Source organism: Coralloluteibacterium thermophilum (assembly GCF_042654365.1).
In the GTDB taxonomy this organism is placed as follows: domain Bacteria; phylum Pseudomonadota; class Gammaproteobacteria; order Xanthomonadales; family Xanthomonadaceae; genus Coralloluteibacterium; species Coralloluteibacterium thermophilum.
The window spans coordinates 1-44,131 of record NZ_JBHSGG010000028.1; the positions used below are offsets into that span (position 1 = coordinate 1).

A 44,131-nucleotide genomic window follows, 5' to 3' on the forward strand; every position below is an offset into this window, starting at 1 on the left:
GCCGTGCTTTCTCTCGTTCCTCATTCCTCATCCCCCACTTCTCGCTGTAAACCCCTTCCCCCGCTTGCGGGGGAAGGCGGGGATGGGGGTGAGCGCGCGTAGCGCGCTGTTCGAGGAGCGCCGGAGGAGCGGGGGGGAGTGGCTGGAGGAGTGGGTGGAGAGGAACGAGGAGCGAGGGAGCGGTGCACTTCGCGCGCGTCACGCTGCTGGCTCGAAAAGCGCCCCCTCCCCAACCCTCCCCCGCTGCGCAGGGGAGGGAGCTGGTGGCGCTGCGCAGGAGGCGTGCGCTTCAAGGGCGGGGGACGTCAGCCCCTTCCCCCGCTTGCGGGGGAAGGCGGGGATGGGGGTGAGCGCGCGCAGCGCGCTGCTCTAGGAGCGGTTGGAGAGGAGGAGTGGTTGCGCTTCCTTCTCGCTCCTCACTTCTCATGCCTCACTTCTCGCTCCCCGGCACCGCCAGCACCGCATCCAGCGCCGGCTTGGGCTGGCGGTCGCGGTCGAACAGAAGGGGGTGGTTGGTGCGGTTGGGGACGGGATAGTCGTTCTTCCAGCTCATGCCGTCGTGCACGCCCCACACCGCGACGCGGTGGATGACGTCGCGCTTGCGGTGGAAGAGGCGGAACAGCTCGGCGTAGCGTTCGGCGAGCTGGCGCTGGACGCCGGCGGGCAGGCCGTTCTTGTAGGGGTCGAGGTAGCGCTCGAACTCGGGCAGCTGGAACTGCGGGTGGGCCATGCCGGTGCCGATGATCTGCCCCTCGCGGGTGAGCGGCAGCACGTCGATGTCGAGCTCGGTGATCATCACCTTCAGGCCGAGCGCGGCGTAGGCGTCGATGGCGGCCTCGATGTCCTCCAGCGAGGGGTAGTTGAGGCCCCAGTGCCCCTGGATGCCGATGCCGTCGATGCGGATGCCGTGCGCCTGCAGCATGCGCGCCATGCGCACGATGCCGTCGCGCTTCTCCGGCCGCCATGCGTTGAAGTCGTTGTAGTAGAGCTCGGCGTCGGGCGCGTAGCGGCTGGCGAATTCGAAGGCGCGGCGTACCACCTCGTCGCCGTCGCCGACGCTGCGGGTCCAGACGGTGTCGCGGTAGGCGCCGTCCTCGCCGACGATCTCGTTGACCACGTCCCAGGCCTGTACGCGGCCGGCGTAGCGCCCGGCGACGGTCTCGATGTACTGGCGCATGCGCTCGATCTGCGCCTCCGGCGTGTTGGGGTGGCCCTGCGCGTCCTCGAAGAACCACGCCGGCGTCTGGTTGTGCCAGACCAGGGTGTGGCCGACCAGGAACAGGCCGTGGCGTTCGCCGAAGTCGACGAAGGCGTCGGCGTCGGCGAAGTCCCACACGCCCGGCTCCGGGTGCAGGACTTCCGCCTTCATGACGTTCTCGGCGGTGATGGCGTTGAAGTGCCGGGTCACCAGTGCCTGCGAGGCCGCGTCCTCGCCCGAGACGATCTCCGCGTTGACCGCGGTGCCGAACAGGAAGGCGTCGGCGTAGGCGTCCTTGAGCGTGGCCGGCGCGCCGGCCGCGTGCAGCGGCGCGGCGACGGCGGCGAGGAAGGCGAGCAGGGCGGGCCAGCGGGCGGATCGTGTCATCGGTCGGATTCCGGTGGGGCGGGCTGTGCCTGTGCGGGCGGCTTCAGCCGCGACGGGTGTGGCGGACGGGTCGCGACTGAAGTCGCTCCTACAGGGGGCTTCGTCGATGGGTGGGGCTTAGCGACGCACGCTCTCCGGCGGGCCGAGGTAGGTGGGGCGGAGGCCGTCGCGGACGATCTCGATGCGCTGGAACACCACGCCCGGATCCATGTGCCACAGCGTCAGCGTCTGCGGGCCGGCCTCCACGCGGTGGCGGGAGGTGGCGACGTGCACGCTGTCGCTGACGGCGCGCTCCCACGCACGGAAGTCGCGGTGGCCGGGCGTCGGGTCGAGCGACATGGTCACGACCTGCGGCGGTGCGTCGCCGATCGAGACGCCGAAGCGCAGCCCGCCGCGGGCCTGGTAGTCCAGCGTCGGCGAGAGCACCACGCGCACCTCGACCTCCCCGGCCTCGTGCAGGTGGACGGGATACTCCAGCCGGGTGCCGTGCTCGCCCGGCGCGTGCGGCGGCAGGGTCGCGGGCCAGGCGGTGACGCCCGACAGGGTGCGGCCGAGGTTCGGGATCGTCTGCCATTCGACGCCCCCGCCGGCGACGGCGCGGGCGTGATGCGCGGCCTCGATGGCGACGTGGCCCTCGCTCTCGACGAAGCCGGCGATGCGCGCGCCGCGCGGCGGCACGCGCACCGGCACGCTCACGCGCACCTCGGTGCGGTCGCTGCCGAGCAGGTCGATCCGCGCGACGTGCTCGCCTTCGGGCACCGCGTCCCAGTCCACCTCGACGCGCACCGCCTGTTCGTCGGCGACCTCGGCCGCGTCGGGCAGCACGCGCAGCCACGGCGTGTCGCTGCGTGCGGTGTAGCGGAAGGGGGCGGTGCCGCGGTTGAACACGACCAGCCCGCGCGTGGTGGCGCCGATCGGGTCCATCGCCGGCAGGCTGGCGCTCAGCGTCGGCACCGGCCAGCCGCGGGCGTCGCCCTCGACGGCGACGCCCATGGTGCCGCGCTCGCGGACGTCCACCCGGGCGAGGGCGGGCATCACGTTGCGGTCGGGCTGCTGCCAGTGGGTGTAGCCGATCCGCGGCTGCGACATCATGTGGATCCACTTGCCGCCGGCGATGTCCTGCTCGTACACCCGGGCCAGCTCGGCGTCGCGCGCGAACAGGCGCTCGGCCTCCTCGGCCCAGGCGTTGGCGCTGGCGCGGCCCTGCTCGGTGTACAGCCGGTTGCGGGCGACCGCGACGTAGAGGCGGTTGATGTTGGCGCTGGCCAGCACCGGGTACTCGACGAGCTGGTACCAGGCGTCGCGCAGCGTCGCGGGCAGCGCGGCGCCGATGCGGAGCGTGCGCTCGACCAGCGCATCCCAGTCGGCGAGCATGCGCTCGGCCTCGCCGAAATTCAGCAGGCTCCAGGTCTCCGCGGTCAGCAGCTCAGGCTTGCGGCGCGCGTTGTACTGCGTGTAGCGGGTGAGGATGTCGCCGATGTCCCCGGCATGCTCCGGCCCGAACTGCTCCGCCGCCCAGGCCGCCGGATAGGCGGCCATGCGCTCCAGGGTCATGCCGTCCGGGTCCCACGCCTGGTCGAGGAAGAAGCTGATCGGCAGCTCCATCGGCTTGATGTCGCCGACGTTGACGATCCACAGCCGGTCCACGCCGTGCGCCCAGGTCAGGCGCATCTGCTCCCAGGCGCGCTCGATCTGGGTGGTGTTGATCCACTTGTAGTTGCGCGGGCCGCCGACGTAGTCGAAGTGGTAGTACATGCCGTAGCCGCCGCGCCGCGTCTCCCCGGGCTTCGGCAGCCGCCGCACGTTGCCCCAGTTGTCGTCGGCGAAGAGCAGGGTGACGTCGTCGGGCACGTCCATGCCGGCGTCGAAGTAGTCCTGCACCTCCTTGTAGAGCGCCCACACCTGCGGGGTCTCCTCGGCGGGGCGGCCGGTGACCTCGGCGATGATCCGCCGCTGGTCGGCGACGATGCCCTGGAGCAGGTCGATGGCGGTGTCCTCGCTCATCGGCTCGTCGCCGTCGCCGCGCATGCCCAGGGTCACCACGCTCTCGTGCGCGCCCATGCGCTCCACGCCCTCGCGCCAGAAGGCCTGCAGCCGCTCGCGGTTGCGGGTGTAGTCCCACGGGCCTTCGCCGTGGCGCGACCATTCGACGTGCGCGCGCATCATCGGCTCATGGTGGGTGGTGCCGATGACCACGCCCATCTCGTCGGCCAGCTCGGCGTTGCGCGGGTCGTCGTCGTGGAAGGCGCGGCCCCACATCGCCGGCCACAGGTAGTTGGCCTTGTGGCGCAGGATCAGCTCGAACACGCGTTCGTAGAAGCGGTGGTTGGGGCCGCCGTAGGTGGCGTTCATCCAGCCGCCGAGGGCGGGATCCTCGTCGTTGATGAAGATGCCGCGGTAGCGCACCGCCGGCGCATCGACGAAGCGCCCGGGTGCGGCGTGCAGCGTCCCGCGGCGCGGGGGCGGCACGTCGGCCCACCAGGTCCACGGCGACACGCCGATGCGGCGCGAGAGTTCGTAGAGGCCGAAGACGGTGCCGCGCCTGTCGCTGCCGACGACCAGCAGGGCGCGTTCGATGCCCGGCTCGGGCGCCTCGACCACCTGGAGCAGGTAGGCCTCCCAGCGTCCCGCGACGTCGCCGGTGTCGATGCCCTGCTCGCGCACGATGCGGTCGATGCGCGGGCTGTGGCCGAGGGTGCCGGCGATGATGGCCGTGCGCGGCAGGAAGCCGCCGGTCGCGTCGGACGCCGCGCCGGCGACGGCGGCGAGGTCCGCGCGCAGGTCGCCCGCGGCGCGCGCCACGCCGGGAAGGTCGTCGTCGTCGACGAGGACGGCCAGCGGGCGGCCGTCCTCGATGAGCGGCAGCGCGCCGGGAACAGGGCGCTCGCAGACCGCGGCCGGTGCGGCGCAGTCGTTGGCGTGGACGGGCGCGGCGGCGAGGAAAAGGGTTGCGAGAAGAGTGGCGATACGCATGCGGTCGGTGCTCCGGATGTCCGGGGATCGAGCCATGCAGGAGCGACGTCAGTCGCGACTGCCCGGGCTGGGCCCGCCAGCCGGTCGCGGCTGAAGCCGCTCCTGCACGGGGCGGGTCAGTCGGCCTCGCCGCGCACGTAGGCGCGCAGCCATTCGAGCGCCGGCCGCTCGCTGCCGTCGGCGCGCACGAGGTTGGCGCCCTGTTCCTCGCGCCACAGCCCCGGCCGGAACCCCCACATCGTGATGCCCTTGACGCCGGGGTGTTCCCAGAACACCGGGAACACGCGCTGGTAGTTGCGGAGCTGTTCCTCGTCCTCCACGCCGTCCACGTCCAGCTCGGTCACGTAGATGGGCAGGCCGGTGGTCGCGAGGCGGTCGAGGTTCTCGCGGTGCAGGGACATCGGTGTCTCCTCCGTGGTGGAGAAGGAATGCCCCTGCACGCCGATCGCGTCGATGAGGCCCTCGCGCTGCAGCAGTTCGATGATGCCGAGGTACTTCGTCGTGGCCTCCGCGTCGTTGGTGACGCTGTACTCGTTGATCATCAGCGTCGAGTCGGGGAAGTGCTGGCGCGCTAGCCGGAAGGACTCGAGGATCCAGTCCCAGCCGCTCTCGCCGTCGCCGCCCAGCGCCTCGATGTAGTTGCCGCCGCCCTCGTCGTCCTGGCTCGGCGGGTCGTTCAGCGGTTCGTTGACCACCTCCACGAAATCGAGGTCGGGGTAGCGCTCGGCGACGGCCGCGAACCACTCCTCGATCTCGGCGCGCTGCTCCTCGGGCGGCAGGGTCTTGATCCACTCCGGCTGCTGGTTGCCCCACACCATGACGTGCATCTGGAAGGGGAAGCCGTTGTCCTTGGCCATCCGGTAGGCGGCGTCGAGTTCCTCCCAGTCCATGACGTCGCGCTCGGCCTCGACCTCGCCCCACTTGCCGCCGTTCTCCGGCGTCACCTTGTTCCAGTAGCGGGCGAAGTCCTCCGCCTGCGACGGGCTGTGCGCGCTGCCGAGGAACTTGTCGAGGCCGTCGGCCAGCGGCCTGTCGGCGGCCGCGGGCGCGTCCGCGGCGGGCCTGGCGTCCTGCGTGGGGGCCTGCGCCTCGGTTCCGGGCTGCCCGCCGCAGGCGGCGAGGGCCAGCGGCAGGGCCGCGAGCGCGGCGAGGAGCGTCTTCGGTGCAAGGTTCTTCATCGTTTCCCTCCCTAGGATGTGTCTCGTCATGTCGCGGCCTTGTCCTCCAGGCGCGCGGGCTCCAGCCGTGGTGCGAGCAGGTGCACCACGAGCAGGGCGATCAGGTAGGCGGAGCCCGCCATCAGGAACACCGGCAGGTAGCTGCCGGTCGTATGCAGCAGGAAGCCGGTGAAGGTGGCGATCATCATGCCGCCGATCGCCCCGGCGAAGCCGCCGATGCCGACCACCGACGCCACCGCGTGGCGCGGGAACATGTCGGAGGTCAGCGTGAACACGTTCGCCGCCCAGCCCTGGTGGCCGGCGGTGGCCAGGCCGATCAGCGCGACCGCGACCCACAGGTTGTCGGCCTGCGCCGCGAACACGATGGGCACCACGCACAGCGCGCACACCAGCATCGCGCTCTTGCGCGCGCGGTTGACGCTCCAGCCCATGCGGATGAAGCGTCCGGCCAGCCAGCCGCCCATGATGCTGCCCACGTCCGCGAGCACGAAGATGGCGACCAGCGGCAGGCCGAGGCCGAGCAGGCTGAGGCCGTGCTCCGAATGCAGGAACTTCGGCAGCCAGAACAGGAAGAACCACCAGATCGGGTCGGTGATGAACTTCGCCGCGATGAAGGTCCACGCCTGGCGGTGGCGCAGGATGTGCGCCCACGGCACCCGCACGGTGGGCTCGGGCGGATCGCTGCGGATGTGCGCGAGCTCGGCCTGCGACAGCCGCGGGTGCTGCTCGGGCGCGCGGTACATGAGCAGCCAGGTGACCAGCCACGCCGCGCTCAGCGCGCCGGTGAACAGGAACGCGGCCTGCCAGCCCAGGCTCACCGCGATCAGCGGGACCAGCAGCGGCGCGACGATGGCGCCGATGTTGGAGCCGGAATTGAAGATGCCGGTGGCGAGCGCGCGCTCGCGTCGCGGGAACCACTCGGCGACGGTCTTGATCGCGGCCGGGAAGTTGCCGGCCTCGCCCAGGCCCAGCACGAAGCGCGCGAGCATGAAGCCGACCACGGTGGCCGCGAGCGAATGGCTCATCGCCGCGAGGCTCCACACGCTGATCGCCAGCGCGTAGCCGACGCGCGTGCCGAAGCGGTCGATGATGGCGCCGGTGCACAGCAGGCCGATCGCGTAGGCCGCCTGGAAGGCGGTGACGATGTAGCCGTACTCGATCTCGCTCCAGCCGATCTCGTCCTGCAGGAAGGGCGCGAGCACGCCCAGCACCTGGCGGTCGATGTAGTTGATGGTGGTGGCCGCCAGCAGCATCGCGCAGATGCGCCAGCGGTACATGCCGACGCGCTCCGGCGCCGCGCCCGCCACGGGGACCGCGCTCATCGCCGCGTCGTCCGGAGGATGCGCGCCGCACGGGCGCCGGAGGGCAGGGTGGCCTGGCCGCGCGGCGGCTGCCGCCTCGTTCGTGTCGCACGCATCGATCGCTCTCCCTGGGTGCATGCCGGCGATGCGGCATGTGATAGCGCTACCACCATCGCGACGCGGTGCGCCCGCGGGGTGGCATGGCCGATGGGGTGGGAGGCTACCTCGGTGTTCGCCGCAAAGCCTTGTGCGGTGCGGCATTGCGCGATACGTCGCGCCTTCGGAGGCATGTTGCGAAGCAGCGTGCAGCGCCGGAAATGATAGCGCTACCATCGAAACGTCCGGCGTTGCGGCCGATCGCGCCGGGGAGGCGGGGCCGCCGCGACCGCTGCGGACCGCGACCAAACGCACGGCCCGCGCTACGACGGGTCGAAAAAAACGAGTACCAGAAACGGGAGGGGAGTACGGTGCAGATCAAGATCGCAAGAACGGCCCTGGCGCGCGGCCTCAAGCTGGCGCTGCTGGGCATGGCCGGCGTGCCTGCCTTCGTGCAGGCGCAGGCCGCGGCGGAAGCCCAGGCGCAGACCCAGGTTCCGGCGCCCGCGCCGGCCGCCCAGGAACAGCAGCCCGTCGCCACGGCGACCGAGCTCGACCGCATCAACGTGGTGGGCTACCGCCGCAGCCTGCAGTTCTCGACCGAGACCAAGCGCGAGTCGACCGGCTTCACCGACTCGATCTTCGCCGAGGATCTGGGCAAGTTCCCGGACCTCAACATCGCCGAGTCGCTGACCCGCATCCCGGGCATCCAGCTCTCGCGCGACGTCAACGGCGAGGGCCTCAACGTCGGCATCCGCGGCCTGCCGAACAGCTTCACCAAGACGGTGATCAACGGCGCGCAGGTCGCCACCGCCTCGATCGGCCTGGACGCGACCAACCAGAACCGCGAGGTCGACCTCAATCTGTTCCCGACCGAGTTCTTCACCCAGCTGACGGTGCACAAGACGCCGCTGGCGCGCCTGCCGGAAGGCGGCGCCGCGGGCGTCGTGGACATGCGCAGCGCGCGTCCGTTCGACAACCCCGGCAGCCACGTCACCTACCAGCTGCAGGCCGACTACAACGACAACAGCGAGAAGATCAGCCCGCGCGGCACCGTCACCGGAAGCTGGACCAACGAGGAGGGCACCTTTGGTGCCCTGGTCGGCGTGTCCTCGGTACGCGGCAAGCTCGGCGTCGAGGGCTTCGAGACCATCGGCTGGACCAATCCCGGCCTGAACTACGTGCAGTGCGGCCTGGCCGCGCCGGAGGGCGTGGACCCGTTCACCAACCGCCCGGCGGAGTGCAACCGCGGCGGTGGCGGCGGCTGGCTGATCCCCGACCGCGTGCCGAACAACCCGGCGACCATCGCGGCGGGCCTGACGCCCGGGCAGGTGATCGACCGCGACCTGCTGCTGTCGCTCAACCCCGGCCTCACCATCGACCAGATCAGCGAGGCGCTGATGCCGCGCCTGGGCCGTCCCGTGCACATGTCGGGCGACCGCGACCGCGACGCCTTCCTGGCCTCGTTCGAGTGGCTGCCGAGCGAGGACATGCGCTTCTACGTCGACCTGCTGTACTCCGAGGCGCACCGCACCAACGAACGCCTGGACGTCAACCTCGTCGGTCGCGTGTTCGGGCCCACAGGCCTGCTGCCGATGGACATGCAGGTCGACGCCAACGGCGTGGTCACCGATGCGACCTTCACCAACGCGCAGTTCTTCCTGGAGGCGCGGCCCTACATCGAGGACGTGAAGTACTGGAGCATCAACCCGGGCGGTACGTTCTGGTTCGGCGGCGACGACCAGGTCAAGCTCGACGTGCAGGCCAACGCCAGCCGCAGCTGGATGTTCCGCGAGTCGCCCACCATCCTGGTCAACACGCCGTTCACCACCATCGACTACGTCAACGACGGCGGCCTGCCCACCTGGGACACCGACCTCGACCTCAACGACCCCGCCCTGGGCTGGACCTGGGCCGGCGGCCGCGTCAACGTGCAGAACGAGAAGCGCGTGGTCGAGACCTCGGGCGCGCGCGCCGACCTGCAGTTCGGGGACGAGGTGAACAACGTGCGCTTCGGCGTGGCCTACGACAGGTTCACCCGCCGCATCCAGGGCTTCGACAACAGCCCTGCGTGGCAGGAGCACGTACTGGCGACCATCCCCGACGATGCGCTGGCCTCCTACCTGCGGCCGGGCCCGCACGGCTTCATCACGGTCGACTTCGACCGCTTCATGCGCGACACCGACTACGCCCGCTACCGCGACGAGGCGCCCGAGTCGGCCGGCCCGAACACCGGCGGCTCCACCGGCGGCATCAGCGAGAAGACCCTCGGCGCCTACATCGAGCTCAACGGCACCACCGACATCCTCGACCGCCAGCTGCGCTTCAACGCCGGCATGCGCTACGTGACCACCGACCAGGAGCTGAGCGGCCCGGTGACCATCGGCGGCGTGCGCCAGTGGCAGAACCTCACCGGCGACTACGACGAGTGGCTGCCGTCCTTCAGCGCGGCCTGGGACGTCGCCGACAGCGTGGTCCTGCGCATGTCGGGCTCGCGCACCATGACGCGCCCGAACCCCAGCTCGATGCTGCCCAACACCACGTTCACCGACCAGTCGGGCCTGAACGCCAACCAGGGCAACCCGAACCTCACGCCCTACCTGTCGACCAACTTCGACATCGGCGGCGAGTGGTACACGGGCGAGGAGGGCTTCGTCGGCGTGACCCTGTTCAACAAGCGGGTCACCGGCTACACCTACCAGGGCATCAACACGATCCCGTTCTCGCAGCTCGGCATCCCGTTCGAGGACCTCACCGAGGGCCAGCAGGGCGCGATCATGTCCCGCGGCGGCCCGAACGTGGCGACCGTCAACGTGCAGCAGCAGGTCAACGCCGACGGCTCGCTCGACATCCGCGGCTACGAGCTGATCTGGGTGCAGCCGCTGACCTTCGTGCTCGACGGCCTGGGCTTCATGGCCAACTACACGGACATCAAGCTCGACCCGAAGGGCCAGGACGCCGACCGCCTGGCGGGCAACGTGTTCGGCATCGCGCCGAAGCTGTGGAACGCCACCGCCTACTGGGAGAACGACCGCGCCTCCATCCGCCTGTCCTACACCTGGACCGACGAACTGGTGGCCACCGGGCCGAACCAGCAGGGCATCCCGTACGCCCAGCTCTTCGGCGAGGAGCGCGGCCAGCTCGATCTGTCGGCCAGCTACACCTTCCCGGACCTGTGGTCGTCGCCGCAGATCACGCTCAACGTGATCAATCTCACCGGCGAGGAGCGCCGCTCCAACTTCCACTGGCCCAACGCGGTGAACGACCTGTACGACCCGGGTCGCACCGTGCTGCTCGGCGTGCGGGGCTCGTTCTGACCCCCGCGCCGGTCCGCTTCCCTCCCGGCCCGTCCCGGCGCTCCGGCGCCGGGTGGGCCGTTTTTTGCCGAGGGTGAGGGCGGGCCGGGCCCATTCCCCGGGCGCGATGCGCCCGGGCCGGTGCGGCGTGCGGCCCGCGCGCGCCGCGCGGCCGGCATGCATCCTTCCCGCCTTCCCGCAACGAGAGACCCGCCGTCCCCATGCATAGCGCACCGCAAACGCTCTCGGTCACGGAGAAGGTCGGCTACAGCCTGGGCGACCTGGCGGCCAACCTGATCTTCCAGACGCTGATCACCTTTCTGGCGTTCTTCTACACCGACGTCTACCGGATCCCCGCGGGCACCGCGGCGACCATCATCTTCGTGGTCGGCCTGCTCGGCGCCTTCGTGTTCACGCCGCTGGTGGGCCTGGTCGCCGACCGCACGCACACCCGCTGGGGCAAGTTCCGGCCGTGGATCCTGTGGACCGCGGTGCCGTTCGGCGTGCTCTCGCTGCTCGCCTTCAGCACGCCCGACCTCGGGCCGCAGGGCAAGGTGATCTACGCCCTGGTCACCTACACGCTGCTGGTCCTGGTGTACGCGGCGAACAACCTGCCGTACGCGGCGCTGAGCGGCGTGCTGACCGGCAACATGGACCAGCGCAACAGCCTTTCGGCCTACCGCTTCGTGGCGGTGATGGTCGCGCAGTTCATCATCCAGGTGCTGCTGCTGCCGCTGGTGCTGATCCTGGGCGACGGGGACCGGGTGCAGGGCTTCCAGAACACCATGGCGCTGTTCGCCATCGTCGGCACGGCGTTCTTCCTGATCACCTTCTTCACCACGAAGGAGCGCATCGTCCCGGCCCCCGAGCAGCGCTCCAGCATCCGCGAGGACGTCGGCGACCTCGTGCGCAACCGGCCCTGGCTGGTGATGCTGGCGCTGACCATCCTGGTCTTCGTCGCCCTGGCGCTGAAGGGCGGCATGTACATCTACTACTTCCAGTACTACCTGAGCGAGGCGCACCTCGCCGGTTTCCTCGACGGCATCGGCTTCAACGCCCTCGTCGCCGGCCTCAACGCCACGCTCTCGGGCATGGGCCTGGCCGGCTTCCAGTGGCCGGAGGACGCGCCGACCTCGGCCTTCAGCCTGTTCAACGCCGGCGGCATCGTCTTCATGATCGTCGGCATCGGTTTCTCGCGCCGGCTCGCCGAGCGCTTCGGCAAGCGCGACGTGTTCGGCGGGGCGCTGTTCCTGGCGACGGTGTTCCTGCTGGCGTTCTACGCCTACCCGCCGGACGCCATCGGCCTGGTGTTCGTCTCGCAGATCCTGCACGGCTTCTTCTACGGCATCACCATCCCGCTGCTGTGGGCGATGATCGCGGACGTCGCCGACTACTCGGAGTGGAAGAACAACCGACGGGCCACGGCGATCATCTTCTCCGCGATGCTGTGCGGCCTGAAGATCGGCCTCAGCGTGGGCGGCGCCCTGGTGGCCGGCATCCTCGCCTTCTACGGCTACGCGGCCGGCGCCGAGACCCAGGCCGAGCCCGCGGTGCACGGCATCCGCCTTGCGATCAGCGTGTACAGCGCGCTGCCCTTCCTGCTGTGCGTGGGCCTGCTGTTCCTCTACGAGATCGACAAGTCGATGGAGACCCGCATCGAGCGGGACCTGGATGCGCGCCGCCTCCGCACCGCGGGCGCGCGCTGAAGCACACGAAAATCAGGAGCAGGAACCGTCCATGGCCGACGCACCGGAAGTCACCGAGCTGGAGGCGCTGGCCGCCCGCGCGATCTCGCAGCCGCTGGTGAGCCACATCTACACCGCCGACCCCTCCGCCCACGTGTTCGAGGGGAAGGTCTACGTCTATCCCTCGCACGACATCGATGCCGGCATCCCGTTCAACGACAACGGCGATCACTTCGGCATGGAGGACTACCACGTCCTGCGCATGGACACGCCGGAGAGCGAGGCCGTCGACTGCGGCGTGGCGCTGCACGTCCGCGACGTGCCGTGGGCGGCGAAGCAGATGTGGGCCCCCGACGCGGCCTGCCGCGACGGGCGCTACTACCTCTACTTCCCGGCCAAGGACGCCGCCGGCCGCTTCCGCATCGGCGTCGCGGTGGGCGAGCGCCCGGAGGGGCCGTTCGTTCCCGACTCAGAGCCCATCGCGGGCAGCTACTCCATCGACCCGGCGGTCTACGGCGACGCCGACGGCGCCTTCTACATGTACTTCGGCGGGCTCTGGGGCGGGCAGCTCGAGAAGTACCGCGACAACGTCTACGACGCGCGCAACGGCGAGCCCGCGGACGACGCGCCGGCCCTCGGCCCGCGGGTGGCGCGGCTGCGCGAGGACATGCGCGGCTTCGCCGAGGCGCCGCGCGAGGTGCTCATCCTGGACGGGGAAGGCCGGCCGCTGCGCGCGGGCGACCATGCGCGACGCTACTTCGAGGGCCCGTGGCTCCACCGCTACCGCGGCACCTACTACCTCTCGTACTCGACCGGCGACACCCACCTGCTGTGCTACGCGACCGGCGACAACCCCTACGGGCCCTTCGTCCACCGCGGCACGATCCTGACCCCGGTGGTGGGCTGGACGACGCACCACTCCATCGTCGAGTTCGGCGGGCGCTGGTGGCTGTACTACCACGACTCCGTGCTGTCGGGCGGCGTGACCCATCTGCGCACCGCCAAGGTGACCGAGCTGCACCACGACGAGGAGGGGCGGATCCGCACCATCCATCCGTATGGAGCCTGATGCCGGCGCCATGCAGGCGACGGACCCGCTGGAGCCCGGTCCGCTCCTCGCCATCGGCGACGGGCCGCTCGCGCTGACGGTCGCGCCGCAGGCGGGTGGCCGCATCGCGCAGATCCACCACCAGGGCGCCCCGCAGCTCGTGGGCCCCGAGGAGGCGTCGGCGACCATCGCCTGGGGCTGCTATCCGATGGTGCCCTGGGCCGGACGCATCCGGCACGGACGCTTCGATTTCGACGGCCGCAGTCACCGGCTGCGCGCCAACCTCGAGGGGCATGCCATCCACGGCGTCGGCTTCGCGATGCCGTGGCGGGTCGAGGCCCATGCCGCGGCGCACGTCGAGCTGTCGCTCGCGCTGCCGGAGGATGCGCGCTGGCCCTTCGGCGGCGTCGCGCGCCAGCACATCGAGGTGGCCGGTGGCCGCCTGCGCCTGGCGCTGTCGGTGACCGCAGGGGTCCGGGCCATGCCCGCCGTGGTCGGTTGGCATCCGTGGTTCCGCAAGCCCGCGCGACTCGCGTTCGCGCCCGCGGCCATGTATCCGCGCGACGCCGAGGGCATCGCCATCCTGCCCACGGTGCCGCCGACGCCGGGCCCGTGGGACGACTGCTTCCTCAACACGCGGCCGGTGGAACTCCACGCGCCCGGTCACCGCGTGCGCCTGACCTCCGACTGCACGCATTGGGTCGTCTTCGACGAACGCGCGCACGCGACCTGCATCGAACCCCAGACCGGTCCGCCCGACGCCCCCAACCTCGCACCCCACCGCCTGGCCCCCGGCGAGACGCTGGCGGCGTGGTTCCTGATGGAGTGGCTGGGGCGGCAGGAGGAGCGGTAGGAGGAGTCGAGTGAAGAGGAGTGAGGAACGAGAGAAGCATGCCGTCCTCTCGTTCCTCACTCCTCTCCACTCACTCCTCAAACCCAGCCCCTCCCCCGCGGACAGCGGGGGAGGGTTGGGGAGGGGGCGCTTCTCGACGAGAAGCGAGAGATGAGGAAGGAGGAACGAGAAGCACGCCCGTTCTTCTCGTTTCTCACTCCTCTCCACTCACTGCTCAAACCCAGCTCCCTCCCCCGCGGACAGCGGGGGAGGGTTGGGGAGGGGGCGCTTCTCGGCGAGAAGCGAGAGATGAGGAGCGAGGAACGAGAGAAGCACGCCGTCCTCTCGTTTCTCACTCCTCTCCACTCACTCCTCGAGCCCCCCGCTCCTCGTCGCCAGCAGCCCGCGCACCGCATGCAGGTCGTCGGCGACGTGGCGGCAGAGGGCGCGGATGTCGTCGGTCGCGGGCAGCAGGTCCGGCACCATCACCGCGATCATGCCGGCGGCGTGCGCGGCGCGGATGCCATTGTGGCTGTCCTCCAGCGCCAGGCAGCGCGCGGGGGCGACGCCGAGCGCCCCGGCTGCGCGCAGGTAGGGTTCGGGGTGCGGCTTGCCCTGGACCACGTCGTCGCGTGTGACCACGGCGCGGAAGCGCTCCCGGATGCCGGCGGCCGCCAGGTGCCGCTCGGCGCTGGCGCGGCGGCTGTTGGTGCAGACCGCCATCGGCAGCCCGGCCTCGTCGAGGTGCGCCAGCAGCGCTTCGACGCCCGCCATCAGGGCGACCTCGCCATGGCGCGCGGCGATCTCCGCGTCCAGCGCGGCGCGGAACTCGTCGAGTGCCGCGGCGCCGCCGAGATGCTCGGCGATGCGCGCCCAGGTCTCGCTGGTGGCGACGCCGATCAGGCTGGCGTAGAAGGCGTCGTCCATCTCGCGGCCGACCCGCGCGGCGGCGGCCAGGGTGGCGGCCCGCAGCGGTCGTTCGCTGTCGATCAGCAGGCCGTCCATGTCGAAGACGACGGCGTCGATCTCCTCGCGCAGGCAGAGCGCGTCGTTGCGGGCGCCGGTCATGCGTAGCGCACCGCGACCACGGCATAGCGCGCCGGCCCCGCCGGGAGCTGCACCTCGAACTCGTCGTCCACGCGCTTGCCGAGGGCCGCGCGCGCCAGCGGCGAGTCGATGCTGATGAGCCCGAGCTTCGCATCGGTCTCGTCCGGCCCGACGATGCGGTAGCGCGCGGTGTCCCCGCGGTCCACGTCCTCCAGTTCGATCCAGGCGCCGAAGAACACGGCGTCGCGGTCGGTCGGGCCGTCCTCTGCGACCCGCAGCGCGGGCAGGCGCTTGCTGAGGTAGCGTACGCGCCGGTCGATCTCGGCGAGCTGCTTCTTGCGGTAGATGTACTCCGCGTTCTCCGAGCGGTCGCCCTCCGCCGCCGCGGCGGCGAGCGCACGCACCACCTCGGGCCGCTTCTCCTTCCAGAGGTGGTCGAGCTCGGCGCGGAGACGCTCGAAGCCGTCGCGGGTGATGATGGCGGTCGAGCCGGGGGCGGGGGGGCGCCAGCGGGACATGCGGGACTCGGTCGGGCGGGGCGGCGAGGATAGAGCGTGTCGTGCCCTCCGGGATGAACGAGAAGCGGCGCGGCGGGCGGCTCTGCATCGCCGATGCCCCACGCATCTCATCTCGAAGGGCATGGCACGACGCATGCGGCGGGTGCGGACCTACAATCGCCGCACACACGGATCGTGCCGGGGAGCGCGATGCTGATACTGCCGCTGGACCGCCCGCTGACGCGGGAGACCTTTCCCTGGACGACGGCGCTGCTGGTGCTGCTCAACGTCCTGGTGTTCTGCGTGCTGCAGGCGGGCGACGGACCTGCCGAGGCGCGCGCCGAGGCCTTCCGCAGCGCGTCCGGCCTCGCCGCGCAGGAGACGGAGGCCTATCGGCGCCACCTCGACGAGACCGGTGGCACCCTGCGCGGCCCGCGCGGCGGAGCGGACCTGCCCGAGCCGCTGCGCGACCGCCTGCAGGCGAGGCTGGCCGACATCGACCCGCGCTTCCAGGCGCGCCTGGCACGGGGCGAACTGCTCGCGCCGGACGAGACCGCGCTGTGGGCCGGCCGCCGCGCCGAGTACGAGGCGCTTGCCGGACGCAGCACGACCTGGCGCTTCGCCCAGCGCAGCTCGGATCCGTCGCCGCTGCGCATGCTGACCGCGGCCTTTCTGCACGGCGACCTGCCGCACCTGCTCGGCAACATGCTGTTCCTGGGCCTGGTGGGGATGCTCGTCGAGGGCGTGGTCGGCGCCTGGCGCACCCTGCTGCTCTATGTCCTCGGTGCCCTCGGTGCGGGCATGGCGTCGCTGGCCTGGCGCTGGGGCGAGGTGGGCGTCGGCCTCGGCGCCTCGGGTGCGGTCTCGGCCTTCATGGGCGCTTACTGCGTGCTGTGGGGGCTGCGGCGGGTGCGCTTCTTCTACTGGTTCGTCGTGGTGTTCGACTACGTGCGGGCGCCGGCCATCGTGCTGCTCCCGGTGTGGCTGGCCTGGGAGGTCTACAACCTGCTCGCCAACCCGGACGCGGGCGTCGGCTTCGACGCGCACGCCGGCGGCCTGTTGACCGGTGCCGCCCTGGCGCTCGTCGTCCGCTACACCGGCGGCACCCGCACCGGCTTCATGGACGCGCCGGCCCGCGCGCAGGAGGACGAGGCGGCGTGGAACGCCGCCCAGGCCGCCCTCGGACGCATGGCGCCGACCGAGGCCGAGGCGCTGCTGCTGCCCCTGGCCGCGCGCAGGCCGGAGCGGATCGACGTGCAGGTCGCGCTGTACCGCTGCGCGCGCTATGCCGGTACGGCGGCGCGCGCCCGCGAGCGCGCCGCCGCGGTCCTCGCCCTGACTGCGCCCGACCCCGCCGCGCGCGCCCAGCAGATGGAGGTGGTGGAGGATGCCGCGCGTGCGGGCCTGCTGCCGGAGCCGCCGGTCCTGCTCGCGTTCGCGGCCCGCCTGATCGAGGCCGCGCAGCCGGCGGCCGCCGCCCGCGTCCTCGGTACGTCCGCGGGAGAGGATCCGGCGTCGGCACGGCTCTGGCTGCGCCTGGCGCTGGCCCGGGAGGCCGCGGGCGACGCCGCCTACCGAGAGACGCTGGAGATCCTGCTGGCGCGCTTCCCGGCCACCCCGGAGGCGGGCAAGGCGCGTTTCCTGCTGGACGCCGCCGCGTCGCCGTAAGCCCGGCGGGCCGCGCCACCTCCGCGGCAGGTGGCCGGCGCCGCGCCGGGCGGCCCTATCCGCTCTTCGACGGGAGGCGCGCGAGCGCGGCGTCGAGCTCGGCGAGCACGGCGGGGTCGTCGGTGCGGGTGCGGGCGTAGGCGAGCACGTCCGCCGCCTCCTGGTCGCGCGCATGCCGGTCGACCAGCAGGCCGGCCTCGAGCAGGGCGGCGGCGGGAATGGCCCGGTCCTTCGGGGCGGCACGGCGCAGCGCCTGCAGCAGGTCGAGGGCGAGCCCCGCCTGCCCCAGTTGCAGCGCGCGGCGTGCGAGGTCGACCGTCTCGCTGCCTTCCAGCAGGGTGAAGTCCGGATCCAGGTCGAGGCTCTCGCGGGCGATGCCCAGCGCGCGGCGCTCGTCGCGCTCCAGCACCAGCAGGTGGATGAACCGGCGCGCGTGCGCGAGCAGGGCGTCGCGCTCGGCCTCGCCGGCCTGCTGCAGCAGGCGGCGGTAGAGGGCATGCGCCTCGACGGACACCGCACGCACCCGGACGGCATCCCGCAGCAGGGCGAGCGCCGCGTCGGGGCGGCCTTCGCGCAGGGCGTCCCCGGCCTGCTCCAGCAGTTCGGCGTCCTGGTCGCGCGGGCGGTCCGGCAGGCCGGCGGCTTCGGGCTCGAAGCCGAGCGTCTCGTGGTACTGGTAGAGCAGGTAGCCCATCAGGTGGAAGGTCGCGAACAGGCCCCAGAGGAACAGGGCGTAGGCCACCAGCTCCGCGAGCGGGCGGGGCAGGGCCAGCGCGAATAGGGCCGCGGCGTTGAGCGCGCTCAACTGGAAGACGAAGAGCAGGGCGACCAGGGCCAGATAGGGCCAGCCCACGCGCGCGATCAGGGCGAACCAGGTCGCGGGGTTGATCGCGTGCCGGAGGCTGCCGTCCATCGCCAGCGCCATGGTCGCGCCCGGCTGCACCAGCACGATGACGGCGAGCGCGAGCAGGGCGAGCGCGATGCCGCCGAGGAGCGCCGCGACGACGATGCCTACGATGAAGAGCAACTGCATGGCGAGGAAGCGCAGCAGGACGCCGTCGTTGAGGTCGAGCACGGTCTCGGGTGGGTCGAGGCGGCCGTGGGCGGTCACGCGCAGCGCCTCGAAGGCGTACTTGTAGGCGACGGCGAGCAGCAGGAGGCCGACCAGCCAGCCGATCAGCGGCAACCAGGCGGCGACCTGGGCCACGGTGAGCACCAGCAGCGTCGCGAGCGCGCCGCCGCGGAACGGATACGCGACGATCTGGCGCAGGCGCGTCCAGAACGGCGCGATGGTCTGGTGGCGGGCGGTCGCGCCCATCCCCGATGCGTGCATGGCGTTCCCCGACTGCCGGCAGTCCCTGCCGGTGCGCCCTCCCCGGCGCATGGCGGCGGCCGGACGGCCGCCGTGGCCGGAGTCTATGCAAGCGCGGCGGCGGCAGGCCAGTGGCGCGGGCGGAGGGGGGAGGGCGAAGGGCTAAGGGCAGGGGCAGAGGGCAGAGGGCAGAGGGCAGAGCGCGGGTTTGCCGCGGGTGTGGAAGGCTGCGCGGATGCCGCTCGGATATCGGCTCCCTCCCCACGAGGCGGGGAGGGGCGCCTTGGGCAGGAGTGAGAGGGGCAGGAGTGCGGCGCGGGAGGAAGTGCAGCCTCTCATTCTCGCTCCACTCCTCTCGCAGGCGGGGGAAGGCGTCGGTCGCGCAGACGCGGGAGACCGCCTCCAGTTACGGCCCCCACTCGTTCCTCACTCCTCTCCACTCGCTCCTCGAGACCGGTGTCAGCGGCCGCTGCGCATGCCGCCCAGGACGCCGCGGAGGATCTGGCGGCCGAGCTGGTTGCCGATGGTGCGCGCGGTCTGCTTCGCCATGGTCTCGACCACGCCCTGGCGACGGCCGGTGCCGAACAGCCAGCCCTTGAGCTGGTCGCCGAAACCGTCGGTGCGTGCGGTTGGCGTCGGGGCCGCCTTGCCGTCGCCACGCGCCGCCGCGGCTTCGGCGGGCGCCGCCTCGGCCTTGCGCTGCAGGATCTCGTAGGCCGACTCGCGGTTGACCGGTGTGTCGTACTTGGCGCCGACCGGGCTGCGCGCACGCACCGCCGCACGCTCCTCCGGCGTGATCGCGCCCATGCGGCAGCGCGGCGGCGCGATGCGCGCCTGTTCGATCGGGGTCGGCACGCCGCGCTCGGCCAGCACCGAGACCAGCGCCTCGCCGGTCCCGAGCCGGGTGATGGCCTCGGCCACGTCGAGCGCCGGGTTGGCGGGGAAGGTCTGCGCCGCGGTCCGCACCGCCTTCTGGTCGCGCGGGGTGAAGGCGCGCAGGGCGTGCTGCACGCGGTTGCCGAGCTGGCCGAGGATCTCGCCCGGCACGTCGTCCGGGAACTGCGAGACGAAGTAGATGCCCACGCCCTTGGAGCGGATCAGCCGCACCACCTGCTCCACGCGCTGGCGCAGCGCCGGCGGCGCGCCGTCGAACAGCAGGTGGGCCTCGTCGAAGAAGAACACCAGCCGCGGCACCTCGGGGTCGCCCACTTCCGGCAGCGTCTCGAACAGCTCGGAGAGCAGCCAGAGCAGCAGGCTGGAATAGAGCCGCGGCTTGAGCAGCAGCCGGTCCGCCGCGAGCACGTTGATCACGCCGCGCCCGGACAGGTCGGTGCGCATGAGGTCGGCGAGCTCCAGCGCGGGCTCGCCCAGCAGGGCGCGGCCACCGTCGGACTCGAACCGCAGCAGCGCACGCTGGATGGCCGCCACCGACTGCGCCCCGACCAGGCCGTAGGCCTGCGACAGCGCCTTGCGCTCCTCGGCGACGAAGCCGAGCAGGGCGCGCAGGTCGTCGAGGTCGAGCAGCAGCAGGCCGCGTTCGTCGGCCACCCGGAAGGCGATCTCCAGGACGCCGGTCTGCGTCTCGTTGAGTTCGAGCATGCGCGCCAGCAGGGTCGGCCCCAGCTCGCTGACGGTCGCGCGCAGCGGGTGACCCTGCTCGCCGTACATGTCCCAGAACACGACCGGGTTCGGCTCGGGCGCCCAGCCCTCCACGCCGATCTCCCGCCGCCGCCCGGCCAGCGCCTCGCTGTCGGTGCCGGCGACCGCGAGGCCGGCGATGTCGCCCTTGGCGTCGGCCACGAACACCGGCACGCCCATGCGCGAGAAGCCTTCGGCGAGGAGCATCAGGGTCACCGACTTGCCGGTGCCGGTGGCGCCCGCGATCAGGCCGTGGCGGTTGCCGTAGCGCCCGAGAAGATGCACGGGCTGGTCGCCCTTGCCGATGAGGATCCTGTTCATCTGCCGGTCCGTGTGGGAACGGGCGGATTCTGCACCAGGCGGAGGACGCCGCGGTTGCCGGCCGCGGGGCCCGTGGTTAGGCTGCCTGACGCTTTTTTTCGTGGGGGCGGCATGCGCAAGTGGATCGTGCTTTCGGCGGCGGCGGCCCTGGTGTCGGCCTGCGCGAGCGGGGGCGGGCAGAGGCAGGGCGGCCCGGCGGCCGACGCCCTCTACACGGAACTCGACGCCGCGGCGGAAGCCTACGTCGCCGCCCTGGCGGCCGGAACCGGCGGCGACGGCGAGGACGCGCGCTCCGCCGCGGCCCGCCGCATCCTCGACATCGCCACCCGCTGCCAGGCCACCGCCGGCTGCGATGCGGGGCGGGTGATCGGCACCTACGACGCCCTGCTGGCGCGCGCCACCGGCGCGGGCGCCGCCGGCGACGAGTTCGTGGTGGTCGACGACGAGCCCGAGGCCGCCGGCGAGTCGCCGATCGTCGCCGACCTGCCCTCCGCGGGGCGTTCCGTGGCGCTGCTCAAGGGCCGCGACCTGCGCGAGCTGATCGTGCTCAACGAGCCCATGAAGGCCGCCCTGACCGAGTGGCTGACCTGGATGCGGCCGCAGCTCATCACCACCTGGGTCAATTACCAGTACATGCGCCAGCTGATGTGGCCGGAATACGAGCGCGCCGGCCTGCCCGAGGCGCTGCTGTTCGGCATCCTGGCGAAGGAGTCGGGCGGCCGCGTGCATGCAGTCAGCCGCGCCGGCGCGGCGGGCCCGCTTCAGTTCATGCCGGCCACCGGCCGCCGCTTCGGCCTCGGGACCGACCCGGCCTTCGACACCCGCTTCGACCCGCAGCTCGCCACCCGCGCCAACGTGGCCTATCTCGAGGAGCGCTTCGCCGAGCTCAACAACAACCTCGAACTCGCCCTCGCGGCGTACAACGGCGGCGAGGGCAGGGTGGGGCGCCTCGCGCGCGAGAACCCGGGGCGCGACTTCTGGGACCCGCGCGTGTTCGCGCAGCTGCCCGCCGAGACCCGGGACTACGTGCCGTTCGTGATGGCGGCCGCCTGGCTGTTTCTCAACGCCCGCGACTACGGCCTGGAGTTCCCGCGCATCCCCGAGGCCGAGCCGGTCGTGCTCGCCCTGCAGAAGCCGACGACGATCAACGAACTGGCGATCTGCCTGGGCGACACCGGCAACCGCGACGGCTGGTTCCGCGTGCTGCGCAACCTCAACCCGCGCTACCAGACCACGACCCCGCTGGAGGCCGGCACCCACCTGCGCGTGCCGCCGCGCGTGGCCGCGCTCTACCGCCAGCACTGCCTGGAAGGCCAGCGCGCACGCATGGCCTCGGAGCTGGCCGCCGCACGCAAGCCGGCGGTCCCGGCCGCGGCCGCCCGCAGTGGCGGCGCGCGCAGCTACACCGTGCGGCCGGGCGACAACCTCAGCGCGATCGCGCGCCGCCACCAGTGCAGCGTCGACCGCCTCGCCCGCGCCAACGGCCTGCGCGCCCCGTACCCCATCCGTCCCGGCCAGACCCTGCGCCTGGATGGGTGCGGGCGCTGAGGAAGGCTGGAGGCAGCGGCGGAGAGACGTGAAAGCGCGCGTGCGGGGCCGCGGCACGTTCCTCCCGTTCGCGCTCTGACCGGCGCCTTGCCGTGTGCAAGGGGAGCCGCGACCGTGGGGGCGCCGGGGGTCCCGTGACGACGCAACGGGTGCTGCGCTGGTTTCGTTCCTGCGCCCCCTCCTGATTTACCGCCTCCCGCAGGAGTACGCTGGCGCTTTCCGCAGGCAGAGGAGGGCGGCATGCACGGCAGGATTCCGGTGGCGGTCATGGTCGTGGCGGCGGCGCTGGCGGCGCCCGCCGCGGCGCAGAGCCTGCGCTGCGGCAGCAGCGTGGTCAGCGCGGGGCAGGACGCCTACGAGGTGCGGCGCGCCTGCGGCGAGCCGCTCTCGATCACCGACCGCAGCGAAGTGGACGTGCGCGGCGCCCTCGGGCCGAACGAGACCCGGCGCGAGCGCCGTATCGAGGAATGGATCTACGACCGCGGAGCGGGCGGGATGATCGACCGCCTCACCTTCGAGAACAACCGGCTCGTCGGGGTCGCCGCGGTGGCCCGCAGCAGCACTGGCACCGCGGCCTGTTCGGATGCGACCTTCGCCCAGGGCACCGACGAGGCCGTGCTGCTGTCCCGCTGCGGCGCGCCGGCGCAGCGCACGCCGGTGTACGAGGAGCGCGTGGCGCGCGACGGCGCCAGGGGCGAGCGCTACGCGCCGGTCCGGCGCGAGGAGTGGATCTACGACCGTGGCGCCGGCACCCTGCCGCGCCGGGTGCTGCTGGTCGACGGGCGCATCCAGCGCGCGGACACGCTCGGTCGCTGACGGCCGCAAACGGAACGGGGCGCCCTGCGGCGCCCCGTGGCTGTTCTTCCGTCGAAACCCTGCGGTCTCAGAGCGCGTCCCAGCCCGGACGCGGCAGGAAGCGGTCGCCGTAGCGGCCCGCCAGTTGCTCCAGCCTGGCCTTGAGCGCCGGCGCGCCGACGCTGCGGATGTGCTGGATGGGACCGCCGCGGAAGGGCGCGAAGCCGGTGCCGAAGATGACGCCGGCATCCAGCAGGTCCGCATCGGCCACCACGCCGTCGTGCAGGCAGGCCACCGCCTCGTTGAGCAGCGGCAGGATGAGCCGGTCCTCGAGGTCCTCCGGCGCCTGGTAGTCCTTCGGTACCTCCGGCTTGCGCACCTTGCCCTCGGCCCAGGTGTAGAAGCCCTGGCCGTCCTTGCGGCCGCGCTGCCTGGCGGCGAGCTTCTGCTCGAAGCCCTGCGGGATCTCCAGGCCGAGGAAGGGGGCGAGCACCTCGCCCACGCTCGCGGCGACGTCGAGGCCGACCGTGTCGATGAGCTCGATGGGCCCCATCGGCATGCCGAACCTCACCGCGGCGCGGTCGATCACCGGGCCGGGGATGCCCTCGGCGTGCGCGCGCGCCGCTTCCATCATGTAGGGCACGAGGATGCGGTTGACGAGGAAGCCGGGCGTCCCGGCCACCGGCACCGGCAGCTTGCCGATGGCGCGGCAGAAGGCGGCCAGGCGCTTCTCGGTCTCGGCCGCCATCGCGTCGTGGCGGACGATCTCCACCAGCGGCATCAGCGACACGGGGTTGAAGTAGTGCAGGCCCGCGAAGCGTGCGGGGTCCTTCAGCGTGGTGCGCAGGTCCGCGAGCGGCAGCGAGGACGTGTTGGACACCAGCAGCGCGTCGGGCTTCAGGGTCTCCTCGACCTTGGCGTAGATCGCCTGCTTGGCGTCGAGCTTCTCGGTGATCGCCTCGATCACGAGGTCGGCCGTGGCCACGCCCGCGCCTTCGACGTCGGCCTTCAGTCGCGCGCGCGTCTCGGCGCGCTTGGCGTCCACCTTCACCTTCTTCGCGTAGAGCGCGTCGGCGCGCGCCAGGGCCGGCTGCACGTACTGCATCTCGCGGTCCTGGAGGGTGGTGTCGAAGCCCTTGAGCGCGGTCCAGGCGGCGATGTCGCCGCCCATCACGCCAGCACCCACCACGTGCACGCGCTGGATGCCGTGCTCCTTGCCGCCGAGGCCCTTCAGCCGCTCCTGCAGGAAGAACACGCGGATGAGGTTGCGCGCGGTCGGGGTGCCGGCGAGCTTGGTCACCGACTTCGCCTCGGCCTTGAGCCGCTGCTCGACCGTGCCGCCGGTGCGGCGCCAGGTCTCGATCAGCGCGTACGGCGCGGGGTAGTGCTCCTTGCGGGCCTTGCGCGCCACCTGCTTGACCAGCATCGGCGCCAGCGCCTGGCGCACCGGCCAGCTGTTGGTGACGTCGCCCAGCAGGCGCTGCTTGAACGGGCGCTGCACGCCCCGCTCCAGAAGCTGCACCGCCGCATCGACCAGCATCGGCTCGGCCACGACCTTGTCCACCAGACCGATGTTGCGCGCGGCCTTGGCCGACAGCGCGCGGCCCGTGAGCATCATGTCGAAGGCGGCCGGCGCGCCGACCAGCCGCGGCAGCCGCACGCTGCCGCCCCAGCCCGGATAGATGCCGAGCTTGACCTCGGGCAGGCCGATCCGGGTCGACTCGTCGTCGGAGGCGATCCGGTAGCGGCAGGCCAGTGCCATCTCGGTGCCGCCGCCCATGCAGTGGCCGTGGATGGCCGCGACGGTGGGGCAGGGCAGCTCCGCCAGCTTCTGGAACACCAGCTGGCCGCGGCGGATCGCATCGTGCACCGCGCCCTTGGCGTCGAAGTCCTGGAACTCCTTGACGTCGGCGCCGACCACGAAGCCGGCCGGCTTGCCCGAGCGGATCACCACGCCCTTGGGCTTCTCGATGGCGATGCGCTCCAGCAGTTGCTGGAGTTCGTCCAGCACCGCCTGTGCCAGTGCGTTGACGCCCATGTCGGCACGATCCAGCACCAGCACGACGATGCCGTCGGGGCGCGCTTCCGGTTTCCAGTGCGCAAAGCGCAGGCCGTCGAACATGGCGTAATCCATCCGTCGGGGTATGGGGGAAAGCCCGTATCATCCCGGCAGGGGTTTGGCCCGGTCAACGTCGCCGCGCCGCCGCGCCGCGGCCCGTCGCCGGCGGCTGCGTGCCCGTCCACCGTGGCGTGAACTTTTCGCGTCGCGGCCTGTCAATGCATACGGCCGATGGCCGTCGCTCGAGGAGTGCCGGCCCGGATGGGCGAGAACGATAACGGTGCGGACACCGACAATGCGCTGGTACAACGCTTCCAGGCTGGCGACGACGCCGCATTCGAGCTGCTGGTACGCAAGTACCAGCACCGCATCGTCGCGCTCATCGGCCGCTACGTGCACGACTGGAGCGAGGCGCAGGACGTCGCCCAGGACACCTTCATCCGCGCCTACCGGGCGCTGGGCAACTTCCGCGGCGACAGCCAGTTCTTCACGTGGCTCTACAAGATCGCGGTCAACACCGCGAAGAACCACCTGGTCAGCCACAACCGGCGCCCGCCGGCCGAGGACATCGACGCGGCGGACGCGGTCAACTTCGACGCGGGCGACCGCCTGCGCGACACCGACACGCCGGAGCAGGAGCTCCAGCGCCAGGAGATCGAGCGCACCGTGGCGGCGACCGTCGCAGAGCTTCCGCAGGAACTGCGCGACGCCATCACGCTGCGCGAGGTCGATGGGCTCAGCTACGAGGAGATCGCCGAGCGCATGGGGTGCCCCATCGGCACGGTGCGCTCGCGCATCTTCCGGGCCCGCGAGGCCATCGACGCGCGCCTGCGCCCCCTGCTCGACGGCGACCGCGCACGGCGCTGAGCGTCGCGCCAGGTTCCCGTTCCCGCTGTCTTCACGATCCGCCTGCCGTTTCCCATGAACCACTCCATGCCTTCCGTCGAAGAACAGTTGTCGGCCCTGCGCGACGGCGAACTCGGGCCGGACCAGACCCGGTTCCTGCTGCGGCGCGTGTCCGCCGACGCCGCGCTGGCCGCGCGCTGGGAGCGCTGGCAGATCGCCGCCGACGCCCTGAAGCGCGTGCCGCAGCGCCGTGCGGACGACGACTTCGTCGCCCGGGTCCTCGCCGGGACGCGCGTGCCCGACCCGGCCGTGGCCGAGGCGGCCGACGTGGTGGCGGAAAGCGCGCCGCGGCGCAGGCTGTGGGGCGCCGGCGCGGCCGTGGCCGCATCGGTCGCCGTAGTCGCCATGCTGGTCGCCCGTCCGGTCGACGAGGCGGCGCAGCCGGCCGTGGCCGACGAGTCGCCGGTGGTGGTGCCGCTGTATGCGGGCCCGTCGCCGAACCCGTTCAACCGCCTCAGCCAGCCGGTGCCGCCGCAGGACCCGGACGCCTCCGTGCTGCTGCCGGTCGCGGTGGGGGATGCCCCCGCACGGCCCTGGCCGTCGGCGGGACTCGTCTCCGACCCCATGCACGCCTCGCTGATGCTGCAGCCGGTCCCCGAGGCGCCGCCGCCCGCCGAGGCGGAGGCCGCCGACCGCTGAGTCGGCCCTGCCGCCTCCATCCCTGCACGCGACGGCGCGCTGCGCCGCCGCTCCGTTCCCGATCAACCCGCAAGAAGGACGCGATCCGCCCATGACTCCATTCCGGCCTTTCGCTCTCGCCTGCCTGCTGCTGTTCGCCAGCGCAGGGGCCTCCGCCGCCACCGTGAACCTGCCCGACTTCTCCCCGCTGGTGGAGGAGGTCGGCCCGGCGGTCGTGAACATTCAAGCGACGCAGACCCCGAGCGCGATGCGGCGCGGTGGCGGCTATCCGGCCGACGAGGAGATCCCGGAGTTCTTCCGGCGCTTCTTCGGCCCGGGGCTGCCGATGCCGCCGCCGGGCGGGCGCGGCGGCACCTCGATGGGAACCGGCTTCATCATCTCCGCCGACGGCTACGTGCTGACCAACCACCACGTGGTCGAGGGCGCGGACGAGATCACCGTGCGCCTCAACGACCGCCGCGAGCTGACCGCCGAGCTGGTCGGCAGCGACGCGCAGACCGACATCGCCCTGCTCAAGGTCGAGGCCACCGGCCTGCCGACGCTGCGCGTGGGCAACTCCAACACGCTCAAGCCCGGCCAGTGGGTGATCGCGATCGGCTCGCCGTTCGGCTTCGACAATTCCGTCACGGCGGGCATCGTCAGCGCGACCGGCCGCTCCAACAGCTACGCGCAGCAGCAGTACGTGCCCTTCATCCAGACCGACGTCGCGATCAACCGCGGCAACTCCGGGGGGCCGCTGCTCAACACCAGCGGCGAGGTGGTCGGCATCAACTCGCAGATCTTCTCCAACTCCGGCGGCTGGATGGGCGTGAGCTTCGCGATCCCGATCGACACCGCCATGAACGCCGTGCAGCAGATCAAGGAGACCGGCCGCGTCAGCCGCGGCATGCTCGGCGTCAACGTGCAGGAGGTGACCCAGGCCGACGCGCGCGCGCTCGACCTGGACCGTCCGATGGGCGCCCTGGTGGCGAACGTGGAGCCGGGCAGCGCCGCCGAGCGGGCGGGCATCGAGGTCGGCGACGTCATCGTGGCCTTCAACGGCCAGGACGTGACGCGCTCCTCCGACCTGCCGCCGCTGGTGGGCGCCACCGCGCCGGGCACCCGCGCCACCGTCACCGTGCTGCGGGAGGGGCGTCGCCGCAACCTGACCGCGACCCTCGGCGAAGCCTCCGCCGACGGCGCCTCCACCGTGCCGGCCCGCAACGCACGCGGCGAGTCCAGCACCAACGCGCTGGGTATCGCGGTGCAGGAGCTGACCGCGCAGCAGCGCGCCCAGCTCGGCCTGGAGGACGGCGTCGGCGTGGTCGTGGCGCGGGTCGCCCCGGAAGTCGCGCAGCGCACCGACCTGCGCCGCGGCGACATCGTCACCCGCGTCGGCCGCACCGACGTCGGCAGCGTCGCCGAGTTCGAGCGCGCGGTGCGCGCGGCGGGCGAGGGTCGGCCGGTGATGCTGCTGATCCGCCGCGGCAATGCCTCGCAGTTCGTGACGATCACCCCGCGCCGCAGCGAGTGATCGCATCCGGCGGGCCGGCCCTGCGCCGGCCCGCCGCCGTTGGAGGCGTCATGGCGGCGTGCCACAATGGCGCGTTTTTTCAGACCCGATCCGCGCCCGCCCCCATGGCTTCCGATTCGATGCGGAACATCCGCAACTTCTCCATCATCGCCCACGTCGACCACGGCAAGTCGACGCTCGCCGACCGCATCATCCAGCTCTGCGGCGGCCTGACCGAGCGCGAGATGGAAGCCCAGGTGCTCGACAACAACCCGATCGAGCGCGAGCGCGGCATCACCATCAAGGCCCAGTCGGTCTCGCTGCCGTACACCGCGCTGGACGGCCAGACCTACTACCTGAACTTCATCGACACTCCCGGGCACGTCGACTTCTCCTACGAGGTCAGCCGCTCGCTCGCCGCCTGCGAGGGCGCGCTGCTGGTGGTCGATGCCGCCCAGGGCGTCGAGGCGCAGTCGGTCGCCAACTGCTACACCGCGGTGGAGCAGGGGCTGGAGGTGGTGCCGGTGCTGAACAAGATCGACCTGCCCACGGCCGACATCGACCGGGTCAAGGCCGAGATCGAGGCGGTGATCGGCATCGACGCCTCCGATGCGGTCGCGGTGAGCGCCAAGACGGGCCTCAACGTGCGCGACGTGCTCGAAGCCATCGTCAAGCGCATCCCGCCGCCGAAGCCGCGCGAGACGGACAAGCTGCAGGCGCTGATCATCGACTCCTGGTTCGACAACTACCTGGGCGTGGTGATGCTCGTGCGCGTCATGCAGGGCGAGATCCGCGACGGCGACAAGATCCAGGTGATGTCCACCGGCCGCAGCTATCAGGTGGACGACGTCGGCATCTTCACGCCCAAGCGCACCAAGACGAGCGCGCTGCGCGCGGGCGAGGTGGGCTGGATCAACGCCTCGATCAAGGACGTGCACGGCGCGCCGGTGGGCGACACGCTCACCCTCGCCGCGGATCCGGCGCCGGCGCCGCTGCCGGGCTTCCAAGAGATGCAGCCGCGCGTGTTCTCCGGCCTGTTCCCGGTGGACGCCGAGGACTATCCCGCGCTGCGCGAGGCGCTCGAGAAGCTCCGCCTCAACGACGCGGCGCTGCGCTTCGAGCCGGAGAGTTCCGAGGCGATGGGCTTCGGCTTCCGCTGCGGCTTCCTCGGCATGCTGCACATGGAGATCGTGCAGGAGCGCCTGGAGCGCGAGTACGACCTCAACCTCATCGGCACCGCGCCGACGGTGATCTACGAGGTGCTGCTGACCGACGGCACCACCATGCCGCTGGACAACCCGTCCAAGCTGCCGGCGGCCAACAAGATCGAGGAGATCCGTGAGCCGATCATCCAGGCCAACATCCTGACGCCCGACGAGTACGTCGGCGCGGTGATCAAGCTCTGCGAGGAGAAGCGCGGCGTCCAGACCAACATCCAGTACCTCGCCAGCCAGGTGCAGATCAGCTACGAGCTGCCGATGGCCGAGGTGGTGCTCGACTTCTTCGACCGCCTGAAGTCGGTGAGCCGCGGCTATGCGTCGCTGGACTACCACTTCCTGCGCTTCCAGGCCGGCGCCTTCGTGCGGGTGGACACCCTCATCAACGGCGACAAGGTCGACGCGCTGTCGATCATCACCCACCGCTCGCTGGCAGACCGCCGCGGGCGCGAGCTGACCGAGCGGATGAAGGACCTGATCCCGCGCCAGCAGTTCGACGTGGCCATCCAGGCCGCGATCGGCGGACAGATCATCGCGCGGACCACGGTCAAGGCGCTGCGCAAGAACGTGCTGGCCAAGTGCTACGGCGGCGACATCTCCCGCAAGAAGAAGCTTCTGGAAAAGCAGAAGGAAGGCAAGAAGCGCATGAAGCAGGTCGGCCGGGTGGAGATCCCGCAGGAGGCCTTCCTCGCCGTGCTCTCGACGGACAACAACAAGTAGCCGATCCATGACTTGGCGCACTGGGCGGCGGCCCGGTGGGCCCGCTCAATCGGTGCGCGCATCCTCAAGGAACAGGAATGGCCTGGTTCGAAAACATCCTCGTGCTGCTGTCTGTGGTGACCGGCATCGTCTGGCTGCTGGACGCGCTGTTCTTCCGCAAGCGCCGCGAGGCCAGGGGCGGGGCGGCGCACGAGCCGGCCGTGGTGGAGTACTCCCGCTCGCTGTTCCCGGTGATCTTCGCGGTGCTGATCCTGCGCAGCTTCATCGCCGAGCCGTTCCGCATCCCCTCCAGTTCGATGATGCCGACCCTGCTCACCGGCGACTTCATCCTGGTGAACAAGTTCAGCTACGGCCTGCGCCTGCCGGTGACCAAGCAGAAGGTGGTCGAGCTGGGCGAGCCCGCCCGCGGCGACGTGGTGGTGTTCCGCTATCCCGGCATGGGGCCGGACGATCCGGCGCGCGGGGTGGACTACATCAAGCGTGTCGTCGGCCTGCCGGGCGACGAGATCGCCTTCGGGGAGGACCATTCGCTCACCATCAACGGCCGCCGCGTGACGGTGCAGCCGATCGGGCCCTACGCGGGCGCCGGTGCCGACCGGGACATGGCCGGCGCGCTGACCCAGCGCGTGCACCTCGGCGACCGCACCCACCAGAGCCTGCAGATCTATCGCTACGCCGACCCGCGCCTGGTCGGCAACTGGACGGTGCCCGCGGGGCACTACTTCGTGATGGGGGACAACCGCGACAACTCCGAGGACAGCCGCGTCTGGGGCTTCGTCCCGGAGGAGAACCTGGTCGGCAGGGCCTTCTTCATCTGGCTCAACTGCCAGGGCTGGTTCTGCACCGACGGATTTGATGCGTCGCGAATCGGAGATAGCATTCGCTGACCCGGGGGCGCCGCGACAGCGGCGGAACGGGGCAAGGGGAGGATCCCGCCGCGTCGCGGCGGGCAACGACGGAATCCGCGGGGGCCAGGGGCCGCCCGCATCGGGGAGACACAGGCCATGGCGAGCAGGCAACGCGGCATCACTCTGTTGGGGTTTCTCATCGTGCTGGCGGTCGTGGGCTTCTTCGCCTACGTGGCCATGCGGCTGTTCCCGGTGTATTCCGAGTACTACTCGGTGGTCAGCGCCATGAAGGGCGTGGCCAACGAGCCCGGCGTCGCCTCCATGGAGCCGAACCGGGTACGCGACCTGCTCAACCGCCGCTTCGACATCTCCTACGTCGACAGCGTCAAGCCGAACAACATCAAGATCACCCGCAGCGGGCAGGGCTACACCCTCAACGTGAAGTACGAGGTGCGTCGCCCGCTCATCTACAACATCGACGTGGTGGCGAGCTTCGACCGCACCGTCGACCTGATGCGCCAGGGCGAGATCGATTGAGCGAGGGGCCGACCGCGTTCGGGCACCGGTTCGCCGACCGGAGCCTCCTCGAGCAGGCGCTGACCCACCGCAGCGCCGCCGGGCGGCATAACGAGCGTCTCGAGTTCCTGGGAGACGCGCTGCTCAACATGATCGTCGCGGAGGCCCTGTTCCTGCGGTGGCCCAAGGCGGACGAGGGCGCCATGACCCGCGCCCGCGCGCAACTGGTGCGCGAGGCCACGCTCGCCGGACTGGCGCGCAGCATGGACCTCGGCGCGAAGCTGGCCCTGGGGCCGGGCGAGATGAAGAGCGGCGGGCACCGCCGCGATTCCATCCTCGCCGACGCGCTGGAAGCCGTCATCGCCGCGATCTACCTCGACGCGGGCTTCGACGCCTGCCGGGCCGTGGTCCTGGGCTGGTTCGAGCCGCTGGTGGCCGAGCTGGTGGTCGGCAAGGTCGAGAAGGACGCCAAGACCCGCCTGCAGGAGTGGCTGCAGGGCCGCGGCAAGCCGCTGCCGGTGTACACCCTGGTGGAGGCGCGCGGCGACGAGCACGACAAGGTCTTCTTCGTGCGCTGCGACCTGGCCGACCCGGTGGACACCGCCTCCGGCCAGGGCAGCTCGCGACGTGCGGCCGAACAGTGCGCCGCGGCCGAGCTGCTGGCGCGCCTGGACGTGCCCAGGGCGCCGCGGCGCGGCCCCGGCTGAGGCCGCCGGGCGGCCGCGGGGGATTCCGGACCCGTCACGCCCGCACGGGCGCGACACGCTCTACAATCGCCCGGTGAATACCACCTCAGAGATCCCCCACCGCGCCGGCTACGTCGCGGTCGTCGGCCGGCCCAACGTCGGCAAGTCCACCCTCGTCAACGCCCTGGTCGGCGCCAAGGTGAGCATCGTCTCGCCGCGTCCGCAGACGACCCGCCACCGGCTGCTGGGCATCGCCACGTTCCAGGACGGGCAGATTCTCCTGGTCGATACGCCCGGCCTGCACAGCAGCGGGAAGCGCGCGATGAACCGCTACATGAACCGCGCCGCCCGCGGTGCGCTCATGGAGGTGCAGGCCGCGGTCCTGGTGATCGAGGCGGGGCAGTGGCGCGAGGAGGACGGTCTCGCCTACCAGGCCCTGGCCGAGGCGGGCGTGCCCTGCATCCTGGTCATCAACAAGACCGACAGGATCAAGGACAAGGGCGAGCTGCTGCCCTTCATCGCCAAGGTGACCGAGGGGCGCGACTTCATCGCCGTCCATCCGGTCGCCGCACGCAAGCAGGACGGCCTGCGCCCGCTGGTGGCGAGCATGCTCGCCGCGCTGCCGGAGTCCCCGCCGCTGTACGGCGAGGACGAGATCACCGACCGCAGCGAGCGCTTTCTCGCCGGCGAGCTGGTCCGCGAGCAGTTGATGCTCCGGCTCGGCGAGGAGGTGCCGTACTCGACCACGGTGGAGATCGAGCGCTTCGAGGAAGACGGCAACCTGCTGCGCATCGGCGCGGTGATCTGGGTCGAGCGCGAGGGCCAGAAGCCCATCGTGATCGGCAAGGGCGGCGAGCGGCTCAAGGAGATCGGCGCCGGCGCCCGCACCGCCATGGAGAAGCTGTTCGGCCGCAAGGTCTTCCTGGAGCTCTGGTGCCGCGTGCGCGAGGGCTGGTCGGACGACGAAGCCGCGCTCAAGCGCTTCGGCTACGCGGAGTGAGCACGATGGAGACCGACGCGACCTTCCGCGGCGAGGGCCGCTGCCTCTGCGGCGCGGTGCGCCTGACGGCGACGAAGGCGGGGCGGCACGTGGACGCCTGCCACTGCGCGACCTGCCGCCGCTGGTCGGGCGGCCCGCTGCTGGCGCTGGACTGCGGCACCGACGTCCGCATCGAGGGCGGCGAGCACGTCGCCCTCTACGACTCGTCCGAGTGGGCGCAGCGCGGGTTTTGCGCACGCTGCGGGACGCACCTGTTCTTCCGCATGCGCGAGGGCGGCGGCTACTTCGTTCCGGTCGGCCTGCTCGAGCCGGCGGAGGGGGTGCGCCTGGCCAGCCAGATCTTCGTGGACAGCAAGCCTGCGTACTACAACTTCGCAGAGGCCACGACGATGATGACCGGCGCGGAGGTCATGGCCGCGTTCGCCGCGAAGGACTGAGGCGGCGCCGACGCCGCCATGCGCATCGAAGCCCAGCCGGCGTTCGTCCTCCACGCCACGCCCTACCGCGAGAGCAGCCTGCTGGTCGAGCTGATGACCCGCGACCACGGCCGCATCGGCCTGGTCGCGCGCGGCGTGCGCGGGCCCCGCAAGCAATCGCTCCGTGCCGCCCTGCAGCCGCTGCAGGCGGTCCTCGTCGACTACGTGCAGCGTGGCGATCTCGGTACGCTCTCGCGGGCGGAAGCCGCCGCGCCGATGCCCATGCCGGTGGGGGACGCGCTGCTGGCCGGCCTCTACGCCAGCGAACTGCTGCTGCGCCTCGCGCCCCGCGGCGATGCGTTGCCGGAAGCCTTCGACCGCTTCGCCGAGACGCTGGTCGCCCTGGCCGAGGCGCCCGCGCACACCGCCTGGACGCTGCGACGGTTCGAGCGCGACCTCATCGGCATCCTCGGCTATGGCCTTCCGCTGGACTGCGACGCCGACGGCGCGCCGCTGGAGCCGGGCGCCCGCTACCGCCTCGATCCCGAGCGCGGTCCGCTGCGCGAACGCCAGGCACAGGTGCGTTCGGTGACCGGCGCGGCGCTGCTGGCGCTGGACGCCGACACCGAGCCCGGGACGCAGGACCTGCGGGAACTGCGCGACGCGCTGCGCGGGGTGATCGCCCACCACCTCGGGCCGCGCCCGCTGCGCTCCTGGGGCCTCCTCGGCGAGTTCGCGCGGCTCAGGCCGCCTGCGTCGTGAGGATCTCCTCCACCGCGCGCTCGAAGCCGCTGCGGCAGGCCGGGTCCGCGAGGGCCGCATCCAGCGCGAGCACCGCGGCACGCAGGCGCCGCGCCCCCACGAAGCCGCAGCCCGACTTCAGGCGATGCAGCTCCGTGCGGGCACTGGCGTGGTCGCCGCGGGCGAGGGCCGCCAGCACCTGCTCGCGCTGACCGGGAAGCTCGGACAGGAACAGGTCGCGCAGCGCACTTGCGGTGGCCGCGTTGCCGTTGGCGGCGGCCAGCGCCTGCGCCTCGTCCCAGGCCGGCGCGAGCGCCGGCACGTGGGCGCGCACCGCCTCGTGCAGCGCCTGCACGCCGATGGGCTTCAGCAGCACCGCGAGGAAGCCGGCCTGCCGCAGCGAGGCCCTGCGCTCCTCGGACGCACCGGCGGTGAGCGCGAGCGCGGGCACCTGGGGGAAGCGCGCACGCACGTCGAGCACGAACTCCTCCCCGCTGCCGTCGGGCAGGTTGGCGTCGGACAGCCAGAGCACGTGCGCATCGCAGGCGCGCAGGCGCGCCTCGCCGAGGTCGGCGGCCACGTCCACCTGGACGGGCAGGGCCTCGAGGGCCTGGGCGAGGAAGCCGCGGCTGGCCGGGTCGTCCTCGACCAGCAGGACGCGGGGACGCGTGGGAGCGCCGGAAGAATGCATGACAGATCCATCTGTACTGGGCGGCTATGCTGGCGAGCATGCTGTGCCTCTTCCTCCGTCGCAAGCTGCACCGCCGCGTCGGCGCGGCCTGCCTGGCGCTGCTCGCGCTGCTGGCGGCGACGCCCGCCGCCGCACGGGTGCTGGAGATGCGGGTCGCCGCGGTCGACGCCACGGTCGCGACCGCCAGCGGCGTGGACCTGCGCCTGGACTGGCCGGACGGGGCCAGCGAGGGGGCGCTCGACCTGCGCGTGCGCCGGCTCGAGGCGCCGGACTACGGCATGCGCTTCGACGCGGTGCGCTGGCGCTGCGCTCTGCGGCGCGACGGTGGGATCTGGCGCTGCCGCGGCGGCGTGAGCGCAGCGGGAGGTGGCCCGGGGCACGAACTGGCGGTCGCCTTTTCGGACGCCGGGCTGGAGGGCGAGTTCGGCCGCGGCGAGCGCCGGGTGCAGGTCGCGCAGTCGGCCGAGGCGCCGGGCCGTCTGGAGATCCTCGCGCGCCACATCCCGGTCGCGTGGATGGAGGCCTACCTCGCCCTGCTGTGGGAGGAAGGCAGCTTCACCGCAGGCCGCCTCGACGGCCGGTTCCAGGTCGATACCGGCGACACCGTCGCCGGCCGCGGCGAGCTGACGATCCGCGAACTGGCCTTCGACACGCCGGACGGCCAGTTCGCCGCCGAGGGGCTGGGGGCGTCGGCGCGCATCGACTACCGCGGCGGCGCACGGGCGCGGCTCGCGGTCGAGGGAACGCTGGAGGGCGGCGATTTCCTCGCCGGCGGCTTCTTCGTCACCCTGCCGGACACGCCGGTGGCGGTGGCGCTCGCCGGCGCCCAGGGCGCGGACGCGGGCTGGCGCTTCGATCGCCTGCACTGGCGCGACGGGCGCGCGCTCGACGTACGGGGCGAGCTGGCGCTCGCTCCCGACTATGGCCTGGACGCACTGGCCCTGGAGATCGACAGCCGGCACCTGGCGAGCGCGGGCCCGCGCTATCTCGAAAGCGTGTTCGGCCTGGTCGGCCTGGCGGGGCTGCAGCTCAACGGCGGTGCGCATGCGCGGCTGGAGATGGATGCCGAGGGTCCGGTCGCGGCCGTGCTGCGGCTGGACGACGTCGGTGCCGGCCACCCCGACGGCCGCTTCGGCTCCGACGGTCTGGACGGCACGATCGCCTGGAGCGCCGCCGGCGAGCGTCGCGGACGGCTCACCTGGCGCGGCGTGAGCATCCACGGCATTCCGATCCTCGCCGCCGACCTCGACCTGCGCAGCGTCGACGGCACGCTGTCGCTGGCCGAGGCCGCCGACATCGAGATGCTCGGCGGCTGGCTGCACCTGGAGACCCTGGCGATCACGCCGCCCCTGCGCGGGCGCGACACCCAGGGCGCCTTCGCCATGCACCTCGACGGCATCGACATCGCCCAGCTCGCGGCCTGGCTGGACTGGCCGCCCTTCACCGGGCGGCTCGACGGCCGCATTCCGGGCGTGCGCTATGCCGACGGGCGTCTCGACTTCGACGGCAACCTCGTCCTGCAGCTGTTCGACGGCACGGTCCAGATCAGCCACCTGATGATGGAGCGCCCCTTCGGGGTGGCGCCGACGCTCTCGGCCAACATCGCGATCGACGGCCTCGACCTGAGCGCGCTGACCGGCGTGTTCGGCTTCGGCGAGATCACCGGCGCGCTCGACGGCCGCATCAACGGCCTGCGCATGGTGGACTGGAGCGTGGTCGCCTTCGACGCCCACCTGCACACCGACGACGCCTGGCGCGGCCGGCGCCTGGTCAGCCAGCGCGCGGTGCAGGACATCACCGCCGTCGGCGGCGGAGGCGGGCTCATCGGCGGCCTGCAGGGCATGGCGCTGGGCTTCTTCGACGACTTCCGCTACCGGCGCATCGGCATCCGCTGCCGCCTGGTGAACACCGTCTGCCACATGGGCGGTATCGCGCCAGCCGACGCCGGTTCATCGGAGGACGGCTATACGATCGTCGAGGGGGCCGGCCTGCCGCGGCTCACCGTGATCGGCCATCGGCGCCTGGTGGACTGGCCCACGCTGCTCGAACGGCTGCGGGTCGCCACCGAGGGCGACGGGCCCACCATCGACTAGACTTCCTCACGCCAACCGCTCCAAGGACCGCCCCATGCGCAAACTGTTCGCAGCGACCCTGCTGGCCGCGCTCGCCCTCACCGCCTGCGTGACCATCAACGTGTACTTCCCCGCGGCCGAGGTCGAGCAGGCCGCGCGCCAGTTCGTCGACGACGTGATGGGCGACACGCCCGCGCCGCCGCCGGCGCAGGGTCCGGGGCAGGGCGGCATGGCCGCCGCGCCGACGCGCAGCCTGCGCTTCGATCCGGTGGGCTTCTTCATCGGCACCGCGCATGCGCAGAACGCCGACATCAATCTCAACACGCCGGCGATCCAGGCGATCCGCTCGCGCATGGGCGAGCGCTTTCGCAGCACGCTGGCCGCCGGCTTCGACGCGGGCGCGCTGGGCTTCGCGCGCGACGGGACCATCGTGGTGCGCGACGCCTCTGCGGTCTCGCTGCGCGACCGCGCCGCGCTGAACCAGGCGGTCGCCGACGACAACCGCGACCGCAACGCCCTCTACCGCGAGGTGGCGGTCGCCAACGGCCATCCCGAGTGGGAGAGCCAGGTGCGCGAGACCTTCGCCCGCGAATGGGTGGGCCGTGCCCGCGCCGGCTGGTGGTACCAGGACGCCGGCGGCAACTGGCGGCAGAAGTAGGCTTTCCTGGAGGAGAGAGTGAGGAGGAGTGAGGAAGGAGTCGGGCTGCCGCGCGTTCCCTCGTTTCTCGCTTCTCGTCTCTCGCGCGCCGCTGCCGAGACAAACTCCCGCTTGCGGGGGAAGGCCGGGATGGGGGGTGAGCGCGCGCAGCGCGCTGCTTGAGGAGTGAACGAGAAGGAGAGAGGAGCGCGTGCCGGGTAGGTTCCCTCGTTTCTCGCTCCTCCAGCCTCGCTCCCCGCTTTTCCGCCATAATTCCGCTCTTTTTCCCGGAAGAGCCCGCCGTGTCGCGCCGCAACCGCAACCGTACGCCCGCCGAGTTCGAACTCGACATCGTCGATCTGAGCCATGACGGGCGCGGCGTCGCACGGCGCGAGGACGGCAAGACGGTCTTCGTCTCCGGCGCACTGCCCGGCGAGCGGGTCCGGGCGCGGCAGACCGGGCGCAACCGCAGCTTCGACGAGGCGGCGACGCTGGACGTGCTCCAGCCGTCGCCCGACCGCATCGCGCCGCGCTGCCCGCACTTCGGCGTGTGCTCGGGCTGCGTCCTGCAGCACCTCGACGCCACGAAGCAGATCGAGGCCAAGCAGCGCACGCTCCTGGAGAACTTCGAGCGCATCGGCCACGTGCGCCCGCAGACCGTGCTGCCGCCGCTCACCGCGCAGCCCTGGGGCTATCGGCGCAAGGGGCGGTTCTCGGTGCGCTGGGTCGAGAAGAAGGGCAAGGCCCTGGTCGGCTTCCGCGAACTCGACCCGCGTTTCGTCGCCGACCTGGTGGAATGCCACACGGTGGTGCCGGAGGTCGGCGCCCTGATCGCACCGTTGTCGGAACTCGTCGCCAGCCTCGACGCCCGGCGCGAGATCCCGCAGATCGAGTTCGTGGTGGGCGACGCCGCCGCCGCGCTGACGGTGCGCCACCTGGTGCCGCTGTCGGACGCGGACCGGGCCGCGCTCGCGGCCTTCGGCGAGGCCCGCGGCTTCGCCGTCTACCTGCAGCCGAAGGGGCCGGATTCGGTGGTGCCGCTGTGGCCGGCCGACGGCGTGGCGCTGGACTTCGCGGTGGACGACTCCGACCTGCGTCTGGCGTTCAAGCCGCTGGACTTCATCCAGGTCAACGGCGGCCTCAACCGCGCCATGATCGCGCGCACGCTGGAGCTGCTCGCGCCCCGGCCCACCGACCGCGTACTCGACCTGTTCTGCGGTCTCGGCAACTTCACCCTGCCGCTGGCACGCCGCGCCGGGCAGGTAGTGGGCGTGGAGGGCGACGCGGCCCTGGTCCGCCACGCCCGCGAGAACGCGCAGGCCAACGGCCTCGGCAATGCCGAGTTCCATGCCGCCGACCTCACCCAGGACCTCCGCGGCGAGCCGTGGATGCGCGCCGGCTTCGACATCCTGCTGCTCGACCCGCCGCGTTCCGGCGCCGACGCCGTGCTGGCGCAGCTCCCGCTCGACGGTCTGCGCCGCATCGTCTACGTGAGCTGCCACCCCGGCTCGCTCGCCCGCGACGCGGGCTACCTCGTCAACGAGCGCGGCTGGCGCCTCGTCGCCGCCGGCGTGATGGACATGTTCCCGCACACCGCACACGTCGAGTCCATTGCGGTGTTCGAGCGCTGAGGCAGCGCCGCTGGCGCTCGGATGCGAGAATTCCCGCATCGTTTCGCAGGAGTGGCGCATGCCCATCGAGATCGAGCGCAAGTTCCTCGTCGTCTCCGACGCCTGGCGGGCCGCGGCGCACGCGGTGGTGCGCATGGCGCAGGGCTACATCAACGACATGGACGCGCTCGACGCCGGGCGCCAGCGGGCCTCGGTGCGGGTGCGGATCGCGGGGGAGGAGGGCTTCCTCAACCTGAAGTCGCGCGAGACCGGCCACACCCGCCAGGAGTTCGACTACCCGATCCCGCTGGCCGACGCGGAGGCGTTGCTCGCGCTGTGCGTGGGCGGCCGCATCGACAAGCGCCGCCACTACGTGCGCCACGGCGGGCGGCTCTGGGAGATCGACGAGTTCCTCGGCGACAACGCCGGGCTCGTCGTGGCCGAGCTGGAACTCGAGCAGGCCGACGCGGCCTTCGAGCGCCCGGCGTGGCTCGGCGCGGAGGTCACCGACGCGCAGCGCTACTACAACCTCGCGCTCGCGGCGCGGCCGTACTCGACCTGGAGCGCGGCCGAGCGGGGTGACGAATGAACCGCTTCGCCGGGCGCAGGCAGGATGCGGTGGCGCGCGGGTCGCGGCTGAAGCCGCTCCTACCCTCGGGCACAGGATTTTCCCGTAGGAGCGGCTTCAGCCGCGACCGGAGGAGCCACGCATGCTGCTGATCGGGATCGCCGGGCACACGGTCGCCGACGCGGAGCGCGCGTGGTTCGCGCACCCCGCGGTGTCGGGCGTGGTGCTGTTCGCCCGCAACTTCGCCTCGCGGGAGCAGGTGGCCGCCCTGTGCGCCTCCATCCGCGCCGCCAGGCCGCGGCCGCTGCTGATCGCGGTGGACCAGGAGGGCGGACGCGTGCAGCGGTTCCGCGACGGCTTCGCCGCGCTGCCTCCGCTGGCGGCCTTCGGCGCCCTGCATGCGCGCGATCCGGAAGCCGCACTCCGGTTGGCCGGCGAGCACGCGTGGCTGATGGCGAGCGAGGTGCGGGCCGCCGGGGTGGACCTGAGCTTCGCGCCCGTGGTCGATCTGGGGCGCGGCAACCGCGCCATCGGCGACCGGGCCTTCCACGCGCAGCCCGCCGTGGTCGCCGCCTTCGCCGCGGCCTACGTGCGCGGCATGCACGCCGCCGGCATGGCCGCGACGCTCAAGCACTTCCCGGGACACGGTTCGGTGCTCGAGGACACCCATTTCGACGCCGCGAGCGATCCGCGTGCCCTCGACACGCTGCGCGGCGAGGACCTGGTGCCGTTCGCGGCCGGCATCGCCGCCGGTGCGGACGCGGTGATGCTGGCGCACGTGAGCTATCCCGCCGTGGCGCCGCAGCCGGCCGGTTACGCGCCGCGCTGGATCGAGATCCTGCGCGGCGAGCTGGGCTTCCGCGGCATCGCCTTCTCCGACGACATCGGCATGGCGGCGGCGGACGCGGCCGGCGGCGTCGGCGCCCGCGTACGTGCGCATCTCGACGCCGGCTGCGACGTGGTCCTGGTCTGCCATCCCGAGCTGGTCCCCGAGGCGCTCGCGGCGGTGGACGGCCGCGGCCCGGGCGCCGACCTGTCCGCCCTGGCCGCGCGCGAGCCGCTCGACTGGGATCGGCTGCTCGCCGATCCGCGGCATGCGGCGGCACGCGCTACATTCGCCGACCCGCAGGCGCTCGCCTGAGCCCGCGGTCCCGCCCACGACATGCCGATCCGCCCCGAGCCCATGACCACCCGACCCGATCTTTCCGACGCGCTGGCGAACGCCGAGCTGCTGTTCGACCGCGTCGCCATCGACGCGGCCATCGCCGACATGGCCGAGCGCATCCGCGCCGACTACGCCGGCGCGCGTCCGCTCTACCTCACGGTCATGAACGGCGCGCTGCCGTTCGCCGGCCTGCTCGCGCTGCAGGTGGGGGAGGGCGTGGACCTGGAGTTCGACTATCTGCACGCCACGCGCTACCGCGGCCACACCTCCGGCGGCGAGCTGCACTGGCTGCATCGCCCGCGCACGCCGCTGGCCGGCCGCCGCGTGCTCCTGGTGGACGACATCCTCGACGAGGGCCACACGCTCGCGGGCATCCGCGACTGGTGCCTCGGCGAGGGCGCGGCGGAGGTGCGCATCGCCGCCATGACCCGCAAGGACCACGACCGCTGCGTGCCGGGACTGGTGGCCGACTACGTCGGCATCGACGTGCCGGACCGCTACGTGTTCGGCTTCGGGATGGACTACCACGAGCAGGGTCGCAACCTGCCCGCGATCTACGCGCTGAAGGACTGACATGAGCGACACCACTCCCATCGCCCTGGCCGTGATCGGCGGCACCGGGCTGTACAAGCTGGCCGGTCTCGACGACGCCGAGGCGGTCTCGCACGCGACGCCCTACGGGGAGCCCTCGGGCGCCGCGCGCGTGGGCAGCTTCAAGGGCCACCGGGTGGCCTTTCTCGCCCGCCATGGCGAGGGGCACACGGTGGCGCCGCACCGCATCAACTACCGCGCCAACCTCTGGCTGCTGCACGAACTGGGCGTCAAGCGCGTGCTCGCCGTCAATGCGGTCGGCGGCATCACCGAGCGCTACGGTCCGCGTGCGGTGGGCGTGCCGGACCAGCTGATCGACTACACCGACGGCCGCCTGTCGAGCTACTGCGACGCCCCCGGCGCCGAGGTCCGCCACATCGATTTCGGCGAGCCCTACACCGCGTCGCTGCGGCGCGCGATCCTGGCGGCCGCAGCGCAGGCGGGCGTCGAGGCGGTGGACGGCGGCACCTACGGCACCACCCAGGGTCCGCGCCTGGAGACCCGCGCCGAGGTCGCGCGCATGCGCCGCGACGGCTGCGACCTCGTCGGCATGACCGGCATGCCCGAGGCCGCGCTCGCCCGCGAGCTGGGCATGGAGTACGCCTGCGTGGCGCTGGTCGCCAACTGGGCGGCCGGCTGCGGCCCGACGCCGGACGTCGAGATCACGATGGACGAGGTCTTCGCCAACCTCGCCGCGGCGACCGCCACCGTGCCCCTGCTGCTGGAAGGGCTGCTGCGCGGCTGAGGCCGCCGTCACGCGGTGCGCCTCGTCAGGCGGGGCGCGACGTGCGCACAATCGCGGGACCCGTCCTGGAGCGTGCCATGCCCCCTGGAACGAGATGCGTGCGTCGTCGCCGGCCAGGAGCCGGCGGTGCAGGGGGCGGCCGCGGCCGGTCTCCAGGGCGGGCCGTGCGGCACCGGTTCCGTGACGCCGCACGCCGATACGGCGTCGCGCGCCCCGTCTCGGCGCATGCCAGGCCGCTTCGCACGCATCCCGTAGAACGTGACACGCGCCAAGGAGAGCCCGCATGAGCATCGACTTCGACACCCATCGCGTCGAGAACCAGCCGCCGCCCTTCGCTCCCTGCGACCTGTGGCGCGGCGACCCGGTCCTGCGCGCGGCGGTGGCGCGCGAAGGGGCGGCGTGGGCCGAGCCGCAGCTCGGCGCCTACGGCGCGCTCGCCGGCGATGCGCTGTACGCCGCGGGCGTGGAGGCCAACCGCGACCGTCCGCGCCTCGCCACCCATGACGCCTTCGGGCACCGCGTGGACCGGGTGGACTTCCATCCGGCCTACCACCGGTTGATGCAGGCCGGCGTGGAGCACGGGATTCCCGGCCTGCCGTGGCGCGATCCGCGGCCGGGCGCCCACGTGGCGCGCGCGGCGCTGATGATCCTGCACCACGAGGTCGAGCAGGGCACCAGCTGCCCGCTGACCATGACCTACGCCGCACAGCCGGCGCTGCGCCACGCGCCCGGTCTGCGCGAGTGGGCCGAGAAGGCCGCGGCGCCGCATTACGACGGGCGCGACCTGCCCATGGCGAAGAAGGCCGGCGTCACCCTCGGCATGGGCATGACCGAGAAGCAGGGCGGCTCCGACGTGCGCGCCAACACCACGCACGCGCGCCACCTCGACCGCGACGACTACCTGCTCGTCGGCCACAAGTGGTTCTTCTCCGCGCCGATGTCCGATGCGTGGCTGGTGCTGGCGCAGACCGGCCCCGGCCTGACCTGCTTCCTGGTGCCGCGCTGGCGCCCGGACGGGCGCCGCAACGCGCTGCGCCTGATGCGGCTCAAGGACAAGCTCGGAAACTGGTCCAACGCCAGCGCCGAGGTGGAGTTCGCGGGCGCCCTGGGGCACCGCGTGGGCGAGGAAGGCCGTGGCGTGGCGACCATCCTGGAGATGGTCGCGCTCACGCGGCTGGACTGCATGCTCGGTGCCGCCGCGCAGATGCGCATGGCGCTGGCGCAGGCCCTGCACCACGCGCGGCACCGGCGCGCGTTCGGCAGGCTGCTGGTGGAGCACGCGCTGATGCAGAACGTGCTGGCCGACCTGGCGCTGGAGTCCGAGGCGGCCATCGCCCTCGCGCTGCGGGTCGCGCGCGCCGTCGACGCGGCGCCCCGCGACCCCGGCGAAGCCGCCTTCGCGCGCATCGCCACGGCAGTGGGCAAGTACTGGCTGTGCAAGCGCGCGCCGGCCTTCGTCAACGAGGCGCAGGAGTGCCTGGGCGGTGCCGGCTACGTCGAGGAGTCGATGCTGCCCCGCCTCTACCGCGAGGCGCCCCTGAACTCGATCTGGGAGGGCTGCGGCAACATCCAGTGCCTGGACGTGCTGCGCGCGCTCGGCCGCGAGCCGGCGACGCGCGAAGCCGTCTTCGCCGAGCTGGCGGCGGTGCGCGGCACGCATGCGGCGCTGGACCGGGCCGTCGAGGCGCTGCAGGCGGACCTGGCGCGCAGCGAGGCCATCGAGTTCCGCGCGCGCCTGCTGACCGAGCGCCTCGCCCTGGTGCTGCAGGCCGCCATCCTCCTGCGCGCCGCGCGCGACGACGCCTCCGCCGCAGCGGTGGCCGACGCCTTCTGCCGTTCGCGTCTGGAGGCGCACCACGGCCTGGCCTTCGGCACGCTGGACCCCGGCGTGGATGCGCAGGCGCTCATCGAACGCGCGCCCGCCCGCTAGGTGTGATCTCTCAGTAGGTTGTTCACCCGGGGCATCTCTGGAAGATGGGGGTTGCGAAGCCA

At 72.1% G+C, this 44,131-nt stretch carries 35 protein-coding genes; 25 read left to right on the top strand and 10 right to left on the bottom strand.

Features of this window, described 5'->3' with window-relative positions; translation table 11 throughout:
• Nucleotides 1-430: 430 nt before the first annotated feature.
• The 4 genes from ACFO3Q_RS09745 to ACFO3Q_RS09760 all read right to left on the bottom strand — a co-directional run bounded on the left by ACFO3Q_RS09745 (nucleotide 431) and on the right by ACFO3Q_RS09760 (nucleotide 7,058).
• Nucleotides 431-1,585, bottom strand: coding sequence for an endo-1,4-beta-xylanase (locus tag ACFO3Q_RS09745; protein WP_377004480.1), 1,155 nt, complete (start codon nucleotides 1,583-1,585; stop codon nucleotides 431-433).
• Between the two features lie 117 nt (nucleotides 1,586-1,702).
• Complete coding sequence (locus ACFO3Q_RS09750; RefSeq protein ID WP_377004481.1) at nucleotides 1,703-4,558, bottom strand: glycosyl hydrolase 115 family protein; 2,856 nt, start codon at nucleotides 4,556-4,558, stop codon at nucleotides 1,703-1,705.
• 116 nt (nucleotides 4,559-4,674) lie between these two features.
• A complete protein-coding gene (locus tag ACFO3Q_RS09755; RefSeq protein ID WP_377004482.1) occupies nucleotides 4,675-5,736 on the bottom strand; it encodes an endo-1,4-beta-xylanase in 1,062 nt (353 codons plus the stop codon).
• Between the two features lie 26 nt (nucleotides 5,737-5,762).
• Nucleotides 5,763-7,058, bottom strand: coding sequence for an MFS transporter (locus ACFO3Q_RS09760; RefSeq protein WP_377004483.1), 1,296 nt, complete (start codon nucleotides 7,056-7,058; stop codon nucleotides 5,763-5,765).
• A gap of 446 nt (nucleotides 7,059-7,504) precedes the next feature.
• Here ACFO3Q_RS09760 and ACFO3Q_RS09765 point away from each other — a divergent pair, with 446 nt between their 5' ends.
• From ACFO3Q_RS09765 to ACFO3Q_RS09780, 4 genes are all read left to right on the top strand, one after another.
• Nucleotides 7,505-10,450 carry a TonB-dependent receptor gene (locus ACFO3Q_RS09765; protein ID WP_377004484.1) on the top strand — a complete coding sequence of 982 codons (2,946 nt, stop codon included), beginning with the start codon at nucleotides 7,505-7,507 and terminating at the stop codon, nucleotides 10,448-10,450.
• Nucleotides 10,451-10,650: 200 nt separating this feature from the next.
• A complete protein-coding gene (locus tag ACFO3Q_RS09770; protein ID WP_377004485.1) occupies nucleotides 10,651-12,135 on the top strand; it encodes an MFS transporter in 1,485 nt (494 codons plus the stop codon).
• Between the two features lie 31 nt (nucleotides 12,136-12,166).
• Nucleotides 12,167-13,183 carry a glycoside hydrolase family 43 protein gene (locus tag ACFO3Q_RS09775; protein WP_377004486.1) on the top strand — a complete coding sequence of 339 codons (1,017 nt, stop codon included), beginning with the start codon at nucleotides 12,167-12,169 and terminating at the stop codon, nucleotides 13,181-13,183.
• A gap of 10 nt (nucleotides 13,184-13,193) precedes the next feature.
• Nucleotides 13,194-14,015 carry an aldose epimerase family protein gene (locus ACFO3Q_RS09780; RefSeq protein WP_377004487.1) on the top strand — a complete coding sequence of 274 codons (822 nt, stop codon included), beginning with the start codon at nucleotides 13,194-13,196 and terminating at the stop codon, nucleotides 14,013-14,015.
• A gap of 345 nt (nucleotides 14,016-14,360) precedes the next feature.
• Here the strand turns inward: ACFO3Q_RS09780 and ACFO3Q_RS09785 are convergent, their stop codons facing one another.
• Together ACFO3Q_RS09785 and greB are read right to left on the bottom strand one after the other, a co-directional pair.
• Nucleotides 14,361-15,062: an HAD family hydrolase gene (locus ACFO3Q_RS09785; protein WP_377004488.1), complete on the bottom strand. Its 702-nt coding sequence runs from the start codon at nucleotides 15,060-15,062 to the stop codon at nucleotides 14,361-14,363.
• Nucleotides 15,059-15,559: a transcription elongation factor GreB gene (greB, locus tag ACFO3Q_RS09790; RefSeq protein WP_377004489.1), complete on the bottom strand. Its 501-nt coding sequence runs from the start codon at nucleotides 15,557-15,559 to the stop codon at nucleotides 15,059-15,061. Before greB ends, ACFO3Q_RS09785 begins: the two co-directional genes overlap by 4 nt.
• A gap of 189 nt (nucleotides 15,560-15,748) precedes the next feature.
• Here greB and ACFO3Q_RS09795 point away from each other — a divergent pair, with 189 nt between their 5' ends.
• Nucleotides 15,749-17,206, top strand: a complete 1,458-nt coding sequence (locus ACFO3Q_RS09795) for a rhomboid family intramembrane serine protease (protein ID WP_377004490.1) — start codon at nucleotides 15,749-15,751, stop codon at nucleotides 17,204-17,206.
• Nucleotides 17,207-17,261: 55 nt separating this feature from the next.
• Here ACFO3Q_RS09795 and ACFO3Q_RS09800 read toward each other — a convergent pair whose 3' ends face one another.
• Together ACFO3Q_RS09800 and ACFO3Q_RS09805 are read right to left on the bottom strand one after the other, a co-directional pair.
• Nucleotides 17,262-18,524, bottom strand: coding sequence for a tetratricopeptide repeat protein (locus tag ACFO3Q_RS09800; protein WP_377004491.1), 1,263 nt, complete (start codon nucleotides 18,522-18,524; stop codon nucleotides 17,262-17,264).
• 453 nt (nucleotides 18,525-18,977) lie between these two features.
• The gene (locus tag ACFO3Q_RS09805) at nucleotides 18,978-20,477 is read right to left on the bottom strand and encodes a helicase HerA-like domain-containing protein (protein ID WP_377004492.1); all 1,500 of its coding nucleotides are present in this window, start codon (nucleotides 20,475-20,477) and stop codon (nucleotides 18,978-18,980) included.
• 111 nt (nucleotides 20,478-20,588) lie between these two features.
• On the opposite strand from ACFO3Q_RS09805, the gene ACFO3Q_RS09810 reads away from it, so the two are divergent.
• Entirely contained in the window at nucleotides 20,589-22,025 is a 1,437-nt protein-coding gene (locus ACFO3Q_RS09810; protein WP_377004493.1) for a lytic transglycosylase domain-containing protein, read from the top strand.
• 240 nt (nucleotides 22,026-22,265) lie between these two features.
• A complete protein-coding gene (locus ACFO3Q_RS09815) occupies nucleotides 22,266-22,841 on the top strand; it encodes a DUF2845 domain-containing protein (RefSeq protein WP_377004494.1) in 576 nt (191 codons plus the stop codon).
• A 67-nt stretch (nucleotides 22,842-22,908) separates the two neighbouring features.
• Here the strand turns inward: ACFO3Q_RS09815 and ACFO3Q_RS09820 are convergent, their stop codons facing one another.
• Nucleotides 22,909-24,954: a 3-hydroxyacyl-CoA dehydrogenase NAD-binding domain-containing protein gene (locus tag ACFO3Q_RS09820; RefSeq protein WP_377004495.1), complete on the bottom strand. Its 2,046-nt coding sequence runs from the start codon at nucleotides 24,952-24,954 to the stop codon at nucleotides 22,909-22,911.
• 186 nt (nucleotides 24,955-25,140) lie between these two features.
• On the opposite strand from ACFO3Q_RS09820, the gene rpoE reads away from it, so the two are divergent.
• The 10 genes from rpoE to recO all read left to right on the top strand — a co-directional run bounded on the left by rpoE (nucleotide 25,141) and on the right by recO (nucleotide 34,081).
• On the top strand, nucleotides 25,141-25,746 hold the full coding sequence (gene rpoE / locus ACFO3Q_RS09825) for an RNA polymerase sigma factor RpoE (protein ID WP_377004496.1): 606 nt from the start codon (nucleotides 25,141-25,143) through the stop codon (nucleotides 25,744-25,746).
• Nucleotides 25,747-25,812: 66 nt separating this feature from the next.
• A complete protein-coding gene (locus ACFO3Q_RS09830; RefSeq protein ID WP_377004497.1) occupies nucleotides 25,813-26,424 on the top strand; it encodes a sigma-E factor negative regulatory protein in 612 nt (203 codons plus the stop codon).
• Nucleotides 26,425-26,446: 22 nt separating this feature from the next.
• A complete protein-coding gene (locus ACFO3Q_RS09835) occupies nucleotides 26,447-27,937 on the top strand; it encodes a DegQ family serine endoprotease (protein ID WP_377004513.1) in 1,491 nt (496 codons plus the stop codon).
• 119 nt (nucleotides 27,938-28,056) lie between these two features.
• Nucleotides 28,057-29,853: a translation elongation factor 4 gene (gene lepA / locus ACFO3Q_RS09840; protein WP_377004514.1), complete on the top strand. Its 1,797-nt coding sequence runs from the start codon at nucleotides 28,057-28,059 to the stop codon at nucleotides 29,851-29,853.
• Between the two features lie 77 nt (nucleotides 29,854-29,930).
• Nucleotides 29,931-30,740 carry a signal peptidase I gene (lepB, locus tag ACFO3Q_RS09845; RefSeq protein WP_377004498.1) on the top strand — a complete coding sequence of 270 codons (810 nt, stop codon included), beginning with the start codon at nucleotides 29,931-29,933 and terminating at the stop codon, nucleotides 30,738-30,740.
• 117 nt (nucleotides 30,741-30,857) lie between these two features.
• A complete protein-coding gene (locus ACFO3Q_RS09850; protein WP_377004499.1) occupies nucleotides 30,858-31,238 on the top strand; it encodes a DUF4845 domain-containing protein in 381 nt (126 codons plus the stop codon).
• Nucleotides 31,235-31,924: a ribonuclease III gene (gene rnc / locus ACFO3Q_RS09855; RefSeq protein WP_377004500.1), complete on the top strand. Its 690-nt coding sequence runs from the start codon at nucleotides 31,235-31,237 to the stop codon at nucleotides 31,922-31,924. Before ACFO3Q_RS09850 ends, rnc begins: the two co-directional genes overlap by 4 nt.
• Nucleotides 31,925-31,997: 73 nt before the next feature.
• A complete protein-coding gene (gene era, locus ACFO3Q_RS09860) occupies nucleotides 31,998-32,903 on the top strand; it encodes a GTPase Era (RefSeq protein ID WP_377004501.1) in 906 nt (301 codons plus the stop codon).
• A 5-nt stretch (nucleotides 32,904-32,908) separates the two neighbouring features.
• Nucleotides 32,909-33,340 carry a GFA family protein gene (locus ACFO3Q_RS09865; protein WP_377004502.1) on the top strand — a complete coding sequence of 144 codons (432 nt, stop codon included), beginning with the start codon at nucleotides 32,909-32,911 and terminating at the stop codon, nucleotides 33,338-33,340.
• Nucleotides 33,341-33,358: 18 nt separating this feature from the next.
• Nucleotides 33,359-34,081: a DNA repair protein RecO gene (recO, locus tag ACFO3Q_RS09870; protein ID WP_377004503.1), complete on the top strand. Its 723-nt coding sequence runs from the start codon at nucleotides 33,359-33,361 to the stop codon at nucleotides 34,079-34,081.
• On the opposite strand, the gene ACFO3Q_RS09875 is transcribed toward recO, so the two are convergent.
• Nucleotides 34,062-34,751 carry an Hpt domain-containing response regulator gene (locus ACFO3Q_RS09875; RefSeq protein WP_377004504.1) on the bottom strand — a complete coding sequence of 230 codons (690 nt, stop codon included), beginning with the start codon at nucleotides 34,749-34,751 and terminating at the stop codon, nucleotides 34,062-34,064. The two genes, recO and ACFO3Q_RS09875, sit on opposite strands and share 20 nt — an antisense overlap.
• A gap of 38 nt (nucleotides 34,752-34,789) precedes the next feature.
• On the opposite strand from ACFO3Q_RS09875, the gene ACFO3Q_RS09880 reads away from it, so the two are divergent.
• From ACFO3Q_RS09880 to ACFO3Q_RS09915, 8 genes are all read left to right on the top strand, one after another.
• Nucleotides 34,790-36,844 carry a translocation/assembly module TamB domain-containing protein gene (locus tag ACFO3Q_RS09880; RefSeq protein ID WP_377004505.1) on the top strand — a complete coding sequence of 685 codons (2,055 nt, stop codon included), beginning with the start codon at nucleotides 34,790-34,792 and terminating at the stop codon, nucleotides 36,842-36,844.
• Nucleotides 36,845-36,878: 34 nt separating this feature from the next.
• Complete coding sequence (locus tag ACFO3Q_RS09885) at nucleotides 36,879-37,481, top strand: YdbL family probable chaperone protein (protein WP_377004506.1); 603 nt, start codon at nucleotides 36,879-36,881, stop codon at nucleotides 37,479-37,481.
• A 281-nt stretch (nucleotides 37,482-37,762) separates the two neighbouring features.
• On the top strand, nucleotides 37,763-39,091 hold the full coding sequence (gene rlmD, locus ACFO3Q_RS09890) for a 23S rRNA (uracil(1939)-C(5))-methyltransferase RlmD (protein WP_377004507.1): 1,329 nt from the start codon (nucleotides 37,763-37,765) through the stop codon (nucleotides 39,089-39,091).
• 58 nt (nucleotides 39,092-39,149) lie between these two features.
• Nucleotides 39,150-39,659, top strand: coding sequence for a CYTH domain-containing protein (locus tag ACFO3Q_RS09895; RefSeq protein WP_377004508.1), 510 nt, complete (start codon nucleotides 39,150-39,152; stop codon nucleotides 39,657-39,659).
• Between the two features lie 121 nt (nucleotides 39,660-39,780).
• Nucleotides 39,781-40,779, top strand: a complete 999-nt coding sequence (nagZ, locus tag ACFO3Q_RS09900) for a beta-N-acetylhexosaminidase (RefSeq protein WP_377004509.1) — start codon at nucleotides 39,781-39,783, stop codon at nucleotides 40,777-40,779.
• A gap of 42 nt (nucleotides 40,780-40,821) precedes the next feature.
• Nucleotides 40,822-41,376, top strand: a complete 555-nt coding sequence (locus tag ACFO3Q_RS09905) for a hypoxanthine-guanine phosphoribosyltransferase (protein ID WP_377004510.1) — start codon at nucleotides 40,822-40,824, stop codon at nucleotides 41,374-41,376.
• 1 nt (nucleotide 41,377) lies between these two features.
• Entirely contained in the window at nucleotides 41,378-42,139 is a 762-nt protein-coding gene (locus ACFO3Q_RS09910; RefSeq protein WP_377004511.1) for an S-methyl-5'-thioinosine phosphorylase, read from the top strand.
• Nucleotides 42,140-42,422: 283 nt separating this feature from the next.
• Nucleotides 42,423-44,069, top strand: a complete 1,647-nt coding sequence (locus tag ACFO3Q_RS09915; RefSeq protein ID WP_377004512.1) for an isovaleryl-CoA dehydrogenase — start codon at nucleotides 42,423-42,425, stop codon at nucleotides 44,067-44,069.
• The last annotated feature ends 62 nt before the right edge of the window (nucleotides 44,070-44,131 follow it).

Coding starts and splice junctions, on each gene's coding strand:
- ACFO3Q_RS09805 (WP_377004492.1), bottom strand. CDS start 20,477: ATGAACAGGATCCTCATCGGCAAGGGCGACCAGCCCGTGCATCTTCTC.
- ACFO3Q_RS09760 (WP_377004483.1), bottom strand. CDS start 7,058: ATGAGCGCGGTCCCCGTGGCGGGCGCGGCGCCGGAGCGCGTCGGCATG.
- ACFO3Q_RS09780 (WP_377004487.1), top strand. CDS start 13,194: ATGCAGGCGACGGACCCGCTGGAGCCCGGTCCGCTCCTCGCCATCGGC.
- nagZ (WP_377004509.1), top strand. CDS start 39,781: ATGCTGCTGATCGGGATCGCCGGGCACACGGTCGCCGACGCGGAGCGC.
- ACFO3Q_RS09750 (WP_377004481.1), bottom strand. CDS start 4,558: ATGCGTATCGCCACTCTTCTCGCAACCCTTTTCCTCGCCGCCGCGCCC.
- ACFO3Q_RS09865 (WP_377004502.1), top strand. CDS start 32,909: ATGGAGACCGACGCGACCTTCCGCGGCGAGGGCCGCTGCCTCTGCGGC.
- ACFO3Q_RS09810 (WP_377004493.1), top strand. CDS start 20,589: ATGCGCAAGTGGATCGTGCTTTCGGCGGCGGCGGCCCTGGTGTCGGCC.
- ACFO3Q_RS09910 (WP_377004511.1), top strand. CDS start 41,378: ATGAGCGACACCACTCCCATCGCCCTGGCCGTGATCGGCGGCACCGGG.
- ACFO3Q_RS09880 (WP_377004505.1), top strand. CDS start 34,790: ATGCTGTGCCTCTTCCTCCGTCGCAAGCTGCACCGCCGCGTCGGCGCG.
- greB (WP_377004489.1), bottom strand. CDS start 15,559: ATGTCCCGCTGGCGCCCCCCCGCCCCCGGCTCGACCGCCATCATCACC.
- lepB (WP_377004498.1), top strand. CDS start 29,931: ATGGCCTGGTTCGAAAACATCCTCGTGCTGCTGTCTGTGGTGACCGGC.
- ACFO3Q_RS09800 (WP_377004491.1), bottom strand. CDS start 18,524: ATGGGCGCGACCGCCCGCCACCAGACCATCGCGCCGTTCTGGACGCGC.
- ACFO3Q_RS09885 (WP_377004506.1), top strand. CDS start 36,879: ATGCGCAAACTGTTCGCAGCGACCCTGCTGGCCGCGCTCGCCCTCACC.
- ACFO3Q_RS09895 (WP_377004508.1), top strand. CDS start 39,150: ATGCCCATCGAGATCGAGCGCAAGTTCCTCGTCGTCTCCGACGCCTGG.
- ACFO3Q_RS09875 (WP_377004504.1), bottom strand. CDS start 34,751: ATGCATTCTTCCGGCGCTCCCACGCGTCCCCGCGTCCTGCTGGTCGAG.
- ACFO3Q_RS09770 (WP_377004485.1), top strand. CDS start 10,651: ATGCATAGCGCACCGCAAACGCTCTCGGTCACGGAGAAGGTCGGCTAC.
- ACFO3Q_RS09850 (WP_377004499.1), top strand. CDS start 30,858: ATGGCGAGCAGGCAACGCGGCATCACTCTGTTGGGGTTTCTCATCGTG.
- ACFO3Q_RS09785 (WP_377004488.1), bottom strand. CDS start 15,062: ATGACCGGCGCCCGCAACGACGCGCTCTGCCTGCGCGAGGAGATCGAC.
- recO (WP_377004503.1), top strand. CDS start 33,359: ATGCGCATCGAAGCCCAGCCGGCGTTCGTCCTCCACGCCACGCCCTAC.
- ACFO3Q_RS09795 (WP_377004490.1), top strand. CDS start 15,749: ATGCTGATACTGCCGCTGGACCGCCCGCTGACGCGGGAGACCTTTCCC.
- ACFO3Q_RS09915 (WP_377004512.1), top strand. CDS start 42,423: ATGAGCATCGACTTCGACACCCATCGCGTCGAGAACCAGCCGCCGCCC.
- ACFO3Q_RS09755 (WP_377004482.1), bottom strand. CDS start 5,736: ATGAAGAACCTTGCACCGAAGACGCTCCTCGCCGCGCTCGCGGCCCTG.
- ACFO3Q_RS09815 (WP_377004494.1), top strand. CDS start 22,266: ATGCACGGCAGGATTCCGGTGGCGGTCATGGTCGTGGCGGCGGCGCTG.
- rpoE (WP_377004496.1), top strand. CDS start 25,141: ATGGGCGAGAACGATAACGGTGCGGACACCGACAATGCGCTGGTACAA.
- ACFO3Q_RS09820 (WP_377004495.1), bottom strand. CDS start 24,954: ATGGATTACGCCATGTTCGACGGCCTGCGCTTTGCGCACTGGAAACCG.
- ACFO3Q_RS09745 (WP_377004480.1), bottom strand. CDS start 1,585: ATGACACGATCCGCCCGCTGGCCCGCCCTGCTCGCCTTCCTCGCCGCC.
- ACFO3Q_RS09775 (WP_377004486.1), top strand. CDS start 12,167: ATGGCCGACGCACCGGAAGTCACCGAGCTGGAGGCGCTGGCCGCCCGC.
- ACFO3Q_RS09905 (WP_377004510.1), top strand. CDS start 40,822: ATGACCACCCGACCCGATCTTTCCGACGCGCTGGCGAACGCCGAGCTG.
- lepA (WP_377004514.1), top strand. CDS start 28,057: ATGCGGAACATCCGCAACTTCTCCATCATCGCCCACGTCGACCACGGC.
- ACFO3Q_RS09830 (WP_377004497.1), top strand. CDS start 25,813: ATGCCTTCCGTCGAAGAACAGTTGTCGGCCCTGCGCGACGGCGAACTC.